Source organism: Mycobacterium sp., from assembly GCF_052145595.1.
Lineage (GTDB): Bacteria > Actinomycetota > Actinomycetes > Mycobacteriales > Mycobacteriaceae > Mycobacterium.
This window is the reverse complement of record NZ_JBKQOI010000080.1, coordinates 1-57,136: the sequence shown is the minus strand read 5'-3', so window position 1 is coordinate 57,136 and position 57,136 is coordinate 1. Positions and strand designations below refer to the sequence as shown.

Genomic DNA, 57,136 nt, shown 5'->3' with positions numbered 1-57,136 from the left:
GGAACGCGTGATCAGCGACGGCACCGGGCTGGCGCCCTACGATCCGGCGCTGACGCCGGCCCAGGCGGTCGGCCTGCAACCGCTGGCGTGTGTCCTGTATGCGTGCGAACAGTTGCCGGAGCTGGCCGGCCGGCATGTCGCGATCATCGGCCAGGGCTCGATCGGGCTGCTGTTCTCCTACGTCGCCAAGGCGTGCGGCGCCCGGCGCGTGACCGGGGTCGACCCCGTCGACCGCGAAAGCCTCGCAACGGCATTCGGAGTCGACGACGCGGTACGTGCCACCAGCGACCGCTGGGTGAGCCAACTGGACCCCGGCGACCGCGCCGATGTCGTCATCGAGGCGGTCGGTCACCAGGTGGCCACGCTCGGGCACGCCATCGAAGCCGCCGCCCCCGGCGGCACCGTCTTCTATTTCGGGGTTGCCGACGACGAGGCCTACCCGATCAGCATGCGCCTGATGCTGCGCAACAACCTGACGTTGAAATCCGGTGTGACGCTTGATCGGCGCCGTGTACTGGAGCTCGCCGCTAAGTTCGCCGCGGAACATCCCGAGCTGCTCGGCACCTACCTCACGCACACCTTCGGCGTCGACGACGTGCAGGGCGCGTTCGACCTGGCCTGCCGGCCGGTCCCCGAGCGCGTCAAGATCGCGATCGCCGGGTGAGGTGGTAAGCCGTGGCAGAGATTTCGGCGAGCAACCTGCAGCGGGCGCTGAGCAAAACCACCCCGATATGGGGCGGCTGGATCACCGGCCCGACGATGCTCGGGCCGGAGGAATTCGCAAGGGCCGGTTACGACTACGTGGGTTTCGACGCCCAGCACGGCTACCTCGACGACGCCGATATCGCCGGGATACTGCGGCGCATCGAACACGTGCCGATTGCCACGGTGGTGCGGCTGCCTAACGCCGACGCGGCGCCGATCGGACGCGTGCTCGACGCGGGCGCCGACGCCGTCGTGATCGCGATGATCGAGTCGGCTGAACAGGCTGCCGCGGCGGTGGCCGCCACCCGTTACCCGCCGGCGGGCATCCGGAGCTTCGGCCCGCTGCGCGCCAGCCTGGGGCTTGACCCTGCCGCCCACGAATCCCGGGTGAGCGTGTTCGCGATGATCGAGACGGCAGCGGCGCTGTCCTGCCTCGACCAGATCTGCGCCGTAGACGGGCTGGCTGGACTCTACATCGGGCCCGCAGATCTGGCGATCTCGATGGGTGTCGACGTCGTCGGGGCAACCAGAAATCCCGAAGTTCTGGACGCGATCGTGCGCATCCATCGCGCGGCCGCGGATGCCGGGCTGATCACCGGGATCCACGCCAGCGAGGGCAAGACCGGTCGCACCATGGCGCAGCTGGGATTTCGGATGGTCACGCTGGCGGCCGAGTCACAGGCGCTGCGGCGCGGCGCGGCCGAGCACCTACGTGAGGCGACCGAATGAACGGTGAATGCACCGCAATTCGCGAGGTCATCGCCAATTACGCACTCGCCCTCGACGCCGGAGAGATCGACGAGTGCGTGCGACTGTTCACAACCGACGGGGAATTCCTGGTCTATGGAAGGTCGTTCGCCGGACACGACGGCATCGCCAAGATGTTCCGCGACGCACCACGCGGGCTGCACCTGACCGGAGTCTCGCGCATCGACGTCCACGGCGACACCGCGACGGCCCTGTCGCAGGTGCTGTTCGTCAGAGCCGGTGACCTGCGTCTGCGTCCCGCGCTGTACGACGACCAACTCGTCCGAGACGGCGCGCAGTGGCTTTTCCAGCGGCGGCGGTGCCAGTTCATCACCAGCCACGGCCTGTCCGACAGCCCCGAGGATCCGTCATCATGAGCCAACGCGTCGCACTGGTCACCGGCGCAGCCGGCGGACAGGGTTGGGCCATCGCCAAACGGCTGCGCGCAGCGGGCTATTCGGTGGCGGCCTGCGATCGACGGGCCGACCAATTGGCCGCTGCGGTCGACGAATTGGGTGACGACGACGTCATTGCGGTCGAGCTCGACGTCACTTCTCCGGCGCAATGGAATGAGGCAGTCGAGCGCGTGGTCGCCCGATTCGGCCAACTGAGCACGCTGGTCAACGGTGCCGGCGTGCTCCATCGGGCGGCGTTGGCGGACGAGACTGTTGAAGACTTTGAAAATGCCTGGCGCGTCAACTGTCTGGGCGCGTTTCTCGGTATGCGCGCCGCCCTGGAACGACTTCGTGAGGCCGACCACGCGTCAATCGTCAACATCTGCAGCACGGGGGCGATCCGCCCATTCCCCCAGCACTGCGCCTACGGCTCGTCGAAGTGGGCACTTCGGGGCCTGACCCAAACCGCCGCGGCCGAACTCGCCCCGTCCGGCATCCGTGTCAACGCCGTGTTCCCCGGACCGATCGCGACACCGATGCTCGACGAGGCCACCCAGACCCGGCTGGCAGCGACATCGATGTTCGGGCGGATAGGCCGCCCCGGCGAAGTCGCCGACGCCGTTGCCTTTCTGGTCTCCGACGAGGCGGCATTCATCACCGGGTCGGAACTTCTTGTGGATGGCGGGCAATGCCTACAGATCCGATGAGCGGCAACCCGTCGATCGGCATCATCGGTGCCGGGCCCGGCGGCATGGCACTCGGAATCATGTTGGCCCAGGCCAGTTTCCGCGACTTCACCATCTTCGACCGCGAGGACGACGTCGGCGGCACCTGGCTGATCAACACCTATCCGGGGCTGGCGTGTGACGTCAAGTCGCACCTTTACTCCTACTCGTTCGACTTGAACCCGGACTGGTCGCGGCTGTGGCCCGCGCAGCCCGAGATCCTGGCATACTTCCAGCGTTGCGCCGACGAGTACGGTCTGCGGCCGCACCTGAAATTGCGGACCGAAATCCGTTCCGCGAGTTGGGATGAGGAAACGCAGCGGTGGTGCCTGACCACCGAAGGCGGCGAAAGCCACCACTTCAATGTCGTGGTGTCCGCCGTCGGATTGTTCACCCGGCCCTTGTTTCCCGACCTCGTCGAAGAGGAGCCGTTCACCGGCACGGTGATGCACTCCGCGCAATGGGATCACTCGGTCCCGCTCGGGGATGCCCGGATCGCGGTGTTGGGTACCGGATCGACGGCGTCGCAGTTGATACCCGAGTTGGCGAAGGTCGCCAGCAAGGTGTATTCGGTGCAGCGGTCCCCGACCTGGGTACTGCCCAAGCCGGACCGGGGTTACACGCGACGCGAGCGCTGGGTCTTCGCCCATGTTCCCTTCGCCAAGAAGCTGTATCGGACCCGGCTGTGGCTGCGCAGCGAAGCCAACATTTCGGTGATCGAGCACGGCAGCGACAAGACCCAGGAGTTCACCGCCATCGCGCTCGACCTGCTCGAAAAGAGCGTCGGCGATGAGGAATTGCGCCGCAAACTGACCCCGGACACCCCGATGGGCTGCAAGCGACTGGTGTTCTCCTCGGACTACTTGCCCACCTTGGCCCGGCCCAACGTCGAGGTGTTGAACAGCCCGGCGCGATACCTGCGGGCCCGTTCCCTGGTCACCGAGGACGGCACCCAACGCGACGTCGATGTCGTGGTGTGCGCCACCGGATACGCCGCGGCCGATTACCTTGGGGAGCTGGATGTTTCGGGAGAGCAGGGTCAGAAGCTGCACGAGGTGTGGGGTGATGGGGCGCGCGCGTATTTTGGCATGGCCGTCCCGGGGTTCCCGAACTTCTTCATGCTCTATGGGCCGAACACGAACGTCGGCTCCAACAGCGTGATCTTCATGCTGGAAGCGCAGGCACGCTATATCGTGCGGGCGCTGAAGTACATGCGGCGCAAGGGAAAGACGTACATCGCGGTGCGGCCCACCGCGCTGGCCGAGTTCGTCGCCAAGATCGACCGCTGGATGGTCGGCACCGTCTGGACCACCCGGTGCAGCAACTACTTCCGCGCGCCCAACGGGCGGGTGGTGACCCAGTGGCCGCGCAGCGCGCGTAGCTTCTGGGAAATGACGCGCAGGTTCAAACCCGGAGATTTCAGTTTCCAGGCCCCGGCGGTGTCCGCCGTCGACGTGGGCACCCGTGGGGCCTCGGCGGTAAACAGGGCTGGTCGATGACGGAGTTGGATGGCTTGGATGGCTGGGTGCGGCTCGATCCCGCGCTGCGCGCCGTCGCGACGACGCGAACCGACTTTTCGCCGGCCGCGGTTCAAGTCATGCGCGAACCGTTCAACCAGCGCCGTAGGGAGGCCGCCGAAAGCACCGATCCGCAAGGCGTGCACATCGTCGACGACGACGTGGCGGCCGAATCCGGCGACGTGGCGGTGCGCATCTACCTTGGCGGAGAGGCGAATCCGGCACCGGTGGTCGTCTACTGCCACGCCGGCGGGTTCGTGTTGGGAAACCTGGATACCGATCATCGGCAGTGCGTGGAACTCGCGCGTCGCGGCGACTGCACGGTGGTGTCGGTCGACTATCGGCTGGCCCCGGAGCACCCCTATCCGGCGGCACTCGACGACGCGATCGCCGTGCTGCGATGGGTGGCGGGCAACGCGACCGAACTGGGGGTGGATGCGGCGCGCCTGGCCGTCGCGGGCAGCAGCGCCGGTGCCACCCTGGCCGCATGTCTGGCGCACGGCGCCGCCGACGGTTCGCTGCCCGCGGTCGTGTTCCAATTGCTGCACCAGCCGGTGCTGGACGATCGGGACACTGCGTCGAAAGCGGAGTTCTGCGCCAGCCCGGCTTTCGACAGCGAGGCCGCGGATTTGATGTGGCGCTACTACCTGGGCCCGATTGGAGGCCCGGTTGCGGGATCGGTAGCCGCCGTGCCCGCACGACGAGACCGGTTGGGCGGGCTGCCGCCTGCTTTGATCACCTGTGCGGAGATCGATCCCTTTCGCGACGAGGCGGTCGACTATGCGCTGCAGCTGCTTCGCGCCGGAGTTTCCACGGAGCTGCATGTGTTTCCGCGGACCTGTCATGGATTCGATTCGCTGCTGCCCGATTGGTCGGCCTCCGAGCAGTTGTTCACCCTGCAGGGCCAAGCCCTGCGGCGCGCCTGGTACGGGACCTGAGCCCGGGCCGCGTTGGTGGTCCGCGGTGCGGGACCTTCGCCTCTACTGTGAGCGTCCGGGCCGGCGCAACAATCTGCTCTCATGAAGATCACCGGGCTGCAGGTCGTACCGTTCGAGACGTTCGTCGATCGAATCTCATTCGGCCAGTTGAACACCGACTACCGTGTGGTGCAGACCGTGACCAAGGTGCTCACCGACGAGGGGGTCGAGGGCTACTACTTCGGCGGTCACTTCCACGGGGACCAGGACGGCCTGCTTCCCGCGGACCAGGCGCTGATCGGGCAATTCCTGAGTCCTCTTCTCGCCGGCCAGGACCCGTTCGACAGGGCAGAGATCTGGCGGCAACTGGGGGCGGCGAAGCTTCCGGAAAACGTTTGCAGCGTCATCGATCTCGCGCTGTGGGACCTGGCGGGCCGAGTCGCCGGGCTGCCCGTGCGCAAGCTGCTGGGCGGTGCCCGCGAGCGGGTCAAGGCCTACGCCAGCAGCTTCAATAATCTCGGATCGCCCGACGAGTATGCCGCCCACGCCGCCGAATGCCGGCAACAGGGCTACCGCGCCTGCAAGATTCACCCGTATCACTACTGGAACCCCGCCACACGGCAACCCGCCCTGCCCCGGCCGTCCTACGTGGACTGGGATATCCAGGTGTGCAGGGAAGTTCGGGCGGCAGTCGGCGACGAGATGGTGCTGATGTTCGACCCGTGGGGCACTTACCACACCTACGACGACGCGCTGCGGGTCGGCCGGGAACTCGAACGGCTGGGCTTCTACTGGTACGAGCACCCGATGCCGGAGTACCGGGTGGAGTCCTATGTGAAGCTGGCCGACGAGCTCGACATCCCGATCTGCTCACCCGAGATCGCCGAGGGCGGCATCTACACCCGGGCCGATTGGATCCTGCGCAATGCGTCCGACATCAGCCGCATCGACGTCCTGCGCGGAGGCATCACCGGCGTCATGAAACTCGCCGGAATGTGCGAGGCGGTCGGCATGCGCTGCGAGCTACACATGAGCGGCTTCGGCAACCTCCAGGTGCTGGGCGCCACAAGTGAAGACGTCTGCGAATACTACGAGCGCGGCCTGCTCGGGCCCGGGGCCCGCTATGACACCGCCCCGCCCTATCTCGCGACGGCCTGCGACCCGCTGGGCCCGGACGGATTCGTCGAGCTACCGACGGCACCCGGGCTCGGCTACGAGGTCCGTTGGGACTACATCGAAAGTCACCGCCTGCCCGACGCGACGGTGGAACCGGTCGCACCACTGCACCCGAGGTAGTGGCCACTGCCGTGTTCGGCCGCGTGCGGTAGATTGCCGTCGCGACCGGCTCAGCAGGACGAGGAGGACGGATGGCGTGCTGCGATGTCCCAATGGCTGCCAAGGACTGCGACGGAGCCTTCACCGTCGACTCGTCGCGGGTCACTTTCGGGCGCGGTTGCTTGGCGGAGTTGGGCGACAGAGCCGGCGCTCTCGGGTTGCGGCGGGTGGCGTTGTTCTCCGACGCCGGCGTGGCGGGACTGCCCATGTTTGCGAAGGCACACGATTCGCTTGTCGCGGCCGGACTGGACGTAGTCACCTACACCGACGTACATGTGGAGCCCACTGACGCGTCTTTTCTGGATGGGGTGCGTTTCGCGCAAGAGGTGAACCCCGATGGCTACGTATCGCTGGGCGGCGGCTCCGTCATCGACACGTGCAAGGCCGCCAATCTGTACGCCACCTATCCCGATGACTTGCTGACCTACGTCAACGCGCCCGTCGGCGAGGGCAAACCCGTACCCGGCCCGCTCAAGCCGCATATCGCATGCCCCACCACGGCGGGCACCGGCAGCGAGGTCACCGGCATCGCCATCTTCGACCTCGTGTCGCTATCGGCGAAGACGGGCATCGCTTCTCACGCGCTGCGTCCCACGGAGGCGCTCGTCGACCCCGACTGCACCGCGAGTCTGCCCCGCGAGGTCGTCGCCTCCGCGGGGCTGGATGTGCTGTCTCACGCTTTGGAGTCCTACACCGCGCGGCCGTACTTCCGGCGGCGCGCTCCCGAACGGCCCAGCCTGCGACCCATGAGTCAGGGTGCCAATCCGTGGAGCGACCTGGGCTGCCGAGAGGCGTTGCGCCTGTTGGGGCAGTTTTTGGAGCGTGCGGTGAATGACGCCTCCGACAGTGCGGCCCGTGAGCAGATGATGTGGGCCGCAACGCTTGCGGGCATCGCGTTTGGCAACGCGGGTGTCCACGCACCACACGGCATGGCGTACGCGGTGGCAGGGCTGGTGCGGGACTTCCGCCCCTCGGGCTACCCCGCCGATGAGCCGCTCGTGCCGCATGGCATGGCCGTCATCCTCAATGCGCCGTCGTCATTCCGCTTCACAGCGGAGGTGAGTCCGGAGCGGCACTTGGAGGGCGCACGGCTGCTCGGTGCTGACACGCGGGGCGCCCGTGCGAAGGATGCGGGCGAGGTGCTGGCCAACGAACTAATCCGCATCATGCGAGCGGTGGGCATGCCGAACGGGCTGAGTGGGGTGGGCTACACCGAAGATGACGTGGACGCCCTCACCGCGGGTGCTCACCCTCAGCAGCGCCTATTACAGAACGCTCCGCGCGAGATGAGCAAACCGGTTCTGGCGGAGCTGTTTCGGCAAGCCATGCGCTACTGGTAGTCCAAACACGCTCGCGATTATTCACCCCGCATCCGTCCAGCACGGCGCCCCGGATCTGAAACATGTTGGAATACAACCATGAGTTCAGGTCCGTCGGCTCCGTCGGTTCCCCCCGCACCGGAGGGGCTCACCAGCGACGACTTCCCGGTGCTGTGGCCGGTAGGAACCCGGTGGGCCGACAACGACATGTTCGGCCACCTCAACAACGCCGTCTACTACCAGCTGTTCGACACCGCGATCAACGCCTGGATCAACACGACCACCGGTGTTGACCCGATCACCACGCCCGCACAGGGCATCGTCGCCGAGTCGGGTTGCCGCTACTTCTCCGAACTGCATTTCCCGGAGGGCCTCGTCGTGGGCCTCGCGGTGACGCGGCTGGGCCGCAGCAGCGTCACCTACCGGCTCGGCGTGTTCCGCGCCGACAACGGCGAAGCCCAAAACAACGCGCGGCCGATCACCGCGCTGGGACACTGGGTGCATGTCTACGTCGATCGGACCAGTCGCAAGCCGGTCCCGATTCCCGACGCCATCCGCGCACTGCTGTCGACGGCCTGCGTGGACCGGTAAGCCTCAGATCGCGCCCCGGGCGGTCGTTTTCGCGCGAACCGCAGCCCGGACTGCACTGTCGGTGGCCGTCACCCACCCGGTTATGCTTCGCCAATGGCAGTTTTGAGCAAGACCGTCGAGGTCAGTTCCGACGCCGCGTCGATCATGGCCATCGTCGCCGATTTCGAGGCGTATCCGCAGTGGAACGAGGGGATCAAGGGGCTGTGGGTGCTCGCCCGCTATGACGACGGGCGTCCCAGCCAGCTGCGGCTGGACACCGAGGTTCAGGGCATGGCAAGCACCTTTATCCAGGCCGTCTACTACCCGGGGGCCAACCAGATTCAGACCGTCTTGCAGCAGGGCGACCTGTTCACCAAGCAGGAGCAGCTGTTCAGCGTGGTGGAGGCCGGGGCGTCGAGCTTGCTGACGGTGGACATGGACGTCGAGACCGCTATGCCGCTGCCCGCGCCGATGGTGAAGTCGCTCCTCGACAACGTGCTGGACGTTCTCGCGGAAAACCTGAAGCAGCGCGCCGAGCAGCTGGCCGCCAACTAGGGGCGCGGCGGCCGGGGTCGGCTCAGTCGAAGATTCCGGTGCGGTCCAGCATCTCGGTCAGCCGGGTCGCCGCGTCGGTGAATTGCCAGACGGTGTGCTCGATTACGGCGGCGGCGTCCCGCCGACGCAGCGCCGCCACCAACTGCCGGTGGTTGTCGACCGCGGCCGCACCCCACTGCGGATCCGCGGCGTACACCAGCACCGGCATGTAGCGCGCGGCATTCAACAGGAACCACGCCAATTTGATCCGGCCGGAGGCCTGGTTGAAGACACGGTGAAACGCGAACTCGATGCCCGCGATGGTCTCGGCATCGCTGGACCCGACGGCGGCCGCGAGCGCGTCGTTGATGCGGTCGAGCTCGTCGATCTCGGCATCGGTGATGTGTTCGGTGGCCGCGGCCGCCACCTCCTTGGCGATCGTCGCCTGCAGCCAGAAGATGTCCTGGATGTCCTGCCGGGTCAGCGGCGCCACGACGTGACCGCGGTGGGGTTCGAGCTGCACCATGCCCTCACCGCGCAGTTTCAGCAGGGCCTCGCGCACCGGAGTGACGCTGACCCCGAGTTCGGCCGCGGTCTCATCGAGGCGGATGAATGTTCCCGGGCGCAACGTCCCGGACATGATCGCCGCCCGCAGGTGACCCGCGACCTCGTCCGACAACTGCGCCCGGCGCAGTGGCCGCCGTCTCCTCGGCTGCGTATATGTCGGTGCGTTCACGTGGCTGCCAGGGCTTTCAGGGGCGTGGCTGGGGCTTCATCGGTTCGCGACGGGGCTTGTCAGGGGGCCGCTAAGGCCATAGTGTGACCCACACAACACTATGTTTTATCAAATATCAACTTGGCGCAAGCGGTGCGCGAGTGAAGGGGAGGCCTTTAGTTGACCGCGCAATTGGCCAGCAACCTGACCCAGGAGACCGAGCAGCCGTACCTTTCCCGGCGGCAGAACTGGGTCAATCAACTCGAGCGGCACGCGCTGATGCAGCCGAACGCGACGGCGCTGAGGTTCCTGGGCAACACCGTGACCTGGGGTGCACTCCAGGGGCGGGTTGCCGCGCTGGCCGACGCGTTGAGCCGGCGGGGAGTCGGTTTCGGCGACCGGGTCATGATCCTGATGCTCAACCGCGCCGAATTCGTCGAGTCGGTGCTGGCCGTCAACTCGCTCGGCGCCATTGCGGTCCCCCTGAACTTCCGGCTCACCGCCGCCGAGATCGTCTTCCTGGTCGAGGACTGCGAAGCGCGCGTGATGATCACCGAAGCGGTGCTTGCCCCGGTGGCCACCGGTGTCCGCGAAATCCAGCCGTTGCTCGACACGATCGTCGTGGCCGGCGCCACGACCGTCGGCAGCGTGGTCGGCTACGAGGAGCTCATCGACGAGCCCGGTGCTTCGCACCGACCCGTCGACGTCCCGAACGATTCCCCGGCGCTGATCATGTACACCTCGGGCACCACCGGCCGCCCGAAAGGCGCGGTGCTGACCCACACCAACCTGACCGGCCAGACGATGACCGGGCTCTACACCAACGGCGCCAACATCAACAGCGACGTCGGCTTCGTCGGTGTCCCGTTTTTCCACATCGCCGGGATCGGCAACCTGCTGAACGGGCTCCTGCTGGGCCTGCCGACGGTGATCTACCCGCTCGGCGCGTTCGAGCCCGGCCAGCTGCTCGACGTGCTGGCGGCGGAGAAGGTCACCGGCATCTTCCTGGTCCCCGCGCAGTGGCAGGCGGTCTGCGCCGAGCAGCGGGCACGGCCCCGCGACCTGAGGTTGCGGGTGATGTCATGGGGAGCGGCGCCGGCACCGGATGCGCTGCTGCGGGAGATGTCGGCGACGTTCCCCGGAACCCAGATACTGGCCGCATTCGGCCAAACCGAGATGTCGCCGGTCACCTGCATGCTGCTCGGCGAGGACGCGATCCGTAAGCGCGGCTCGGTCGGCAAGGTGATCCCGACGGTCGCCGCCCGGGTGGTCGACGAGAACATGAACGACGTCCCCGTCGGCGACGTCGGTGAAATCGTCTACCGCGCACCAACATTGATGAGCGGCTACTGGAACAACCCGGGGGCCACGGCGGAGGCGTTCGCGGGCGGTTGGTTCCATTCCGGTGACCTCGTTCGGATGGACGAGGACGGCTACATCTGGGTGGTCGACCGCAAGAAGGACATGATCATCTCCGGCGGAGAGAACATCTACTGCGCCGAGGTGGAAAACGTCCTCGCCGGCCATCCCGGCATCGTCGAAGTCGCCGTCATCGGCCGCGTCCACGAGAAGTGGGGCGAAGTGCCGATCGCGGTCGCCGCTGTAACGGACGAGTGCCTGCTGATCGAACACCTACATGAGTTCCTGGCCGAGCGGCTCGCGCGCTACAAGCATCCCAAGGCGCTCGAGATCGTCGATGCGCTGCCGCGCAACCCGTCGGGCAAGGTTCTCAAAACTGAATTGCGTTTGCGCTACGGGACCCGATAAAGCCGGAAAAATTGTTTATTGCCAACGGATTTCACGACCAGAAAGGATGGCTGACGGAAGCTGTTGTGTTTGCCCATTGTTGACGAAGGGTTAATTGTGTGGAGGCAGTTCACACGTGCACGGCCATCGGGTACATTCCTGTGGTCTCCGTTACTACTTGCGGGTAGGGAGCCGATGGTCACATATGAACGGTCAGGGCAAGGAGGAGGCGTGCGACACGTTCCGCCGCGGCGCCGCGGGGCGCGCGGCGCCGGGGTGTGGGGGCCGCGGTGTCGACGTCGACGGGTCCGAACTTGGTCGGTTACCTGCGCGACCAGATGCAGACGCCGCTGACCCTCATCGGTGGATTCTTCCGGATGTGTGTCCTGACCGGAAAAGCGCTGTTCCGCTGGCCCTTCCAGTGGCGCGAGTTCATCCTCCAGTGCTGGTTCATCATGCGGGTGGCTTTCCTGCCGACCATCATGGTCTCGATCCCGCTGACCGTCCTTCTTATTTTCACCCTCAACGTGCTGCTCGCCCAGTTCGGTGCTGCCGACCTGTCCGGCGCGGGCGCCGCGATCGGCGCGGTCACCCAGCTGGGGCCGCTGACCACGGTGCTGGTGGTGGCCGGCGCCGGCTCGACGGCGATCTGCGCCGACCTCGGTGCTCGGACCATCCGCGAGGAGATCGACGCGATGGAGGTGCTGGGCATCGACCCCATCCATCGGCTGGTGGTGCCCCGGGTGGTGGCCGCGACCCTGGTCGCCACGCTGCTCAACGGGCTGGTGATCACGGTCGGCCTGGTGGGCGGCTACCTCTTCGGGGTGTATTTGCAGAACGTGTCGGGCGGCGCGTACCTGGCCACCCTGACGACCATCACCGGGTTGCCCGAGGTGGTCATCGCGACGATCAAGGCCGCGATATTCGGCCTCATCGCCGGACTGGTCGGCTGCTTCCGCGGGCTGACCGTGCGCGGTGGCTCCAAAGGGCTGGGCACCGCCGTCAACGAGACCGTGGTGCTGTGCGTGGTCGCGTTGTACGCGGTCAACGTGGTGCTGACCACGATCGGTGTGCGATTCGGGACGGGACGCTGACATGTCTACCGGTGCTGTGGTGCGCGGCCGCTTTCCGCGGGCAGTCGAGAATCTCAATCGCTACGGCGGTGCTGCCAGCCGCGGGCTTGACGACATCGGCCGGATGGCCTGGTTCGGGATGGTGGCCGTCGGGAACATCCCGCATGCACTGCGCAACTATCGCAAGGAGACGCTGCGGCTGATCGCCCAGATCGGCATGGGCACCGGTGCCATGGCAGTCGTCGGTGGCACCGTCGCGATCGTCGCTTTCGTGACGCTGTCCGGTAGTTCCCTGGTCGCCATCCAAGGCTTCGCGTCACTGGGGAACATCGGCGTCGAGGCGTTCACCGGCTTCTTCGCCGCGCTGATCAACGTGCGTATCGCCGCCCCGGTCGTGACCGGTATCTCGATGGCCGCCACGGTCGGCGCCGGCGCTACCGCAGAGCTGGGAGCCATGCGGATCAGTGAGGAGATCGACGCCCTGGAGGTGATGGGTGTCAAGTCGATCTCGTTCCTGGCGTCCACTCGGATCATGGCCGGGCTGGTGGTGATCATTCCGCTCTACTCGATGGCCATGATCGCGTCGTTTCTGTCCCCGCAGATCACCACGACGGTGGTCTACGGACAGTCCAACGGCACCTACGAGCACTATTTCCGCACGTTCCTGCGACCCGATGACGTGTTCTGGTCATTCCTGGAGGCCATCATCATCACCGCGGTCGTGATGATCACCCACTGCTACTACGGGTACAACGCCGGCGGCGGGCCCGTCGGCGTCGGCGAGGCCGTCGGCCGATCCATGCGTTTCTCGCTGGTGTCGGTGCAGGTTGTCGTTTTGTCCGCCGCGTTGGCGCTCTACGGCGTCAACCCCAACTTCGCACTCACGGTGTAGCCGCCATGACGTCGCCTGGCGGAAAGATCAACGCCCCCCGGAACCCGCCGTACAAGTTGGCCGGGATCGCATTGCTGATCGTCAGTGTCGTGATGCTCGCGCTGGTATACGGGCAGTTCAGGGGGGACTTCACACCGAAGACCAGGCTGACGATGCTGGCCTCGCGTGCTGGATTGGTGATGGATCCCGGCGCGAAGATCACCTACAACGGGGTGCAGATCGGCCGGGTGGCCGACATCTCGGCGATCACGCGTGACGGAAAGCCGGCGGCCAAATTCGGCTTGGACGTGTATCCGCGCTACCTCAAGTTGATACCGGCCAATGTGAATGCCGATATCAAGGCGACCACGGTGTTCGGCGGTAAGTACGTGTCCTTGACGGCGCCGCAAAACCCGTCGCCGCAAAGGATCACGCCGCAGACCGTGATCGACGCCAGGTCGGTGACGACGGAGATCAACACGTTGTTCCAGACCATCACCTCGATCGCGGAGAAGGTGGATCCGGTCAAGCTGAACCTGACGTTGAGCGCAGCCGCGCAAGCGCTGGCCGGGTTGGGCGACAAGTTCGGACAATCGATCGTCAACGGCAACGCGATCCTCGATGATGTCAACCCGCAGCTGCCGCAGGCGCGTTACAACATCCAGCAGTTGGCGGCGCTGGGCGACACCTACGCGAACGCCGCGCCGGATTTGTTCGACTTCCTCAACAATGCGGTGATCACGTCGCGCACGATCAACCAGCAGCAAAAAGATTTGGACCAAGCGTTGTTATCGGCGGCCGGGTTCGGCAACACCGGCGCGGATATCTTCGCGCGGGGTGGGCCGTATTTTGCGCGTGGAGCCGCCGACCTGGTGCCCACCGCCCAGCTGCTGGACACCTACAGTCCGGAGACGTACTGCATGCTCCGCAACCTTCACGACGTCGAACCCACGATCCGAACATTCCAGGGCGGCAACGGCTATTCGCTAAAAACCGAGACCGAGGCGCTATCGGGGTTGGGACTTACGCTGAACCCCCTAGCGTTGGTAAGCACCCTCGGGCTCGGAGTGGCCACAATGGGACTCGCAGCGCCACTCGGGCTAGCCGGACTGATCGGTGGGGCGCCGAATCCCTATATCTGGCCGGAGAATCTGCCGCGGGTCAACGCTCGCGGTGGACCCGGTGGTGCGCCGGGCTGCTGGCAGAAAATCACCCATGATCTGTGGCCCGCACCCACGTTGGTGGCGGACACCGGCAATAGCCTCGCGCCGTATAACCACCTAGACACCGGTTCGCCCTACGTGAGCGAGTACGTCTGGGGCCGTCAGGTAGGGGATAACACGATCAACCCATGAAAATCACCGGAACTCTTGTCAGACTCGGCATCTTCTCGTTGGTGCTGTTGCTGTTCACCGTGATGATCATCGTGGTGTTCGGTCAGATGCGTTTTGACCGCACCAATGCCTACTCCGCCGAGTTCAGCAACATCAGCGGGCTGCGGCCGGGCCAATTCGTCCGCGCCTCGGGGGTGGAGATCGGCAAGGTCAAGTCTGTACGGCTGATCGACGGCGGCAAGCGCGTGCGGGTGGATTTCAACGTCGACCGCTCGGTGCCGCTGTATCAGTCGACGACCGCACAGATCCGTTACCTCGACCTGATCGGCAACCGCTACCTGGAGCTCAAGCGCGGCGAGGGCGATGGCGCTGACCGGGTCCTGCCGCCGGGCGGTTTCATCCCGTTGGCGCGAACGTCGCCGGCGCTTGACCTCGACGCACTGATTGGTGGTTTCAAGCCGCTGTTTCGGGCGCTCGACCCGCAGAAGGTCAACACCATCGCGTCGGCCATCGTCACCGTGTTCCAGGGCCAGGGCGGCACCATCAACGACATCCTCGACCAAACCGCGCAGTTGACCGCGCAGCTCGCCGAGCGTGACCGGGCGATCGGCGAGGTGGTCAAGAACCTGAACATCGTCTTGGACACTACGGTTCGGCATCGCAAGGAATTCGATCAGACCGTCAACAACCTGGAGGTGCTGGTTACCGGGTTGAAGAACCACGGTGACCAGCTGGCGGGCGGGACGGCGCACATCAGCAATGCCGCCGGAACGGTGGCCGATCTGCTGGCCGAAGACCGCGGCCTGCTGCACAAGACAATCAACTACCTGGACGGGGTTCAGCAGCCGCTCATCGATCAGCGTGATGACCTGAACGACTTTCTCCACAAGCTGCCGACCGCGTTCAACCTGGTCGGGCGCTCCATCGGCTCCTATGGAGACTTCGTGAACTTCTACCTGTGCGACCTCACGATCAAGCTCAACGGGCTGCAGCCTGGTGGCCCCATCCGCACGGTCCGGCTTTTCTCGCAGCCGACGGGTAGGTGCACGCCGCAATGAGAACGCTGGAACCTCCCAATCGGCTGCGCATCGGGCTCATGGGCATCCTGGTGACCCTGCTCGTCATCGGCGTGGGTCAAAGTTTTACCAGCGTCCCGATGTTGTTCGCCAGGCCCAGCTACTACGGGCAGTTCACCGATTCCGGCGGACTCAACAAGAACGACAAGGTGCGCATTTCCGGCATGGACGCCGGCAGGGTCGAGGGCCTGTCGATCGACGGTGACCACATTTCGATCAAGTTCTCGATCGGCACCAACACCATCGGCACCGAGAGCCGGCTGGCGATCCGTACCGACACCATCCTGGGTAAGAAGGTCCTCGAGATCGAGCCGCGGGGCAATCAGCCGCTACGGCCCGGGGCCACTTTACCGCTGGGCCAAAGCACTACTCCCTACCAGATCTACGACGCGTTCTTCGACGCCACCAAGGCCGCCACGGGCTGGGATATCGACACCGTGAAGCAGTCGCTGCAGGTGTTGTCCCAGACCATCGATCAGACTTACCCGCACCTAAGCGCCGCTCTGGACGGTGTGGCCAGGTTCTCCGACACGATCGGCAAGCGTGACGAGGAGATCAAGCATCTGCTTGCCCAGGCCAACCAGGTGGCCAGCGTCCTCGGTGACCGCAGCCAGCAGGTCGACCGGTTGTTGGTCAACGCGAAGACGCTGCTGGCCGCATTCAACGAGCGCGGGCAGGCCATCGACGCGTTGTTGGGGAACGTCTCTGCGTTCTCCGAGCAGGTGAAGGGACTGATCAACGACAACCCGAACCTGAATCACGTGCTGGAACAGTTGCGCACGCTCAGCGACATCCTGGTCGAGCGCAAAAACGACCTGGCTCAGTCGCTAGACGACGTTGGCAAGTTCCTCCCGTCGCTGAATGAGTCCATCGCATCGGGACCGTTCTTCAAGACGGTCACGCACAACTTGTTTGGCCTGTATCAGATCAGCCAGCCATTTGTCGATGCGGCGTTCAAGAAGCGCGGCATCGACCCGGAGAACTTCTGGCGCAGCGCCGGCCTGCCCGAGTTCCGCTGGCCCGACCCCAACGGCACCCGGTTCCCCAACGGCGCGCCGCCGCCGGCGCCGCCCGTGTTGGAGGGCACCCCGGATCATCCGGGACCGGCCGTGCCGCCCGGATCGCCATGCTCCTACACTCCGGCGAATCCAGGTGGCAATGTCACCTTGGGGGATGAGGGGCTGCCGCGGCCGTGGAATCCGCTGCCCTGCGCGGGCGCGATCGTAGGCCCGTTCGGTGGCCCCAGTTTCCCGGCGCCGGTCGATGTCGCGACGTCGCCGCCGAACCCCGACGGTCTGCCGCCCACGCCGGGCATCCCGATCGCGGGGCGGCCGGGTCAGCCGGCTCCGAACGTTCCGGGCACGCCGGTGCCGCTGCCGACGGAAGCACCGCCGGGCGCGCGCACCGAGCAACTGGCACCGGCCGGCCCGACGCCGCCACCGTCGACGTTCGCGCCGGGGCTACCGCCGGGTCCACCGGCGCCGCCCGGGCCCGGGCAGCAGCTGCCGGCACCGTTCATCAACCCGGGTGGAACGGGAGGTAGCGGCGTCACGGGAGGTAGCCAGAATTGAGCACCATCTTTGATATCCGCAACCTGCGGCTGCCGAAGTGGTCACGGGCGTCGGTGATCATCGGGTCGCTGCTGGTGATCTTGGCCCTCGTTGTCGCATTCGTCGGCTGGCGGCTTTACCAGAAGCTGACGAACAACACCGTGGTTGCCTACTTCCCCGTTGCGAACGCGCTCTATGCGGGGGACAAGGTCCAGATCATGGGCTTGCGGGTGGGCGCCATCGACAAGATCGAGCCAGTCGGCGACAAGATGAAGGTGACGTTCCACTACCTGAACAAATACAAGGTTCCCGCCAATGCCTCCGCGGTCATCCTCAACCCCACGTTGGTGGCCTCGCGCGCCATCCAGTTGGAGCCGCCCTACAAAGGTGGCCCGGTGATTGCCGACGACGCGGTGATCCCGGAGGAGCGCACACAGGTGCCGGTGGAGTGGGACGAGCTGCGCAACAGCGTCACCAACATCATCAACAAACTCGGCCCGACACCAGAACACCCGAAGGGGCCGTTCGGTGAGGTCATCGAATCGTACGCTGACGGGCTGGCCGGCAAGGGCAAGCAGATCAACACCACGCTGGACAGCCTTTCGCGGGCGTTGACCACGTTGAACGAGGGTCGTGGCGACTTCTTTGCGGTGGTGCGCAGCCTGGCGCTTTTCGTCAACGCGCTGCATCAGGACGACCAGCAGTTTGTTGCGCTTAACCAGAACCTGGCGGACTTCACCACGCGGCTCACCCATTCCGACACCGAGCTCGCCAGTGCGATACAACAGTTCGATAGCCTGCTGACCACCCTGCGCCCGTGGCTGGACAAGAACCGCGAGGTGCTGACTCACGACGTCAACAACCTGGCCGACTTAACGAACACGCTGCTTCAACCTGAACCCCTGAATGGGTTGGAGACCGCCCTGCACGTCGCTCCGACGGCCTTCGCGAATCTCAACGTGATTTACCACCCGACGCACGGTGCCGTTATCGGCATTCCGTCCCTCACCTTCGCGAACCCGCTGCAGTTCATCTGCGGCTCGATTCAGGCAGGCAGCCGGCTCGGGTATCAAGACTCCGCCGAACTTTGTGCGCAATATCTGGCGCCGGTCCTTGATGCGATCAAGTTCAACTACCCGCCGTTCAGCTTGAACGTGGCCACCACCGCCGAGACGCTGCCCAAGGAGGTCGCCTACACCGAGCCGCGGCTGCAGCCGCCCAACGGGTACAAGGACACCACCGTCCCGGGGATCTGGGTGCCGGATACGCCGTTGTCGCACCGCAACACCCAACCGGGCTGGATTGTCGCCCCGGGCATGCAAGGACAGCAGGTGGGGCCCATCACGGCGGGCCTGATGACCCCCGAATCGCTGGCTGAACTGATGGGCGGCCCCAACATCGCGCCCGTTCAGTCAAACCTGCAGACCCCACCGGGACCGCCGAACGCCTACGACGAGAACCCGATAGCGCCGGTTATCGGCCAGAGGCCTCCGCAGGTGCCTATACCGCCGCCGCCGCCAGGCCCTGAGGTGATCCCGGGACCCGTCGCCCCGACGCCGGCGCCCGTTGCGGCAGGAGCGGGCCAGTGAACGGGCTTCGGCTGATCCGCCGGCGGGCCTGGCAGGGGCTGGCGTTGCTGGTGGCCGCGCTGGTGCTCAGCTCGTGCGGATGGCGCGGAATCTCTAATGTGGCGATTCCGGGCGGTCCGGGCACCGGGGCGGGGTCCTACACCGTCTATGTGCAGGTGCCGGACACGCTGGCGATCAACGGCAACAGCAAGGTGATGGTCGCCGACGTCTTCGTCGGTTCGATAAGGGCCATCAACTTGAAGAACTGGATCGCCACCCTGACGCTGGGCATCGACAAGAAAGTCAAGCTCCCGAGGAACGCCACCGCCAAGATCGGCCAGACCAGTCTGCTGGGTTCTCAGCATGTGCAGCTGGCCGCCCCGCCGAACTCGTCGCCGGAGCTGCTCAAAGACGGCGACACCATTCCGCTGAAGAACTCGTCGGCGTATCCGACTACCGAGCAAACCCTGGCCAGTCTCTCCCTGATCCTGCGCGGTGGCGGCATCCCCAACTTGGAAGTGCTGCAGAACGAGGTCTACAACATCTTCAACGGGCGAGGGGAACAGATCCGGGCCTTCCTCGGCAAGCTGGACACCTTCACCAACCAGCTCAACCAGCAGCGCGACGACATCACCCACGCCATCGACTCCACCAACCGGCTGCTGGTTTATGTGGGTGGGCGGTCCGACGTCCTGGATCGCGTGCTGACCGACATCCCGCCGCTGATCAAGTATTTCGCGAATAAGGACTATCAACAGCATTTGATCGACGCCGTCGATGCGGTGGGACGGCTCAGCCAGGCCGCCGACCAGTACCTGTCGGAAGCGCGCGGGCCCCTGCACACCGACCTGCAATCGCTGCAATGCCCGTTCAGGGAGCTCGGCCGTGGTTCGCCGGATCTAATCACCGCGCTGAAGTTGATCCTCACCCAGCCGTATGACATCGAAACCATTCCGAAGATGTTCCGCGGTGACTATTTCAACGTGTCGCTGATGATCGACGTGACCTACAGTGCAATCGATAACGCGTTTCTGACCGGTACGGGATTGTCCGGGAGTCTGCGCGCGCTCGAGCAGTCCTTTGGGCGAGACCCCGAGACGATGATCCCCGACGTCCGCTACACGCCCAACCCGAATGACGCGCCCGGCGGACCGCTGGTGGAAAGGGCGGACACTAGCCAATGCTGACTCCCTTCATCAGACGCCAGCTGATACTGTTCGGGATCCTGACGGTGATCTCGCTGCTTGTGCTGGGTGTGTATTACCTGCGGCTTCCAAGCCTGGCAGGTATCGGTCAGTACACGCTTAAGGCTGAGCTACCGGCATCGGGCGGCCTGTATCCGACGGCCAACGTGACCTATCGCGGTATCACCATCGGCAAGGTCACCGACGTCGAGCCGACCGAACAGGGCGCCGAGGCGACCATGAGCATCGACAGCCGCTACAAAATCCCAATCGACGCGATAGCGAACGTGCACTCGGTATCAGCAGTCGGTGAGCAGTATCTCGACCTGGTGTCGACCGGGACCCCTGGCAAGTACCTTTCATCCGGACAAACCATTACCAAGGGGACCGTGCCCAGCGAGATCGGGCCGGCGCTGGACACCGCTGACCGAGGGCTGGCCGCGTTGCCCAAGGACAAGATCAGCTCGCTGCTGGACGAGACGGCACAGTCCGTCGGCGGGTTGGGTCCCGCCCTGCAACGGCTGGTCGACTCGACCCAGGCGATTGTTGGTGACTTCAAGACCAACATCACCGACATCAACGACATCATCCAGCACTCCGGACCGGTCCTGAATAGCCAAGTCAACTCGAGTGATGCAATCGAGCGCTGGGCGCGCAACTTGAACACGCTGGCCGCGCAGACCGCGGCAAACGACCAGCACGTGAGAAGCATCCTGACCCAAGCGGCGCCGACAGCCGATCAGGTCAACGAGGTATTCAGCGATGTCCGAGAGTCGCTTCCGCAGACGTTGGCGAATCTCGAGGTGGTGTTCGACCTGCTCAAGCGCTACCACACCGGCGTAGAGCAAGTGCTGGTGTTCCTGCCGCAGGGTGGTGCGGTCGCGCAGGCGGCGGCCGCGCCGTTCCCGGACTCGGCCCCACTCGACCTGGCGTTTTCGATCAACCAGCCGCCGCCGTGTCTCACCGGCTTCATTCCGGCATCCGAGTGGCGGTCTCCGGCGGACACCAGCCTGGCGCCGTTGCCCAGCGGCACATACTGCAAGATTCCGATGGACTGGCCGGCCAATAGTGTGCGCGGATCGCGCAACATTCCGTGTGTCGACGTCCCCGGCAAGCGGGCGGCCACGCCGCGGGAGTGCCGCGACCCCAAGCCATACGTTCCGACGGGGACCAACCCCTGGTACGGCGACCCGAATCAGATCCTTACCTGCCCAGCGCCTGCGGCTCGCTGCGATCAGTCGGTCAGGCCGGGCATGGTGATCCCGGCGCCGTCGGTCAACAGCGGCCTGAACCCGGCGCCCTCGGACCGAGTTTCGGGGACGCCCCCGCCGGTCAGTGACCTCCCGTCACGGCCGGGAATGGGTACCGTGCAGTGCAACGGCCAGCAGCCCAACCCGTGTGTCTACACTCCGATCGGGCCTCCCACGGCGGTATACAGTCCTCAGAGCGATGAACTGGTAGGGCCCGACGGTGTTAAATACTCCGTCGAAAACTCGACGAAAACAGGAGACGACGGATGGAAGGAGATGCTGGCGCCAGCCGGCTGAACCCCCCACCGATGCCGATTGTTCGTCGTCTGCGAAGGCTCTCCCGGAGACCAGGGCGGAGGATTCGCCAGGAATCCGAGGGCGAGGCCGACCAGATCAGCACCGATGCCACGACCGAGGATTCGTCAGAATCGGAGGGCGAGGCCGACCAGATCAGCACCGAGGCCACGACCGAGGATTCGGAAGAATCCGAGGGCGAAGCCGACCAGATCAGCACCGAGGAGACGACCGAGGTTTCGGAAGAATCCGAGGGCGAAGCCGACGCTGGAGATACGGGCGTAGAACGCGGTTCGTCGCGGCTGGGTCGGGGGTGGCTGGCCGGTATCGCAGCGGCGCTTGTCCTGCTTGCCGCCGCAATCGGAGCCGGCGGCTATTTGGCGCTGCGTTTTCACCACGAAAGTCAAGCAATAGCGCGCAACGACGCCGCGGCGCTCAAGGCGGCGGTGGATTGTGTTTCGGCGACCCAGGCACCCGACACCAACGCGATGACCGCGAATGAACAGAAGATCATCGACTGTGGCACGGATACTTTCCGTTCCCAGGCGCTGATGTACACCGGCATGCTCCTTCAGGCCTATCAGGCCGCGAACGTACACGTCCAGGTATCCGACGTGCGGGCTGCCGTAGAGCGCAACAACAACGACGGTTCGGTCGATGTGCTCGTCGCTATGCGCGTCAAGGCGTCCACCGATAAGACGCAAAACGAAACCGGATACCGGCTGCGGGTAAAAATGGCCTTCGCTGATGGTCAGTACAAAATTTCCAAACTCGACCAGGTGACGAAGTGACGGTGGTGGTCGAGGAGACTCAGACGCAGGCTCAAACCAAGGCGGCCGTCCAAGAGTCACCGCAGGGTGCCTTGGCACCATGGCATCTTCGCGTTGGCGCATTCGCTGTAGACGTCCTTCCGGCTATCGCCATAGCAACGACGCTGGGATTGGTGTCTTTCACGGTGCCGGCGCGCGGCGCGTGGTGGTGGGTGTGTGTCTCGGTCGGCGGGTTAGCCATCCTGTTGATGCTGGTGAATCGGTTGCTGGTGCCGACGGTCACTGGTCGGAGCTTGGGACGCGCGCTCTTCGGAATAGCGGTGGTACGGCGCGATGGCGTAGCCACCGGGCCGTGGTGGCTGCTGCTGCGGGACCTTGCCCACCTTCTCGACACCGCATCGGTGGTGGGATGGCTGTGGCCACTGTGGGATCCTCGACGCCGCACTTTCGCCGACATGCTGCTGCGCACCGAGGTGCGACGCGTCGAACCGGACGAGCGGCTACCCAACATACGGCGCTGGACCGCGGTCGCGGTGCTGCTCGCAGCGGGGGTGTGCCTGGGAGGTGCCGCCGTGAGCTATGCGGTGGTGTACTCCGGTGAGCGGGCGACCGATGAAACAGTCGCACAGATCAGGGTGCAGGGGCCGAAGATCGTCGCACAGATGCTGACGTACGACCCAAAAACGTTGCGCGACGATTTCGCACGCGCCCAGTCGCTGGCTACCGACAAATATCGCGGCCAGCTGGCGGCTCAGCAGGACGTAGTGCAAAAGGGCACCCCGGTCATCAATGAATACTGGGTGATCGACAGCTCAATCGAATCGGCGACACCGGATCGGGCGACGATGCTGGTATTCATGCAGGGTCGGCGAGGCGCAGCGCCCGACGAACGGTACATCAGCGCAACCGTCCGGGCGACTTTCGCCAAAGACGGGGATAGCCATTGGCGCGTTGACGACCTCACCGTAGTGACCAAACCGAAGCCGCCAGGGAACGGAAAATGAGTCCCCGACGCAAGTTTCAACCCGGCGAAGGACCACTGCTCGTCGCGCCCCCGGTGAGGCCGCGGCGACCGTGGGGATTGGTGATCGCTAGCGTGGTTGCCGCCATGCTGATGGCAGCGGCAATCACGGGATCCGCCTGGATGCTGATCTGCCATGGATCTGCTGAGCGTGCGGCCTCGAAAAACCGCGAGGTTCTGAGCTACGTCTCAGGTTTCATGACAAAGTTCACCTCCATTGACCCCTATCACGCCAACGACTATGTAACGCGGATATTGGCCCAAGCGACCGGTGATTTCGCCAAGCAGTACCAAGAGAAGGCAAACCAGATCCTCCTCCAGGTCGCCCGAGCAGAACCAGCCACTGGCACCGTCCTCGACGCGGCCGTGGAACGGTGGAACGACGATGGCAGCGTCAATGTGATGGTGGCTACCGCGGTCACCTCCAAGTCGCCGGATGAAAAACAGGTATTCGAGAACACAAATCGTTGGACGGCAACCGTTACGCAGGAAGGGAATCGGTGGAAGATAAGCAACCTGCTGCAGGTGATCTGACCGCCAACGCGGCCGCAGAGGCAACCGAAGAATCCAAAACCGATGACACTCCTGTGCCCGACGAAAGCGCCTCTGCAGCAACACAAGCCGCAACCGAATCCGCCGAGGTTGCGTCCGACGAGGTCGACGGAGACGCAACGGAACAGAAGGGCGGCAACGCGGGGGCCTCTGAGGCCCCTGTGGCCGAAGCGAGCTCGACGGACGCCAAAGACGGGCGCCCCCGGCGCAGGCTGCTGGCCGGCAAGCGACTCGCCATCGCCGTCGCGGTGGCTGCTGTGTTATTCGTTGGTTCTGCGGCATTCGCGGGCGCGGCGGTCCAGCCATACTTGGCCGATCGCGCCACCGCCGCGACCAAGCTGAAAGTGGCGCGGACCGCGGCCAACGCGATTACGACGCTGTGGACCTACACGCCGGAGAACATGGATACCCTCGCTGATCGCGCGGCGGCCTACCTCACCGGCGATTTCGAGGCGCAGTACCGCAAATTCGTCGACGCGATCGTGGCCCCTAACAAGCAGGCCAAGGTAACCAACACCACCGAAGTCACCGGTGCAGCCGTCGAATCGCTGGACGATCCGGATGCCGTCGTCATCGTATACACCAACACCACGTCCACCAGTCCGCTGACCAAGAACATTCCGTCACTGAAATATCTGTCCTACCGGCTGTTCATGAAGCGCACCAACGGCCGCTGGCTGGTGACCAGGATGACGACGATTACCTCACTGGATCTGACGCCGCACGTTTAAGCGCATCCCATGGCCGTTACGTCGCCGGTATCCGAGCGATTGACCGTCGTCGCATTGCTGTTGCTGACCTTTGCCACCGGTTTGGCCGACTCGATCAGCATCCTGGTTCTTGGCCACGTGTTCGTGGCCAACATGACCGGCAACGTGATCTTCCTCGGCTTCTGGCTCGCCCCGAAGTCGAACATCGACCTGACCGCTGTGGTGGTGGCCCTGCCCACCTTCGTCACCGCGACCATCCTCGGCGGCCGGCTCATGCGGCACTTCGGTGACCGGACCCGGCGATGGCTCACCACGGTATTCGCAATCGAGATCGTCCTCTTGGTGGCGTTGTCGATCCTGGCGGGCACGGGTGTGCTCCGCTACCAAGACAACACCAAGCTCATCATGATCGGCTTCCTCGCAATGACTTTCGGCCTGCAGCATTCGACCGCTCGCCAGTTCGGGATCCAAGAGCTGTCCACCACGGTCTTGACGTCGACCATCGTCGGCATCGGAGTGGACAGCCGACTGGCCGGTGGCACGGGCGCCCGCCAAAAACTGCGCCTGGGCGTTGTTCTCACGATGTGCAGCGGAGCGATCGTCGGCGCGACAATGTCACGATTCGTCGTGGCTCCGGTGTTCGTGCTCACGGCGGCGGTGGTAGCGCTAAGCCTGCTGATCTTCCGATACGGGCCACCTGAAACGAAAGAACCGGTAGTCAAAGCTAATTGAAGGCCAGCCAGCTGGGCAGGCCCCGCTCATGCGAATCGCAAAGAACCTGCCGGGTGTCGCACGACCCCCTGGGCGAGCCGGCACCGGCCCACATGCCCCCGGTGTCACGGCGCAGCACAATCGCCGAAGACCCACCGCCGTCGAGCAGGACCGCGGTATCGCTGCCCAGGCCGCGGAACAGGTCCTGGATGTTGTCGGGGGTGTAGCTGCCGCCCTCGAAGACGTACATCTCGTCCCTTTGTTTCACGTAGGCCAGGGCCGTTCGGGCCGCGCTGGGACCGCCGTCGTTGAGCTGTCCGGTGTTGCCGGGGGACAACAGCCCGATACCCGAGACCGCGACGAACTTCTCGTTCCTGTTGAGCAAGTCCTGGACCACCGGGGTGGCGACGTCATAATCTTGTCTGCCCTTGGGCCGCAACACATACGGCGCGCTACCCGACGGCATGATCATCGTCGTCAGCGCACTCCAGCTCTCGCCTCCGCCGGAGAGGCCTTGCTTGCCGGGGTAGGCGACCGTGCCGGTGACCGCCTGGTTGGCCCGGCCCTGGCCGTGGGTGTTGTCGACGAAAGCGCCCAGCGGTGAACTGCAGCCGGTCTGGCGCCACGAACCGCCCTTCTGCGGCCGCACATCAAAGAAGTTGGCGTTGATCGCGATTGTCGGTTGCCCCATCCGCTGCCACGCCTGCAGCGGCGGGTAGATCTCCGATGCTTGCCACAGTCCCTCGCTGGTGCGGGCCCCGGGATTGTTTTCGCAGCGCGCCTCATCGCCTTGATGGGTGTCTACCAGCAGGTGCGGTGCGAGCCGTCCCGCCGCATTCTTGATGATCATCAGGTGGCCGCCGTTGTCCGTCTCATACCAGCTGCCGGCGGCGTTCAGCATCGGCGCGGGGTGGCCGGGCCCGAAGTTGTAGACCAGGTAGGAACCCTGGGTGGTGTTGATGGCGTTGGCCAGCAGATCCCGTCCGTCGGCGGCGTGCGCGACGGGCTGTCCGGTGCTGGTCGCGAGCATGACGCATGCGGCCACGGCCGTGCAGCAGGCCGCCAGCCTGCGCAAGCTGGCAGTAGGGGACAGCACGATAGCCCTTCCGGCAGGCCGACGCAACATCAACAGCATTAGCCACAAGAGTCACGCTGTCAACTTTGATAACAGGACAATGACGCTTAGGCCGCGCTGGAATTACGTTTGCTCGCTTGGACTTTCGCTTTCACTTTCGAGTTTGTTCACGAAGGCCTGGTGTTGCGCTTGGTGTTCCGTGGCGATCGCCAGCTCGGCCGCCCCCTGGATCCGGTGAAAGCCCTTGCGGTCGTAGATGTGCGTGGTGATGCCCCCGAGCAGCAGGCCGATGACCAGGCCGACCGCCGTCATCACCAACGCCTGCGACAGGCCGGCGGCGGCGTGGCCATTCAGATACACCAACGACCGCACGCCAAGGAACACCTGGTGCATCGGCTCGAATTCGGCCAGCCAGCGAAAGAACGGCGGAACAGCCTCCAGCGGGACCGTGGCGCCCGCGGACGGTAGCCCCAGGATCACGAAGATCAACATGCTGACGAGCAGACCCATCGAGCCCAGCACCGCGATCAGCGAGCTGGACGTGACGCCCACCGCAACGATCGCGAATACCCCGTAGAGCCACAATTGCCAGCCCAGCGTAATGGGCATGCCGAGCCCGTCGGCTATCGCTATGTAGACCGCCGAGATGAGTAGCGCCAGCACCACTATCAGTCCCCACTTGACCAGCAACGTCTGGAATCGTGAGATGCGGACCTGCTCGGCGAAGCGATACACCGGGCCGAATTCGGCCGGCACATAACCGAGCATCAAGTCCACCAGCATGCTGACCACGATGCTGCCGGTAAATCCCGCCAACAGCAGCAAGAGCGAATAGTAGAAGGCCGACAGCCCGTTTCCGGTGCCGTTCGGCAGCGGGTTGTACACGGTCGACTTGATGTCGATGGGACTGGCAATCGCCAACTGCGACGCCCCGGTCAGCGGTGCGCCACCGGTCTGAGCCGCCACTTCGGCCGTAAGTCGTTGGCCCACTTTGCTATTGACGACGGCCATAGCCTGAGTCAGCGTTGCGCCCGCGATGCTGGAACCCAGCGTGCCCGCCCGCGGGTTTGTTGAGACGGTGATCGACGGCCGGTCCGCATGTTCGGGCGTGACCGCGGTCGCGCCGTACTCGCGCAGCATCGATGAAAAAGTCGGCGGAATCACCGCCTCGCCGTACACCTGGGCCCTGTCCAGCATCTTCCGGGCCTCGTCATGGGAAACCACGCGGATGTCGAACCTGTCCTTGTCCAAGCCCGCGACCAGGCCGTCGACGATCTGTGCGCCCGCCGGTCCGGCATCCTCATTCACCACGGCGATCGGGAAATGCCGCAGGTTGGTCGTCGGGTTCAAGATCCCCCCGAGGTACAGCGCCGCGAGTGCCGACATCAGGGCCAATGTGACGACGATCGGCGCCGCCCAGAACCGCACGGTCCGAATCGCTTTTATGTTGTGCTTCGGGTCCGGCGCGGCGTGCCGCGGCTGGGATTGAGACATGCGGGCTCCTGTCTGTCGTGCCCACTCTAAGTGGTGTCTAAATGGCTTCAAACGCCCAGCGTTGCGTGCATCTCCCAGATCAGCAGTTCGGACGGCTCGCTCGCCGTCACCCGCTGGCCGTCGGCGTCGGTGAAGCGGACCGCGTCGCCCTGTTCGAGCTCACCGATCCCCTCGCACGTGACCCGGCCGCGCGCGGCGAACAGGTGCAGGTAGGGCGCCGGAGGCAGGCTCACCGCGTCGCCGGGCCGCAAGCGCGTGCCGTGCAGCGCGGCATTGCGGTTGTGCAAAGTGATGACCGCGTCACGCCCGGGTATGCCCGAGGCGATGGTCACCAGAGCACCGCTCAACAGGTCAGAACCAATCTCGTGCTGCTGGTAGCTCGGGGGGATCGCGGTCTCGTCCGGGACCACCCACATCTGCACGAAATGCACGGGCTCCGTGGCGGAATCATTTTTCTCCGAGTGCAGGATTCCGCTGCCCGCCGACATGCGTTGGGCCAGGCCGGGATAGATCACTCCGCGATTGCCGGTGGAATCCTGATGCGTCAGTTCCCCGTCCAGCACCCAGGTCACGATCTCCATGTCCCGGTGCGCGTGGGTATTAAAACCGGCATCCGGTTCGACCAGGTCGTCGTTGTTCACCAGCAGCAGCCCGTGATTCGTGTTGTCGGGATCGTAGTGATCGCCGAACGAGAACGAATGCCGGGATTTCAGCCAGGATGTCGTGGTGACCGCCCGGTCGGCGGCACGGCGAATCTCCACGGTGGCAGGCATGGCTTTCAGGATAGTGCTGTGAGCAGCCCCTGCGCGTGCCGCAGCGCGGCGTCAAGTTCGGATAGGGTCAGTCCGGCTGAGTGGCCCAGGTGGATCTCGATTTGGTAGTCCGGCTGGCCGTCCTGCCCGAAAATCGGGAGCACGACGAATTCCGTTGCAGCCAACTCCTTTTCGAGTACGTCGGTGACGGACTGCAGTGTCACCATCGTCATCAGGGTGGTGAGCTGGCGGCTCACCTGCGCGGTCGGCTCCAGCGATGCCAGCACGTCGGCCAGCCGGTTGTGCAGCGGTTGGTGGGTTTCGTCGAAACGCCATGCGCCGTAGCCGCGGGCTCGGATATCGTCGAGTACCCGCTGATGCGTGGCGATTTCGGCGCGGGTCAGCCGCGGCGTCACGCGATGCAGCCAGGCCTGGACGAAACTCTCGTCGCGCCAGGCCATTGCGACCAGGCCGAACGGCGGATCGATGGGGAAGCGCTGGCCGACGGCATGCTCGCCGTCGGTGCCGTGGCCGACCGCATCCACGGTCGTCAGGTGCCGGTCGCCGATCCTGGACATCGAGCAGCCCGCGCCGAGCGTGTCGTGCAGGAAGCGCAGCGCATGGCGCCCCCGGTCCAGCAACGGGAACTGTATCCGCAGGCCGTGGACCAGACCGAACAAGCCGCTGCCCAGCACGTAGCGGCGGTCTTCGCGGCGCGCCACCCAGGCGCGTCGTTCCAGTTCGGCCAGCACCAGGGCGCAGGTCGAGGTGCTGATCCCGCAGAGCCTCGCCAGCTCGGCCGATGTCCGTCCGTTTGGTGAATGCGCCAGCGTGGTAAGCACATCCATGACACGGCCGGTGGGCGGTGACTTGGCGGCAGACTCGGCCATTGACGTATCCACGGTCGGCTCCCTACGATTCCCTCCAAAATGCCAGCATAGATGTCCTAATAATAGGAGAGCGCGTGTTCAAGGTGGGGGTCTGGGGGCCGGGTTCCATGGGGGTGATCGCCCTGCGCGGGGTGATCGACCACCCGGAACTGCAACTGGTCGATGTCGTCGTGCACAGCGACGCCAAGGCCGGTCGCGACGCGGGAGAGCTGTGCGGGATCGCGCCGGTCGGGGTGGTGGCCACGCAGGACCCGGCGCCGATGCTGACCGGCGATGCCGACGTCGTGGTGTATGCCGCCGGCGCCAACCTGCGCCCGTTCGAGGCCATCGAGGACATGGTGTCGATCCTGCGGGCCGGAAAGAACGTGGTGTCGTGCTCGGTGGTGCCACGGGTGTTTCCGGACGCCCCAGGACCGGGACGCTACGCGTTCACGGATCCGCTGCGCCGGGCCGCACTGTCCGGCGGGGTGCCGTTCTTCACCACGGGCATCGACTCCGGATTCGCCAATGACGTTTTGCCGCTGGTGCTTACAGGCGTCTCGCGGGTTATCGAGTCGGTACGGGTGACCGAGATGTTCAACTACGCCACCTACCCGGACAAGGCCGCGGTGTACGAAATCCTCGGCTTCGGCAAGCCGCCGGAGTTCACGCCGCTCGCGGCCACACCCGGAGTGTTCACCTTTGGCTGGGGTCCGGTCCTGCATCAGCTCGCCGCCGGACTGGGCGTCAAGATCGACGACATCGAGGAGGGCGTCGAACGCGTCCCCGCCGGCGAATCCTTCGACACGCCCACCGGGCACATCGCCGCCGGGACGATCGCGGCGATGCGCTCGACGTTGACCGGTTACGTGGGCGGGAAGGCGACCTTCGTCGTCGACCACGTGACGCGGATGCGCGACGACATCGCCCCCGACTGGCCGCAGCCGCACATCTCGATCGAGCCCAAGGACCTGGGCTACGGCTTGGCCTCCGGCCGTGGTGTATATCGCGTCGAGATCGAGGGCTCCCCGACCATGCGGTGCGAATTCGAGATGGCCGAGGACCACGACCATGATCTGGGTGCGCGCATGGCCGGCGCATCGCGGATGGTCAGCGCCATCCCTGCGGTGTGCCCGGCCCGGCCCGGCCTGCTGTCCGCACTGGACCTGCCGTTGATCACCGGGGCCGGCCTGGTCCGCCCGGTGCGGGGCCCGTCACCGGACAGCCGACTGTTCTAAGACCGGTCGTCGGGGTATGTGGCGGCGGCGAGCTGGAGGATCTCCGCGCGATCGGCCGGCAGGATGAACCCGGAGTGGATCGCCCCGTCGAGCGCCGCGGTGAAACTTTCCAGGTATTCCTCGGTCCCGCCAGGGTAGAGCCGGCGCAAAGTGGCGGCATCGAAGAGTTCGCCGGAGCCGAAGATCTCCGACATGATGTTTTCTTCGCTGCCGAGACCGGACGTCCGGGCAATCGGCACGTCCACCCATGGGGTCCTGACGCCGTCCTGGGCGAGGCCGTTGGAATCCAAAATGGGCTGCGGCGGACCGCTTTCGCGCAGCATTATGGGTGCGGCGCTGGGCGCCGGCTCGCCGGTTGCGACCCACTTGTTCAGTGCGGCCAGCGCGGCCTGTAGCACGTAATGGTGTTGTGGGGCGAAGTTGATGCAGTGCCCTAATTGCCGACCCATCAGCATGTTGGTCGGCGCGTAGGCCGCCACGATGTCATCGAGCGGCGCGGAGCCGTTGTCGATCGGCGCCACTTGGATCGTGTAGTTGTCGGCATGAGCGGCGCCGGGAATCTCCCACACCCGCAGCCATTGATTGTCAGGCTGTCTGGCGAAGTAATAGCCATATCGCACGCCGCCGAACAGGTCGGTTTCGGTGATGATCGTGATGAGCGGGACGCGCAGCGCGAGACGGAAGTTGACCGCTTCCGGGATGCTGGTCCGCTGTTCTTCAAATATGGAGCTGTTGTCCAATGGTGCGGCAGACGCGAATCGGGAATGCACCAGGAAGCCGTCGTAGACCTCGGTGAGCGGATCAACGGCGTTGATGTAGGTCGTCAGGAACATAGCGGATTGCGACTCGCCCACGGCGACGACGTGTTGTACGGGGAGCCCGTGCAGAACGCCGCTGGCGTTCCTGAGAAGCGCGCCGATCTGGGAAAAGATATCGTAGGAGAAGGCGTCGCCCGGATGGCGCAGGGGTGCATACCGTGTCGGACCCTGGCTCTTGAGCGACATGTCCACGCCGAGCAGGCTCACACCGCCCTCCACCCCAACCCGCTGGGCCGAGACCGCGACGTAGGCGTAGCCCGCGCGAAGTATCTCGCGGTGCGCCATCATCCACAACGCCGGAGCGTCGATGCCGCCGCTCACATTGAGCCATTCGACGAACACCGTCCCGTTGAAGCGGTCCCGATCGACGGGCGTCAACACCACGATCCGGGTCGTGTAATCGGCTGAGCCGGAGGGAGTTACAGTCCACCGGCCGTCCGGGCTCAGCTCGCCGGCAGGGCTGTAGGACAAGGCCGTTCCGGAGATGAAGAACTCCTCGGCGGCATAGCCCAGGTCGCCAATGTCAAAGGCGCCCAACAGCAGAAGTGGCTTTCCGGGCACGGGCGTGACCACCGCGGCATTCGTCATCTGCTACACCTTCCTGGTTCGGTATTCACAGCGAATCGGGCAGGCCGAATTTCGCGAACAGCGTGCCGTCGAGGAACGCCACCACATGTGACACCGCCCCGCCTGCCTTGTCGCGGACGACGTCCAGCACATGCAACTGAAAGGGCACGTGCACGCCGCCGGCACGCATGTACATCGCCACGGCGGGCTGGCCGTTGGCGACCAACGGCAGGAGCCGCATATCGCCGGGCGACTCGGCGGGGCATTGCTGGTGGATGAGGGTCGCGATGTCCTCCGGGCCGCGATACCAGCCGACGTAGGGCGGCATTTCCCAGATCGCCTCGGCCGTGAACAGCTCCACCAGGCGGTCGATGTCATACGACTCGAACGCGGCGATGTAGCGGGCCAGCAGGTCTTGGGTTTCCGCCGAATCCGGCGCCGCCAGCCGGTCGTCGGCGCTGGGGCGGACGGCATCCAACTGGGACCGGGCCCGCTGCAGCAGGCTGTTCACGGCGGTTGTGGTGGTGCCGACGGCCGCCGCCACCTCGGCGGCCTGCCACTGCAGCACGTCGCGCAGCAGCAGCACGGCCCGTTGCCGGGGTGAGAGGTGTTGCAGCGCAGCGACGAACGCCAACCGCACCGACTCACGCGAGCCGACGATGACCGACGGGTCCGCCGGATCGTCCGTCCAGTCCGGCAGTGGCTCAAGCCAGGGCACCTCGCGGCGTTCCACCAGCTCGGCCGCCGGGTCGGAGCGGGATCCCCCCAACCCGGTCGGCAATGGGCGGCGCTGCCGGCCGTCCAGCGCGCTCAGGCAGGTGTTGGTGGCGATGCGGTGCAGCCAGGTCCGCATCGATGACTTGCCCTCGAAACGGTCGTACCCCTTCCAGGCCCGCAGCAGTGTCTCCTGCACGAGATCCTCGGCGTCGTGCAGCGAGCCGGTCATCCGGTAGCAGTGCGCGAGCAATTCACGTCGGTACGGCTCAGCAACGGCTGAGAACTCGCCGTCGGCGTTTTCTGCGAGCACTCGAGTGAGCCTACGCAGTGTCTCCGACACGGCAGCCACTACGCTGCCCCTAGTGACTAGGACTTGCCATGACCCGCACTGAACGGACTTTCGACGGCGTCGGCGGCGTGCGCATCGTTTACGACGTCTGGACGCCGGACACCGCGCCGCGGGCGGTGGTCGTGCTGTCGCACGGTCTCGGCGAGTATGCCCGCCGCTACGACCACGTTGCGCAGCGTTTCTGCGACGCCGGGCTGGTCACCTACGCGCTGGACCACCGCGGACACGGCCGCTCCGGCGGCAAGCGGATGCTGGTGCGGGACATCTCCGAGTACACCGCCGATTTCGACACCCTGGTCCGCATCGCCACCCGCGAGCACCACGGCCTCAAGTGCATCGTGCTCGGGCACAGCATGGGCGGTGGGATCGTGTTCGCCTACGGCGTCGAACGCCCGGACAACTACGACATGATGGTGCTGTCGGCGCCGGCGGTGGCGGCCCAGGAACTGGTGTCGCCGCTGATGGTGCTCGCCGCCAAGGTGCTCGGGGTTCTCGTACCGGGCCTCCCGGTGCAGGAGCTCGACGTCGACGCCATATCCCGCGACCCGGCGGTGGTGCAGGCCTACAAGGACGATCCGCTGGTGTACCACGGAAAGGTCCCGGCCGGCGTCGGCCGGGCGCTGCTGCAGGTCGGCGAGACCATGCCGCAGCGGGCACCGGCATTGACCGCGCCGCTGCTGGTGGTGCACGGCTCCGACGACCGGCTGATTCCCGTCGACGGCAGCCGCCGCCTGGTCGAGAGTGTGGGGTCCACCGGCGTCGAGTTGAAGGTCTACCCCGGGCTGTACCACGAGGTCTTCAACGAGCCGGAGCGTGACCAGGTGCTTAACGACGTGGTCTCCTGGATCTTGGATCGGCTCTGACCGGCCGTAAGCAAACTGTCGTACCGCTCCCGTAGTTTGGCGCTATGACCGACGACAAAATGCTGGCTCGCATCGCCGCGCTGCTGCGTCAGGCCGAAGGCACCGACAACGCGCACGAGGCCGACGCTTTCATGGGCGCCGCGCAACGGTTGGCGACGGCGGCCTCCATCGACTTGGCGGTGGCGCGGTCGCATGCGGCCAACCGCTCGCCCGCGCAGGCCCCGACCCAGCGGACCATCACCATCGGGACCGCGGGCACCCGCGGGCTGCGGACGTACGTGCAGCTGTTCGTGCTGATCGCGACGGCCAATGACGTGCGCTGCGATGTGGCGACCAACTCCACGTTCCTCTACACATACGGGTTTCCCGAGGACATCGACGCCAGCCACGCCTTGTACGCCAGCCTGGTTGTCCAGATGGTGCGGGCGTCGGACTCCTACCTCGCTTCGGGCGCCCACCGGCCCACGCCGACGATCACCGCCCGGCTCAACTTCCAGCTCGCCTTCGGGGCCCGCGTCGGTCAGCGCCTGGCCGAGGCCCGCGACCAGACCAGACGTGAGGCCACCACGGACCGCCGTCGCCCGCCGGGTACCGCTATCGCCCTGCGGAACAAGGATGTCGAGCTACACGACTTCTACCGCGGCGCGTCGAAGGCGCGCGGTACCTATCAGGTCAGTCGGGCGACGGCCGGGTATTCGTCGGCGGCGCGGCGCGCGGGCGACCGGGCCGGTCGGCGAGCGCGGCTCGGGAACAGCCCCGAGCTGCGCGGTGCGCGGAGCGCATTGGGCCGGTGACCCCGGGGGATTCGACTCGGGGTGCCGACCGGCCGTATGCCAGAAGGGATTCCCAGCGCTCCAAGGTTTATGCGGCCGAGGATTTCGTCCGGACGCTGTTCGACCGCGCCGCCGAGCATGGGTCACCGGCTGTGGAATTCTTCGGCACGCAGTTGACGCTTCCGCCCGAGGGCCGATTTGGGACGCTTGCATCCGTACAGCGCTATGTTGACGACGTGCTTGCGCTGCCGGCGGTGCGGCAACGCTGGACAACGGTGTTGCCGCTGAGGGTGCGGGCGCGGCGGGCCGCCAGCGCGGCGCATTACGAAAGCCGCGACGGCGCGGGCGTTATCGCGGTTCCCGACCGTGACACCGCCGACTGGGCGCTGCGCGAGCTGGTGGTGCTGCACGAGGTGGCGCATCACTTGTGCCAGTCCGATCCGCCGCACGGTTCGAAGTTCGTGGCGACGATGTGTGAGTTGACGGAGCTGGTGATGGGACCCGAACTCGGGCACGTGCTGCGAGTTGTGTACGCCAAAGAGGGTGTGCGGTGAGCGATCTGGGTGTCCCGGTTACGGACGAGACCGACGCCGACGTGCGGGCGCGCGAGGTCGAAATGCAGATGACCGACGAGGAGCGATTCTCCCTGCTCGTCGGGGTGATGGGCGCCGGCGAACTGTGGCCACTGCGCGATAAGCGCATCCCGCCGGGCGTTCCGATGAGCGCCGGGTATGTGCCCGGGGTGCCGCGGCTCGGTGTCCCGGCGTTGCTGATGAGCGATGCCGGCCTCGGCGTCACCAACCCCGGCTACCGCCCGGGTGATACGGCCACCGCACTGCCGGCCGGACTGGCGCTGGCCGCCAGCTTCAACCCGGCGCTCGCCCGTGCCGTGGGCGGGGCGATCGGTCAAGAGGCGCGCAGCCGCGGGTTCAACGTGCAGCTCGCGGGCGCGATGAACCTCGCGCGCGACCCGCGTAACGGTCGCAACTTCGAATACCTCTCGGAAGACCCGCTTTTGACCGGGACCATTGCCGCAGAGTCGGTCAACGGGATACAGCAACAAGGTGTCATCTCGACGGTCAAGCACTACTCGCTGAACTGCAACGAGACCAATCGGCACTGGCTGGATGCGGTCATCGATCCCGACGCACACCGCGAATCCGATTTGCTGGCCTTCGAGATCGCCGTTGGGCGGTCGCGGCCCGGCGCCGTGATGGCGGCCTACAACAAGGTCAACGGCGACTACGCCGCGGCAAACCACGTCATGATCAACGAGGTGCTGAAAGGCGCCTGGGGATACCGCGGTTGGGTCATGTCCGATTGGGGCGCGACACCGAGCTGGGAATGCGCGCTCTACGGCCTCGACCAGGAGTGCGGCGCGCAGCTCGACGCGCTGCTGTGGCAGTCCGAGGCGTTCGGTGAGCCCCTGCGGGCCGCCTACGCCGACGGCAGGCTGCCCAAAGAGCGCCTGTCGGACATGGTCCGGCGGATTCTGCGGTCGATGTTCGCGGTCGGAATCGACCGGCATGAGGACGTGCCAGCGCCGGACATGGCCGTGCACAACGAAATTGCGTTGCGGGTCGCGCGACAGGGAATCGTGTTGCTGGCCAATCGCGGGTTGCTGCCGCTGGCGCCGGAGTCGCGCGCACGCATCGCCGTCATCGGCGGCTATGCGCACGTCGGCGTTGCGGCCGGCTACGGTTCGAGTACCGTCGTTCCCCCGGGCGGCTACGCGGCCGTGATCCCGATCGGCGGCCCTGGGCTGGAGGCCGGCATGCGTAATCTGTACCTGCTGCCGTCGAGTCCGCTCGAGGAGCTGAGAAAGCGACTTCCCAACGCGCAGATCGAGTTTGATCCCGGTGCCAGCCCGGCGGAGGCCGCGGTGGCGGCGCGGCGAGCCGACATCGCGATCGTGTTCGCGGTCCGCGCCGAAGGAGAGGGCTTCGATTGCGCCGACCTATCGCTGCCCTGGGGCCAGGACGCACTGATTGCCGCCGTCTCCGCGGTCAACCCGAACACCGTTGTCGTGCTGGAAACCGGTAACCCGGTGGCCATGCCCTGGCAAGAGTCGGTGAACGCGATCGTGCAGGCCTGGTATCCGGGTCAGGCCGGTGGACAGGCCATCGCAGAAATCCTTGCCGGTCAAGTGAATCCGTCGGGACGGCTGCCGATCACATTCCCGGTCGATCTTGCTCAGACGCCTCGCCCGGAGCTACCCGACCCCGCCGCCCCGTGGGGGGCACCAACGACGATCGACTACTTCGAAGGAGCCGAGGTCGGCTACCGATGGTTCGCCAGGAGTGGCAAGGCCCCGCTGTTCGCGTTCGGTCATGGCTTGTCCTACACCAGGTTCGAGTATCACGACCTGGTGATCGGTGGCCGTGACACGATTATCGCGAGCTTCACCGTCGCCAACATCGGCGACCGCGGCGGGGCCGACGTCCCACAGCTGTACCTGACCGCAGCCCCGGGAGAGGAACGCCTACGGCTGCTGGGATTCGAGCGGGTCGAGCTCGAGCCGGGCGGGACCTGCCGGGTGGCCATCGAAGCGGATCCGCGCCTGCTGGCCCGTTACGACGGCATCCTGGGATGCTGGCGCATCACGCCGGGCGGTTACACGGTGGCGGTGGGCGCATCGGCGGCCGCCTTGTGGCTGGCCGTCGACGTCGAGCTGGCCGGTCGTACGTTCGGGCGATGATCGCCGCGACGGGCACTACTGGACGGGGGTCAGTTCGTCGCCGCATGTGCAGCGGTAAGGCTCACCCGCGCCGGAACAGTGGCACGGAACCTCGATGCGAACGCGACATCCGCAGCCCTCATGACCACAGGTCAGCAAGGTTCCAGCCGCGTAGCTTGTCATTCGAGTCTCCCTCGTCAGTTGTCGTGGACTCCCGGACTGTGGAATCAACCACACCCCACTATATACCCCATAGGGGTATCTAGTAAATAGTGTGCTACACGCTCACGCGACGGCAGGCGCGCCCAACTAACGTTGGCGGCATGACCGAGAAACCCACCCCACAAGAGGTCGATGCATTCCTGGACGCCACGGTGGTCGGCGACGATCCGGCCTTGACCGCGGCGGTGCAGGCCAGCAACGCGGCCGGGTTGCCCCCGATCGCCGTGTCGGTGCAGCAGGGCAAATTCCTGTGCCTGTTGGCCGGTGCGATGCGGGCGCGCCGCATCCTCGAGATCGGCACGCTGGGCGGCTGCAGCAGCATCTGGCTGGCGCGTGGCGCGGGCCCGCAGGCACGGGTTGTCACGCTGGAATACGAGCCCAAGCACGCCGAGGTCGCGAGGGCCAATCTTCACCAGGCCGGCGTCGGCGACCGGGTGGAGGTGATCGTCGGCGCCGCGCTGGACACCTTGCCGACACCGACCGGTGACCCCTTCGACCTGGTGTTCATCGACGCCGACAAAGAGAACTATCCCGCGTATCTGGAGTGGGCGGTCCGGCTGGCCCGTCCCGGCTCGGTCATCGTGCTGGACAACGTCGTTCGCGCCGGCCAGATCCTCGACCTCGAGTCCGATGACGCCAAAGTGCGGACCACGCGCCAGACGCTGCAGCTGATGGGCGAGCACCCCCGGCTGGACACGGCGGTGATCCAGACGGTCGGGGCCAAGGGCTGGGATGGGTTTGCCATCGCGTCTGTTCGGTAGCCCTTAGGGCGTCAGCGCGGGCGCAGGTTCGTAACCGCCTCCTCGGCCGAGGTGAGTTCGCTGATCCGTGAAGCCGTTTCACCGGCGTATAGGCCGCAGCGGTCCAACCACGAATCGGGCATCCCGCGTTCCCGATGGCCCGATTTTCGTTGCTGGCATCGCCCGATCGGGCGTAATCTTGCTGAAGATGGATGGTTTGCAGTCGGTCCAAAAGACTTGCTGCATAACAGAAAGGTCACAAAATGAGTACAGTCCATTCATCAATCGATCACCACCCCGATCTGTTGGCTCTACGTGCCGGCTATGAGCGCGCCGCCGAGTCGACGAGGGCGCATTTCGCCTTCGGTCTGGCTCTGCTGACGGGCCTGTATGTTGCTGCGTCACCATGGATCGTCGGATTCAGCGCGACGAGATCCCTTGCCCGGTGCGACCTCATCGCCGGGATCGCGGTCGCGGTCTTGGCGTACGGGTTCGCGACCGCACTGGACCGCACCCACGGCCTGACCTGGACGCTGCCGGTGCTCGGCCTGTGGGTCGTCTTCTCGCCGTGGATTCTGCCGGGCCTTACCCTGAGCGCCGGCATGATCTGGTCGCACGTCATCGCGGGTGCGGTGTTGGCCTTGCTGGGCCTGACCGCGACCTACTTCGGCATGCGCACGCGCGCTGCGGCCACACCCGCCTAGCGCCCAAGTCCGTTAAGCCAGACACGAATTCGCCCTGCCTGGCCGGTTCATTCCGGTCGGGGGCCAGGGCTAGCCGCAGACCGCGCCGATGGCGGCCGAGCTGACCAGCTTGACGTACTTGGCCAATACACCGGTCTTGTAGCGCGGCGGGGGAGGAGTGAAACCCTCTCGTCGAGAATCGAATTCGGCCGGGTTGGCCAGCACATCGAGGGTGCGTCCGGCCACGTCGAGGCGGACCCGGTCGCCGTCGCGCAGGAAGGCGATCGGTCCCCCGTCGACCGCCTCCGGCGCGACGTGTCCCACACACAGGCCGGTCGTTCCACCGGAGAACCGGCCGTCGGTAAGCAGCAGCACGTCTTTGCCGAGGCCCGCACCCTTGATCGCGCCGGTGATGGCGAGCATTTCGCGCATCCCGGGCCCACCCTTGGGGCCTTCGTAGCGGATCACCACGGCGTCGCCCTTGGTGATGGTCCCGTCCTCGAGGGCATTCAGCGCGGCCCGCTCGCCGTCGAAAACCCTTGCGGTTCCTTCGAACACATCGGAATCGAAACCGGCCGTCTTCACCACGGCTCCCTCGGGGGCCAGTGATCCGCGCAGGATGGTGATGCCCCCGGTCGGGTGGATCGGGTTGTCCAGTGCGCGCAGCACCTTGCCGTCCGGGTCCGGCGGGGCGATGGCGGCCAGATTCTCGGCCATGGTCGCACCGGTCACCGTCAGGCAATCCCCGTGCAGCAGGCCCGCATCCAGCAGTGCCTTCATCATCACCGGCACGCCGCCGATGTGGTCGACGTCGGACATCACGTGGCGGCCGAACGGCTTGACGTCGGCCAAATGCGGCACCCGCGACCCGATCCGGCTGAAGTCCTCGAGCGACAGTTTGACGTCGGCCTCGTGGGCGATCGCCAGCAGGTGCAGCACCGCGTTGGTCGAGCCGCCGAACGCCATCACCACCGCGATCGCGTTCTCGAACGCCTCCTTGGTGAGGATGTCACGAGCGGTGATGCCGCGCCGCAGCAGCTCGATGACCGCCTGACCGCTGCGCCGCGCGAACCCGTCGCGCCTGCGGTCGGTTGCCGGCGGGGCGGCACTGCCCGGCAGCGACATGCCCAGCGCCTCAGCGGCGCTCGCCATCGTGTTGGCGGTGTACATGCCGCCGCAGGCCCCCTCGCCGGGGCAGATCGCGCGCTCGATGGCGTCGACGTCTTCGCGCGGCATCAATCCACGAGAGCAAGCGCCCACCGCCTCGAACGCATCGATGATGGTGACCTCGCGTTCACTGCCGTCGGACAGCTTGGCCACGCCCGGCAAAATGGAGCCCGCGTAGAGGAACACCGCCGCCAGGTCCAGCCGTGCGGCGGCCATCAGCATTCCGGGCAGCGATTTGTCGCAGCCGGCCAGCAACACCGAGCCGTCCAGCCGCTCGGCCTGCATCACGGTTTCCACGCTGTCCGCGATCACCTCGCGAGACACCAGCGAGAAATGCATCCCCTCGTGACCCATCGAGATGCCGTCGGAAACCGAGATCGTCCCGAACTCGAGCGGGTAGCCGCCGGCCGAGAACACCCCTTCCTTTACCGCCTTGGCGAGTCGGTCCAGGGACAGGTTGCACGGCGTGATTTCGTTCCATGACGACGCGACGCCGATTTGCGGCTTGGCGAAGTCTTCGTCTCCCATGCCTACCGCCCGCAACATGCCCCGGGCGGCGGCCTTCTCCAGGCCGTCGGTGACGTCGCGACTACGGGGTTTGATGTCGGCGACTGGCGCCGAATCGGTGGGTGTGGCCATCGTCCAAGTATGCGCGGGGCCATTGCACCGGAAATGGCCGGGTTATACCCCATTGGGGTATAGGGTAGACTCGGTGTATCTGACGGGGCCGATCCGCCCACCGGGAGGGCTTTGAGCGCGATGACGACCGCACACGGGTATTCGCAGCAGAAGGACAACTACGCCAAGCGGCTGCGGCGCATCGAGGGCCAAGTCCGCGGCATCGCGCGGATGATCGACGAAGACAAATACTGCATCGACGTCCTCACCCAGATCAGCGCGGTCAGCAGCGCCCTGCGGTCGGTGGCGCTGAACCTGCTCGACGAGCACCTGAGCCACTGCGTGACCCGTGCCGTGGCCGAGGGGGGAGCCGACGCCGACGACAAGCTGGCCGAGGCCTCCGCCGCCATCGCGCGCCTGGTCCGTTCCTGACGGTCGCCGTTGCGGCCTGTTGAAACGCCAAGTTGGGTGAAGCCTTCCGGGCGGTGCGTACGGTAAGGTCAGCGTCACCGCGCCAGCAACTCTTGCCCGGCCGACTGCGCAACCAAGCCGCCATGACTGCCGAAACCGGAATTGCCACCGCAGCCGAGCGAACGTGGACGCCACGGGTCGCCGCTCAATTGGCGGTACTGGCGGCGGCGGCCTTCATCTATGTCACGGCTGAAATCCTGCCGGTGGGTGCGCTACCGGCGATCGCACGAAACCTGCAGGTCAGCTTGGCCCTGGTGGGGACCCTGCTGTCCTGGTACGCGCTGGTTGCGGCCCTGACAACAATTCCGCTGGTGCGCTGGACCGCGCACTGGCCGCGCCGGCGGACGCTGGTGATCAGCCTGACCTGCCTGACGGCCTCGCAGGTCATCTCGGCGCTGGCGCCCAGCTTCGCGGTGCTGGCGGCCGGGCGGGTGCTCTGCGCGCTCACCCACGGCTTGCTGTGGTCGGTCATCGCCCCGATCGCCACCAGGCTGGTGCCGCCCAGCCACGCCGGACGTGCCACGACGTCGATCTACGTCGGAACCAGCCTGGCGCTGGTGGTAGGCAGCCCGCTCACGGCGGCCATGAGCCTGATGTGGGGCTGGCGGGTGGCGGTGGTGTGCATCACCGTGGCGGCGGCCATCGTCACGGTGGCCGCGCAGATGATGTTGCCGGAGATGGTGCTCACCGAGGATCAGCTCAGGCACGTGGGCCCGCGCTCGCGCCATCACCGCAACAAGCGGTTGATCACGGTGAGCCTGCTCGCGATGGTCGCCGTCACCGGACATTTCGTTTCGTACACGTTCATCGTGGTGATCATCCGCAACGTCGTCGGTGTGCGGGGCCCGAATCTGGCCTGGGTGCTGGCCGCGTACGGGGTTGCGGGCCTGCTGTCGGTGTCATTGGTGGCGCGGCCGCTGGATCGCCGGCCCAGGGGGGCGATCGTCATTTGCATGGCGGGGTTGACGGCCGCGTTCGTGGTGCTCACCGCGCTGGCGTTCGGCGGCCAGACGTCCGCGGCGACGGCGCTGATCGGGACGGCCGCGATCGTGTTGTGGGGCGCGATGGCCACGGCCGTGTCGCCGATGATGCAATCCGCCGCGATGCGCAACGGGGCCGACGACCCCGACGGGGCGTCGGGCCTGTACGTGACGGCGTTCCAAGTGGGCATCATGGCCGGCTCGCTGGCGGGTGGTCTCTTGTATGAGCGCAGTGTGGCGCTGATGCTGACCGCCTCGGCGGGTCTGATGGGGGTCGCGCTGGCCGGCATCGCGGCCAACCGGCGGATGCTGGACGTTGCGCCGGCAAGCTCACGTAATTCATAGCTGCGCAGTTCACCGGCATGAATTGGGCTGATGCCCGGCCGCTTCCGGCCGCGGAAAAGGTAGCTGGCGTTCCCGCTGTGCCACACTATTTCCAGAACCTGACTGGAGGTGTGCATATGGCGGGCTGGACGTGGCGAAGCCGCTTCGCCGCTCTGAACGCAGCCGGACTGGCTTCCGTATTGGTGCTGGGCGCCGGCCCGGCCCTGGCGGATCCCGACCCCGCTCCCGGCGATCCGGGCGTGGTCGCCGCACCCGCGGACCCGCCCGCGCCACCACCCTTGGTGTTGCCACCCTTGCTGCTGCCGCCGCCGGCCGACCCGCTGGCGCCGGCGCCCGGCCCGGTGGCATTACCGGTGGTGGCGGGCCCCGCTGCCGGACAGGACCCGACCCCGTTCACCGGCACCGCGCCGTTCGGGACGCCGAGGTTCGTCCCTGCGGGCGGTTCGACAGTGGGGGTGGGCCAGCCGATCATCATCAATTTTCCGGGTCGGGTTGATGACGCCGGCGCGGCCGAAAGCGCTGTGCATGTCTCGTCGGTCCCGCCAGTCTCGGGCAAGTTCTACTGGATGACCCCGACGCAGCTGCGCTGGCGCCCGTTGAGCTTTTGGCCCGCCCACACCGCGGTGACCGTCAATGCGGGCGGTACGGTGAACACCTTCCAGACCGGAGACACGCTGGTGGCGACGGCCGACGACGCCACGCATCAGCTGACCATCACCCGCAACGGCACCGTGGAGAAGACCTTCCCGATGTCGATGGGCATGTCGGCCGGCAACCATCAGACCCCCAACGGCACCTACTACGTCCAGGAGAAGATGCCCTCGGTGGTGATGGACTCCTCGACTTACGGGGTCCCGGTCAATTCGACCTACGGCTACAAGGTGACGGTCGAACTGGCCGTCCGGTTCGACAACGTCGGTGACTTCGTGCACAGCGCCCCGTGGTCGGTGGATGATCAGGGAAAGCGCGACGTCAGCCATGGCTGCATCAACATCAGCCCCACCAACGCGAAGTGGTTCTTCGACAACTTCGGCGCCGGTGATCCCATCATCGTGAAGAACTCCTCCGGCGGCGATTACAAGAAGAACGACGGCTCCAACGACTGGCTGAACTGACTCTCGGCGAGCCGAACAGACGCAGAATCGCCCTATTTCGATAGAAATGGGCGATTCTGCGTCTTCTCGTCGAAATTGCCGAGGGCCTTGCTCGTCCCGCGATTATGTATAGTATCATACATAGACCCGCAGCACCGAGGAGTGACGAATGCGCAGCCCACGCGAGCGGATGGTGGTCTCTGCCGCGCTGTTGATCAGGGAGCGGGGCGCGCACGCCACCGCGATCTCGGACGTTCTCGAGCACAGCCGGGCACCGCGTGGGTCGGCGTATCACTACTTCCCGGGCGGGCGAACCCAACTGCTCTGCGAGGCGGTCGACTACGCGGGCGAGCACGTCGCCGGCGTCATTACGGAGGCCAGTGGGGCCCTCGAACTGTTGGACACGTTAATCGACAAGTACCGCCGGCAGCTGCTCGACAGCGATTTCCGCGCCGGATGCCCCGTCGTGGCGGTCTCCGTCGAAGCGGGCGAGCAATCCGACCGTGAGCGGATGGCGCCGGTAATCGAGCGCGCCGCGGCGGTGTTCGACCACTGGGAGGACCTGATCGCCCGGCGCTTCATTGCCGACGGAATACCCCCGGACCGGGCCGGCGAATTGGCGGTGTTGGCGACGACGTCCGTCGAGGGTGCGATCTTGCTGGCCCGGGTGCGACGCGACCTGACGCCCCTCGACGTCGTTCACCGCCAACTGCGCAACCTGCTTCTGGCAGCGGGCGCCGAAACCTAGAGAAAGGGAACCCCCACGATGAGCGGTGAATGGCAGTCCACTGCATGCATCCTCTGTGAGTGCAACTGCGGCATCGTCGTGCAGGTCGAAGATCGCCGGCTGGCCCGAATCCGGGGCGACAAGGCGCATCCGGCGTCCCAGGGCTACACCTGCAATAAGGCGTTGCGGCTCGACCACTACCAGAACAGCCGCGCCCGGCTGACCTCACCGATGCGCCGGCGCGCCGACGGTACCTACGAGGAGATCGACTGGGACACCGCGATTGTCGAGATCGCCGAGGGGTTCAAGCACATCCGTGACACCTATGGCGGCGACAAGATCTTCTACTACGGCGGCGGTGGGCAGGGCAACCACCTGGGCGGTGCCTACAGCGGTGCCTTCCTCAAGGCCCTGGGAGCGCGCTACCGGTCAAATGCGCTGGCGCAGGAGAAGACCGGCGAGGCCTGGATCGATGGGCAGCTCTACGGCGGTCACACCAGGGGCGAGTTCGAGCACGCCGAGGTGGCGGTGTTCGTCGGGAAGAATCCATGGATGTCGCAGAGCTTTCCCCGAGCTCGCGTGGTGCTCAACGAGATCGCCAAAGATCCGGCCCGGTCGATGATCGTGATCGACCCGGTCGTCACCGACACCGCAAAGATGTCCGACTTCCATCTCCGGGTTCGGCCCGGCACCGACGCCTGGTGTCTGGCCGCGCTGGGCGCGGTCCTCGTCCAGGAAAACCTGTGCGATGAAGCGTTTCTCGCCGAGCACGTGCGCGACGCCGACGCCGTCCGCGCCGCGCTGCGGGAGGTGCCGGTCCCCGACTACGCGCAGCGTTGCGGGGTCGACGAGGAGCTATTGCGTGCGGCGGCGCGGCGGATCGCCGCGGCCGCCAGCGTCTCGGTGTTCGAGGACCTCGGAGTTCAGCAGGCACCCAACAGCACCCTGTGCTCCTATCTGAACAAGCTGCTGTGGATCCTGACCGGCAACTTCGCGAAAAGGGGCGGCCAGCACCTGCACTCGACCTTCGGCCCGCTGTTCAGTCAGGTGTCCGGTCGGACACCCGTCACCGGTGCGCCCGTCATCGCCGGACTGATACCGAGCAACGTTGTGCCCGAGGAAATCCTGACCGATCACCCGGACCGGTTCCGGGCCATGATCGTCGAAAGCAGCAATCCGGCTCACTCGCTGGCCAATTCGGCCGCCTGCCGCGAGGCCTTTCAGGCGTTGGAACTGATGGTGGTGGTTGACGTCGCGATGACCGAGACCGCCAGGCTCGCTCACTACGTGCTGCCCGCGGCCTCCCAGTTCGAGAAGCCGGAGGCCACCTTCTTCAATTTCGAGTTCCCGGGCAACGCGTTTCAATTGCGTCGGCCGTTGCTGCAGCCGTTGCCGGGGACTCTGCCGGAACCGGAGATCTGGGCGCGGCTGGTGCGCGCGCTCGGCGTGCTGGACGACGCCGATCTGCGCCCGCTGCACGAGGCCGCGCGGCGCGGCCGCCAGGCGTACGCCGAAGCGTTTCTCGCCGCCGTGGCAACCAATCCGACCGTGGCAAGGTTGGTTCCCTACGTGCTTTACGAAACACTGGGACCGACGCTGCCGGACGGATTGTCCGGCGCGGCCGCCCTGTGGGGACTCGCCCAGAAGGCCGCCATGAGCTATCCTGAGGCCGTCCGGCGTGCCGGTCACGCCGACGGTAACGCGCTGTTCGACGCCATCCTCGACAGCCCGTCGGGGGTCACGTTCACCGTGCACAACTACGAGGACGACTTCGCGCTGATCAGCCACGCTGACCATAAGATCGCCCTGGAAATACCCGAAATGACCGACGAGCTAACGGCGTTGGCCGCAACGCCGGCCGAGCTGACCACGCCGGAGTTTCCAATCGTGCTGTCGGTGGGCGAGCGGCGCGCCTACACCGCCAACGACATCTTTCGCGACCCGTCCTGGCGCAAACGGGACGCTGACGGGGCGCTGCGCGTCAGCGTCGAAGACGCCCAGGCCCTTGGGCTTGCCGACGGATGCCGGGTCCGGATCAGCACCGCGGCCGGCACCGCCGACGCGACGGTCGAAATCACCGAGACCATGCTTGCCGGCCACGCGGCCCTCCCCAACGGCTTTGGGCTCGACTACGTCGACGACGACGGGCTTACCGTCGTTCCGGGCGTCGCTCCGAACGTGCTCACCTCCACGGAATGGCGCGACCCCTACGCCGGCACGCCGTGGCACAAACACGTGCCCGCGCGAATCGAGCCCCTGCTTACCGGGGTCAGTTCCAGATCCTGACCCTGCTCTTCGGCTCCAAGAACAACGCGTCGTCCTCGGCCACGTCGAAGGCGTCGTAAAAGGCGTCCAGGTTGCGGATCACCCCGTTGCACCGGAACTCCGGCGGGGAATGCGGGTCCACCGCGAGTCGCCGGATCGCTTCTGCCTCACGCGATTTGGTCCGCCACACCTGCGCCCAGCCGTAGAACACCCGCTGCACGCCGGTGAGGCCGTCGATCACGGGGGCGGGCCGGCCGTTCAGCGACAGCTGGTAGGCCAGCAGCGCGATGGACAGCCCGCCCAGGTCGCCGATGTTTTCACCGACGGTGAATGCGCCGTTCACGTGGTGGCTGCTGTCGAGTCCCCTGGGCGCGTATACGTCGTATTGCTCGATCAGCGCCTTGGTGCGGGTGCCGAACTCGGTGCGGTCGTCGTCGGTCCACCAGTCGACCAGATTGCCGTTGCCGTCGTACTTGGCGCCCTGGTCGTCGAAGCCGTGCCCTATCTCGTGTCCGATCACCGCCCCGATCCCGCCGTAGTTGGCGGCGTCGTCGGCTTGGGCGTCGAAGAACGGCGGCTGCAAAATGGCTGCGGGGAAGACGATTTCGTTCATCCCCGGGTTGTAGTAGGCGTTGACGGTCTGGGGCGTCATGAACCATTCGTCGCGGTCCACCGGTCCGCCGAGCTTGGCCAGCTCGCGATCGTGATTGACCGCGTACCCGCGTTGGTAGTTGCCGTAGAGGTCGTTGCGGTCGATCACCAGCTTGGAATAGTCGCGCCACTTCGCCGGGTAGCCGACCTTGGCGGTGAACTTTTCCAGCTTGGCCAGCGCACGCTCGCGGGTTTGCGGCGTCATCCAGTCCAGCTCGGTAATGCTGAGCCGATACGCCGCTTGCAAGTTGTCCACCAGGCCGTCGATCCGGGCCTTGGCGCCCGGCGGGAAATGCTGCTGCACATAGAGTTTTCCGACGGCATCGCCCATCAGGCTCTCCACCAGGGACACCGCCCGCTTCCAGCGGTCCCGGATCTGCTCGGCGCCGGTCAGCAGGCGACCGTAGAACCCGAAGTCCGCGGCAACGATGTCGTCGGTCAACCAGGGGGCGCGGGCGCGGATCAAACGCCAACGCGCCCAGTGCTTCCAGTCTTCAAGATCGCCGCTGTCCCACAGCGCGGCGAACGCCGTGAGGTAATCGGGTTGGCGCACAACCAGTTCCGCGACAGCCTCCGGCGTGCTGCCCAGCGCGTTAACCCAGCCGGTCCAGTCGAAGCCCACCGCCTCGGTCTGTAGCTCCGCGAAGGTGCGCAGGTTGTAGGTGAGATCGGCATCACGGCGCTTGACGACATCCCAGTGCGCGGCCGCGAGTTTGGTCTCCAGCGCCACGATGCGAGCCGCGGTCTCGGTGTGGTCCCCGCCGAAGACGAGGCTGAACATCCGCGCGATGTGTCCCGGGTACGCCGCCAGCACCTCGGCGTGCTGCTCGTCGCGGAAATACGACTCGTCGGGCAATCCGATGCCGGATTGGGTGAAGTGCACCAGGTAACGCGCCGAGTTCTTGGCATCGGTGTCCACATACATCGCCACGCCGCCGCCCACCCCGGTGCGTTGCAGGGCGCCCACCACGGCGGCCAAGGCGGAAGCATCGGCACAGTTCTCGATGGTGGCCAGCTCGTCGCGCAGCGGTTGCACCCCCCTGCGTTCGACGGCTTCCTCGTCGAGGAAGCTGGCATACAGGTCGCCGATGCGTTGTGCGTCGCTCCCGGCCGCGGCGCCGCTTTCGCTGGCCTCGACGATCAGGTCGCGCACCTGTTCCTCGGCGCGGTCGAACAGGCAGCGGAAGGCGCCGTCGGTCGCCCGGTCCGCGGGTATGTCGTATTCGGCGAGCCAGCGGCCGTTGACATGACCGAACAAGTCGTCTTGGGGGCGGGCGTTCGCATCGACGTAGCTCAAGTCGATGCCCGATTGGATGGCCTCTACTGTCACCCCGCCATCCTTCCATCTTCTTTTGGGTGCGACGATCGGGCCATGCCCGACGGCGAGCAAACCGAGCCACCGACCCCGGAAGAAGCCGCCGACTCTGCAGAACCTGACTCCGGGCCCGAAACCGCCGGCGGCGCGATCTTCTCCAATTACGGCATCGCGTCGACCTTTCTCGGCGTGCTGTCGGTCGCCGCGGTCGTGCTCGGCGTGCTGATCTGGTCCGCGCACCGCGACGAGGCGGCCGAGCGCACCTACCTGACCCGTGTCATGCAGACCGCCGCCGACTGGGCGGGCGTGCTGATCAACATGAACAGCACCAACATCGACGCCAGCCTGCAGAAGTTGCACGACGGCACGGTCGGAGAACTCAACACCGACTTCGACGCGGCCGTCCAGCCTTATCGCCAGGTGGTGCAGAAGTTGCAGTCGCAGAGCGCCGGCCGGATCGAGGCGGTGGCCATAGAAACGGTGCACCACGACCTGGATACCCAGCCCGGTGTCTCCCGGCCGGTCGTTACCACCAAGTTGCCGCCATTCGCCACCCGAACGGATTCGGTGATGGTGGTCGCGACGTCGGTCAGCGAGAACGTCGGCGCCAAACCGCAGACGGTGCACTGGAACTTGCGGCTCGACGTCTCGGACGTGGACGGCAAGTTGATGATCTCCGGGCTGGGATCGATCCGATGAGAAACCTGTGGCGGCTGCTGGCCTTCGACATCGTGGCCCCACTGGCCGCGATCGCCGCGCTGCTGGCGATCGGAGTCGTACTCGGCTGGCCGCTGTGGTGGGTGTCGGCGTGCTCGGTGCTGGTCCTGCTGATCGTCGAAGGGGTGGCTGTCAATTATTGGCTGCTGCGCCGTGATTCGGTCAGCCTCGGAACCGATGACGATGCACCGGGGCTGCGATTGGCCGTTGTGTTCCTGTGCGCGGCCGCGCTATCGGCGGCGGTGCTGACCGGGTACACGCATTGGACGAGGTCGGACCGCGACTTCAGAAAGGATTCCCGCGAGGTGGTTCAGGTCGCGACGGGGATGGCCGAGGCGATGGCGTCGTTCACCCCGAGCGCCCCGACAGGCTCCATCGACCGGGCCACGGCGATGATGGTGCCGGAGCACGCGGGCGCGTTCAAGGAGCAGTACCAGAAGTCCAGCGCCGACCTTGCGCAGCACAACGTCACGGCGCAGGCCGCCACGCTGTCGGCCGGGGTCGAGGCCCTCGGGCCGTCGGCGGCCATGGTGGCGGTGATCCTGCGGGAAACCCAGAACACGCCCGGCCAGCCGGCCAGTCAGGCGGCGCCGGCGCTACGGGTGACGCTCACCAAGCGCGGCAGCAACTGGCTGGTGTCCGATGTGGCGCCGATAAACTCCCGCTGACGCATCAGTTGGATTCGGGCGAACGTGCCGACTTCACCTTGACGAACCGATCCGACAACCGGCGAATCCGGATCATCAGCGAGGCCGACGGGCTCATGCTGCCGTCCAGATAGGCGGCCAGATCCTCCGAGCTCACCCCGATACGGGACGCGAACTCCAGTTGACCCAGGCCGGAGCGGTCGACCAGCAGCCGCACGTGGCGGGCCACCTCGGCGCGTTCGTTGGCCTCGAGGTGCGCGCGGGCGCGCTCCAGCACCTCCCACAGGGCCTTGGAGATGCCGTAGGGCCGCGTGCCGTCGAGGACCTCTTCCACCTGGCGGGCGGTCCGCCCGTACGGGTCGCGTTTCAAGGCGGCGGCGATGCGCTTCCAGGTGGCGATGTCACCGCCCTGCAGCGCCGCTCGGATGGCGGCGGTCGGCCAGAACTCCACCGGCTGGTCGGGGTCCTGGGAAGACCCAGTGCTGGGGCTGTGCTGTTCGCTTGCGCGCCGCTGGGGCGGCGACGCGGGGCGCCGGTCGGATGCCAACGTCACCTCGCCTCCTCCAGCATTGCCACAGCCACTGACAGGCAGCGCTGCCTGACCTCTTCCCAGTCGGCCTTGGCGTCGGGTTCGGACAATTGTTCGTCGCCGAAATCGGAAGGGTCTGGATCTGCGAGCCGACGGACCAACTGGGTGGCGATCCATTGCCGCCTGGGTGTTTGACAACAGTAATACCTGTCCATACCGGCCAGCACTAGCGCGGCGGTCTCGGGCTCTACCGTCTCGACCATGTCAGCAAAGTCGGCGTAATCGCGGCTGCTGTTACGGCACATGATCAGGTAGCCCTTGAGGCGCAGCGCTTCCGCCCCGGTCGGGACGAGCAGCCGGTCGCCGGTGGGCAATTGAACGTGGGTGGTTTCCACCGGACTGCGCCGTTCGAATTTTGGCTGGTCGGTGGTGTCCGTGTCGGTCTTCCGATTGGTTTCCAGCGCGTCGATGGCGACCGACAGTCGCCCGCGCCACAGCGTGACCGGATGAACCGGCCGGTCCCCTCCGGCGATAACGCGGGCGATGCCGTTGCGCGACGCCAGGCCGGCGGCCAGCTTCTTGGTCGCAGGGTGACCGTTGGCGCCGGCCGGGCCCGTCGAGACCGCCACGTCGTCATCGCTGATGCTGACCTGGTGGGGGATCTGTCCGGGGCCCAGTCCCCGGCCCTCGTTCTGGCCCTGCGCAAGGCCGACTTGCGTCCTTATGCCGTTGCGCCCACAGCCGGTGAAGGCGAGCGGGTCGGCCACGCAAATGGCATCGGGCGCCAAGTGCTTGAGCTTCGCGGCCGACTTGAGCACCATCCGCAAGTCAGCGCTGGGCGCCGTGAGGGCCGAGATGTCGTCGGGGATCACCACGACGTCACCGAGGTCGACCTCGGGCAGCGGCCTGTCGAAGTCGACCGACGGCAAGACGCGGGCCAGCCAGCGGGGCAGCCACCAGTTCCACTGGGCGAACATCGCCATCAGCGCCGGCACCAGGACCAGCCGCACCACGGTGGCGTCCACCGCGATCGCAACGGCGCACGCCACCCCGATCTCGGCGACCAGCGGCATACCGGCGAACGCAAAGCCGATGAACACCGCGATCATGATCAGGGCGGCGCTGGTGATCGTGCGTGCGCTGGTGCTCACGCCGTAGGCGACCGCGTCATGGGTGTTACCGGAGTGCAGGAAGCGTTCCCGGATGCGGGTCAGCAGGAAGATCTCGTAGTCCATCGAGAGACCGAAGGTCATCGCCAGCACCAGGGGGGGAACGGTGCTGTCGATCGAGCTGATTTGTGTGAAACCGAGATCCTGTAGCCAGCCCCATTGGAAAACCATCACCAGGCTGCCGTAGGCGGCCGCGACCGACAGCAACGTCATCAGCACGCCCTTGAACGCCAAGAACACCGAGTGAATCGAGATCAACAGCATCACGAACGCGATCAGGGCGACGAAGAGCAGCACCAGCGGCTCGGTCGCAGACACCCGGTCGTCGAAATCCTTGATCAGCGCGGTCGGGCCGCCGACGTCAACCCGCGCCGTTCCAGCGTCGGGAATCTTGGGTAGCTGCGCGCGCATCCAGCCGACGGTTTCCCGGGCCTTCATGTCCTCGGGATCGACCGATAACACCGCGGACAGCAGAACGCTGCCGTTGTCCTCGGCGAATTGCGGCGGTGACACCGAGACGATGTTGGGAGCCTGCGTCATCCGCTCACGGATTGCGGTGATCGTCTGGCCGTGCTCGGGTGAGGCCGCGCCGCCGTCGGGAAAGGTGACCAGCACCCGAATCGGGCCCAGCGCGCCGGGTCCGAGCGCTTGGGCCGCCGCGGCCACCCCGGCGCGGATCTCGTGCGCGGAATCGAACTGGCGCAGCAGGCTGTTGCCCAGCACCATCGAGGCCGCCGGCACGGCCATGACGAGCAGCACTGCCGACGCCGCCATCGCCGATATCCACGGCCGGCGCATCACCCACCCGATCCAGCGGTTCCAGAACCGGGACTGCGAAGTCTCCGGCTGGCGCGACCAGTGCAGTAGCGCCGACCTCTTGGCGGCCGCCCGGCCGAACGTCGCCAACACCGCCGGCGTCATGGTGGCCGCTGTCAGCATCGCCACCGCGACGGCCAGAATCGCTCCGGTCGCCATCGACTTGAGCGCCGGGGTGTTGATCAGGTAGATCCCGGTCAGGGAGGCGATGACGGTCATCCCGGACAGCACCACCGCAAGCCCCGACGTGGCCATCGCGGCGTCCACGGCTTCGGTCGGCTGGCGGCCGGCACGCAGTTCCTCGCGGAAACGCATCAGGATGAACAGCGAATAATCGACGGCGAGCGCGATCCCGAACATCGACACCGTCGACGTCACGAACACCGACATGGTGGTGTAGGCGGACAGCAGGTAGACCAAGCCCATGGTGACCACGACCGTGCAGATGCCGAGGGCCAGTGGGATCGCGGCGGCGGCCAGCGAACCGAACACCGCCAGCAAGACGATCAGAATGATCGGCAGGTTCCACCGTTCGGCGGCGGCGATGTCGTGCTTGGTGTTTGCCGCCGCGGCAGCGCTGAGTGCGCCCTGCCCGATGACGTACAGCCGCACGCGGCCGTTGGCGGTCTGACCGGGCTGGTCGCCCTTGACGCCAACCTTTTGGCGGAGCTGCTTGGCGATGTCACTGGTGTTGGCGTTGCGCGCGTCCAGCCGCAGCGACACCACATACGGCCGGTCGGGCTGCGGCGGCCGCTGGGTGGGGTTGGGCGCCTCGGTGACTCCGGTAAATTCGCCGGCGATGCTTCTCAGCTCTGCGACGGCGTCGTTGATGTCCTGGTAGCTGGCGTCCGGTCGGGGGGCGGCCACCAGCGCCAACGAGGATGCTCCCTGGTCGTGGTAGAGATCCTCGAGTTGATCGTGGACCACTAGCGACTGCGAGCCGGCGACCTCGAAACCGCCGCCGGTGAGATTCCCGGACTGCGTCATCGCCAGATAGACGGCCGGCACCAATGCCAGCAACCAGCCTGTGAAGACCAACCAGCGGTACTTACGCAGGCTGCGGCTGAGGCGCATCATGAACTGCTGGATTTCTTCACTCCCGGGTATCTCACGCAATGCGTGCAGGCGAGAATACCGCAGCCAGCTGTGGATTATGTCGGCTCATCTGCTTGCTGAGCTGCAAAGACACCGATGTTGCCAAGACGCAGCGAAGTTGTTGTGAACCGGTGACCGAGCGGGATTTCGGTCACATGAGTTGGCAGCGGCGACATCGGGGATGGCAGGATGTTGCGGTGGCCGCGCGGGGCACCCGGGGAACCCCGCCATTAAAGAGCCTTCTATCGCAGCGTTTGCGAGGTGTCAGGACTCGGCAGGCCATCGCAAACTCCTAAGGAGTTATCCATGACGACGGGCACCGCGGCCAGGCGCCGCCGACTGTTCGCAGGGCTGATCGCCACCACAGTGCCGGGCGCTGCCATCGCGGTCCTGGCCGGGCCACCGGCGACCGGTGCCAACGACCCGTGCGCGGCCAGTGAAGTCGCCAGGACGATCGGTTCGGTCTCCAAGTCGATGGGCGATTACCTGGACTCGCACCCCGAGACCAACCAGACGATGACCACCATGCTGCAGCAGCAGGCCGGGCCGCAGTCGTTCACATCGCTGAAGTCCTATTTCGAGGCCAACCCCAAGGTTGCCGGTGACTTGACGTCGATTGCGCAGCCGCTGACCAAGCTGTCGATGCAGTGCAAGCTGCCGATCAGCATCCCGCAGGCCATGGGCATGATGCAGCAGGCGCAAGCCGGCGGCGGGCTGCCGGGCCTGCCCGGCGGTGCGGCGGGCGCGCTGCCGATGGGCGGCCCGGCGGGCACCCCACCCCCGGCGACCAACCCGCTTCCCGGTCCGCCGCGGGGGAATACCGCCGGCTGACGTCGGCCGGCGCCCGGTGTGAACTGCATGACGCGTCGTCGGCGCGTGCCGTCGCGTCCATTCACACTCAACGGGCCGAAAGTCGGTTACCCGCGCTCAGGCTTGGGCTCGGGCGGCGGTAAGGGACCCTGCAGGGCGGTCTCGGTCGGGTCGGCCCCGGGGTCACCCTGGTGCCCGACGGGCAGCGCACCGGTGTCTTCGTCGTCGGGGTCGGCTTCCTCATCCGTGTTCTCGGTGCGGAACACGAAGAAGAACACCACCCAGCCGACAGCGGCGATGAGTAACCAGCTGATCAGCCGGTAGATCAGCATCGCCGAGATGGCGCTTGGCAACGACATGCCGCTAGAGACCAGGCCGGGCACCAGCACCGCCTCGACGACCAGCAACCCGCCCGGCATCAGCGGTATCGTGCCGACCGCTCGAGCGGCCGCGCACGCGACCGTCAACCCGGCGATCGACGCGTGGTCGCCGGCCGCATACGCAGCGAAGCCAAGGCAGGCAACATCGCAGACCCGGGTGAAAAGTGACCAAGTGAATGCCACCGCCAGGTCGCGCCGGCCCAGGCTGACCGATTCGAGCTGCGTGAGGGTCTCGCGCCACTTCTTCAGACCGGACTCGGCCGGCCTGCCACGAACCGAGTTGACCCATGCCAGAACCCGGCAGCCGATCCCGTCGATCAGCTCAGGCCGTGATGCCACCGCCTGGGCGAGCAGCAACAATGCGACGAAACCGCCCAGCGTGAACAGCAACGAGAACGGGTTGTTCTTGGCACCCAGGAAAAATGCGCCGCCCAGACCAAGCAGTGCCAGCCCGAGCACGTGTAGCACGCCCGCCATCACCAACTGCCAGGACGCCACCAACGTCGATGCACCCCAAATCCGTTGCTGCCGAAGCAGAAACGTGGCAGACAGCACCGGTCCGCCCGGCAGCGTGGTGCTCAACGAGTTGGCCGCGTAGTAGGCGGCTTCCGACCGCCATTGTTTGACGCGCACGCCGGCGGATGTCAGCAGGGTTCGCTGGATCTGGGCGAAGCTGTGCATCGACGCGGCCGCCGCCAGCACCGACGCGAGCAACCACCACCAGTTCGCCGTCCACAAGCTCATCCAAGCCTTGGCCAGCTGGTCCCACCCCAGGGCGACCTCGACGGCAAGCACGATCGCGACGATTCCGAGGGTCACCCATCGCACCCACCAATACCTGCCGCGCGGGGTCGGCTCGCGCGTCAGTTCGAGCTTGCGGACGGGTGCGTCATGCGACACGCGTTTTAGGGTAACCGCGCAGGTGGCGAAGCGATCGTGACGCGGCTCCGACCGTGTCGCCGTCGTAACCGGATCGTGTCGGCCGGCGAGGCCTGAGCCGGGCCCGAAACAGTCGTCGGGCACGTTTGGCGGCGTGCCGTGCCGGATAGGCTTCCCAGATGCCGGCAAACTCCGACGACGCTTCGGTTGAACCGCTCGTCCGCAAGACTGCGGCCTGGTCGTGGCGGTTGCTAGTCATCCTGGCCGCGGCGATCGCCCTGCTGTGGGTCATCGAGAAACTCGAAGTGATCATCGTTCCGGTGTTGCTGGCATTGATGATGAGTGCGTTGCTGGTCCCGGTGGTCGACTGGATGGACCGAGGCCGCCTGCCGCGTGGTGCCGCGGTGGCGTTGGTGTTGCTGGGCGGATTCGCGATTCTGGGCGGCATCCTGACGTTCGTCATCACCCAGTTCGTCTACGGTTTGCCCGATCTGACCGAGCAGGTGACCCGCAGCATCGACTCCACCCGTAGGTGGCTGATCGAAGGGCCGCTGCATTTGCGGGCCGAACAGATCGACAACGCGGGCAACGCCGCCATCCAGGCGTTGCACAACAATCAGGCGAAACTGACCAGCGGCGCGCTGTCCACCGCGGCTACCCTCACCGAAGTGGTCACCGCCGCGGTGTTGGTGCTGTTCACGCTCATTTTCTTCCTCTACGGCGGCCGCAACATCTGGCAATACGTCACCAAGATCTTTCCCGTCGACGTTCGGGAAAGGGTGCGCGAGGCGGGCCATGCCGGATACGGCTCGCTCATCGGGTACGTGCGGGCCACGTTCTTGGTCGCCCTGACCGATGCGGCGGGTGTCGGTACGGGATTGGCGATCATGGGCATTCCACTGGCGCTGCCGCTGGCCTCACTGGTGTTCCTGGGCGCCTTCATTCCGCTGGTCGGTGCCGTGATCGCGGGCTTTCTGGCCGTGGTCGTGGCCCTGCTCGCGAAGGGCATCGTCTATGCGCTGCTCACACTGGGTTTGCTGATAGCGGTAAACCAACTTGAGGCTCATTTGCTGCAGCCGTTGGTGATGGGTCGCGCGGTGTCGATTCATCCGCTCGCGGTGGTGCTGGCGATCTCCACCGGCGGTGTGCTTGCCGGGATCGTCGGCGCCTTGCTCGCCGTCCCGACGGTCGCATTTCTCAACAACGCGATACAGGTGCTGCTCGCTAAAGATCCGTCCGCCGAAGCCGACAAGCAGATCGAGGACGCCGACGATGCCGGCGTCGTCTTCCAGGCGAAACCGGACAAACCCGACTAATGGGAGTCGATCAGCGTGGCGTTGACGGCTTGGGGTTGGGGGGCGAGACGCTGGTCATCGAGCCGCTGGCCGGTGAGCACTTCGTCCGACTGGAATGTGATTCCTAAGGCTAGATCGTG

52 protein-coding genes and 1 pseudogene (1 of these 53 cut by a window edge) are annotated in these 57,136 nt (G+C 66.0%); 40 read left to right on the top strand and 13 right to left on the bottom strand.

Features of this window, described 5'->3' with window-relative positions:
* The 10 genes from ACLP4W_RS06335 to ACLP4W_RS06290 form a co-directional block, all read left to right on the top strand.
* Positions 1–664, top strand: the 3' portion of a protein-coding gene (locus ACLP4W_RS06335) for a zinc-binding dehydrogenase (RefSeq protein ID WP_442385192.1). The gene continues 305 nt to the left of window position 1, outside the view; the window shows 664 of its 969 coding nt (coding positions 306–969); its start codon lies beyond the left edge, outside the window; it ends in the stop codon at positions 662–664.
* Positions 665–684: 20 nt separating this feature from the next.
* Positions 685–1,434 carry an HpcH/HpaI aldolase family protein gene (locus ACLP4W_RS06330; RefSeq protein ID WP_442385220.1) on the top strand — a complete coding sequence of 250 codons (750 nt, stop codon included), beginning with the start codon at positions 685–687 and terminating at the stop codon, positions 1,432–1,434.
* On the top strand, positions 1,431–1,829 hold the full coding sequence (locus ACLP4W_RS06325) for a nuclear transport factor 2 family protein (RefSeq protein WP_442385190.1): 399 nt from the start codon (positions 1,431–1,433) through the stop codon (positions 1,827–1,829). Before ACLP4W_RS06330 ends, ACLP4W_RS06325 begins: the two co-directional genes overlap by 4 nt.
* On the top strand, positions 1,826–2,554 hold the full coding sequence (locus tag ACLP4W_RS06320) for an SDR family NAD(P)-dependent oxidoreductase (protein ID WP_442385188.1): 729 nt from the start codon (positions 1,826–1,828) through the stop codon (positions 2,552–2,554). Before ACLP4W_RS06325 ends, ACLP4W_RS06320 begins: the two co-directional genes overlap by 4 nt.
* Positions 2,536–4,071: a flavin-containing monooxygenase gene (locus ACLP4W_RS06315; protein WP_442385186.1), complete on the top strand. Its 1,536-nt coding sequence runs from the start codon at positions 2,536–2,538 to the stop codon at positions 4,069–4,071. Before ACLP4W_RS06320 ends, ACLP4W_RS06315 begins: the two co-directional genes overlap by 19 nt.
* Positions 4,068–5,027, top strand: coding sequence for an alpha/beta hydrolase (locus ACLP4W_RS06310; RefSeq protein ID WP_442385184.1), 960 nt, complete (start codon positions 4,068–4,070; stop codon positions 5,025–5,027). The genes ACLP4W_RS06315 and ACLP4W_RS06310 overlap by 4 nt, the downstream gene beginning before the upstream one ends.
* Positions 5,028–5,108: 81 nt before the next feature.
* Positions 5,109–6,302: an enolase C-terminal domain-like protein gene (locus ACLP4W_RS06305; protein ID WP_442385182.1), complete on the top strand. Its 1,194-nt coding sequence runs from the start codon at positions 5,109–5,111 to the stop codon at positions 6,300–6,302.
* 92 nt (positions 6,303–6,394) lie between these two features.
* Positions 6,395–7,681 (top strand): hydroxyacid-oxoacid transhydrogenase, encoded by a 1,287-nt coding sequence (locus ACLP4W_RS06300; protein WP_442385180.1) that lies wholly within the window; start codon positions 6,395–6,397, stop codon positions 7,679–7,681.
* Positions 7,682–7,759: 78 nt separating this feature from the next.
* Positions 7,760–8,251, top strand: coding sequence for an acyl-CoA thioesterase (locus ACLP4W_RS06295; protein ID WP_442385178.1), 492 nt, complete (start codon positions 7,760–7,762; stop codon positions 8,249–8,251).
* A 93-nt stretch (positions 8,252–8,344) separates the two neighbouring features.
* A complete protein-coding gene (locus tag ACLP4W_RS06290) occupies positions 8,345–8,785 on the top strand; it encodes an SRPBCC family protein (protein ID WP_442385176.1) in 441 nt (146 codons plus the stop codon).
* A 22-nt stretch (positions 8,786–8,807) separates the two neighbouring features.
* On the opposite strand, the gene ACLP4W_RS06285 is transcribed toward ACLP4W_RS06290, so the two are convergent.
* Positions 8,808–9,500, bottom strand: a complete 693-nt coding sequence (locus ACLP4W_RS06285; protein WP_442385174.1) for a GntR family transcriptional regulator — start codon at positions 9,498–9,500, stop codon at positions 8,808–8,810.
* A 159-nt stretch (positions 9,501–9,659) separates the two neighbouring features.
* Here ACLP4W_RS06285 and fadD5 point away from each other — a divergent pair, with 159 nt between their 5' ends.
* The 14 genes from fadD5 to ACLP4W_RS06215 all read left to right on the top strand — a co-directional run bounded on the left by fadD5 (position 9,660) and on the right by ACLP4W_RS06215 (position 25,210).
* Positions 9,660–11,246 (top strand): fatty-acid--CoA ligase FadD5, encoded by a 1,587-nt coding sequence (gene fadD5 / locus ACLP4W_RS06280; protein WP_442385172.1) that lies wholly within the window; start codon positions 9,660–9,662, stop codon positions 11,244–11,246.
* 317 nt (positions 11,247–11,563) lie between these two features.
* A complete protein-coding gene (locus ACLP4W_RS06275; protein ID WP_442385218.1) occupies positions 11,564–12,319 on the top strand; it encodes an MlaE family ABC transporter permease in 756 nt (251 codons plus the stop codon).
* 1 nt (position 12,320) lies between these two features.
* Complete coding sequence (locus ACLP4W_RS06270) at positions 12,321–13,190, top strand: MlaE family ABC transporter permease (protein WP_442385170.1); 870 nt, start codon at positions 12,321–12,323, stop codon at positions 13,188–13,190.
* Positions 13,191–13,195: 5 nt separating this feature from the next.
* Positions 13,196–14,524: an MCE family protein gene (locus tag ACLP4W_RS06265; RefSeq protein ID WP_442385167.1), complete on the top strand. Its 1,329-nt coding sequence runs from the start codon at positions 13,196–13,198 to the stop codon at positions 14,522–14,524.
* Positions 14,521–15,561 (top strand): virulence factor Mce family protein, encoded by a 1,041-nt coding sequence (locus ACLP4W_RS06260; RefSeq protein WP_442385165.1) that lies wholly within the window; start codon positions 14,521–14,523, stop codon positions 15,559–15,561. Before ACLP4W_RS06265 ends, ACLP4W_RS06260 begins: the two co-directional genes overlap by 4 nt.
* On the top strand, positions 15,558–17,150 hold the full coding sequence (locus ACLP4W_RS06255) for an MCE family protein (protein WP_442385163.1): 1,593 nt from the start codon (positions 15,558–15,560) through the stop codon (positions 17,148–17,150). Before ACLP4W_RS06260 ends, ACLP4W_RS06255 begins: the two co-directional genes overlap by 4 nt.
* Complete coding sequence (locus ACLP4W_RS06250) at positions 17,147–18,718, top strand: virulence factor Mce family protein (protein ID WP_442385161.1); 1,572 nt, start codon at positions 17,147–17,149, stop codon at positions 18,716–18,718. Before ACLP4W_RS06255 ends, ACLP4W_RS06250 begins: the two co-directional genes overlap by 4 nt.
* Positions 18,715–19,884 carry a virulence factor Mce family protein gene (locus ACLP4W_RS06245; RefSeq protein ID WP_442385159.1) on the top strand — a complete coding sequence of 390 codons (1,170 nt, stop codon included), beginning with the start codon at positions 18,715–18,717 and terminating at the stop codon, positions 19,882–19,884. Before ACLP4W_RS06250 ends, ACLP4W_RS06245 begins: the two co-directional genes overlap by 4 nt.
* Entirely contained in the window at positions 19,878–21,428 is a 1,551-nt protein-coding gene (locus ACLP4W_RS06240; protein ID WP_442385157.1) for an MCE family protein, read from the top strand. Before ACLP4W_RS06245 ends, ACLP4W_RS06240 begins: the two co-directional genes overlap by 7 nt.
* A complete protein-coding gene (locus ACLP4W_RS06235; RefSeq protein WP_442385155.1) occupies positions 21,398–22,216 on the top strand; it encodes an Mce protein in 819 nt (272 codons plus the stop codon). Before ACLP4W_RS06240 ends, ACLP4W_RS06235 begins: the two co-directional genes overlap by 31 nt.
* Complete coding sequence (locus ACLP4W_RS06230; RefSeq protein ID WP_442385153.1) at positions 22,213–23,199, top strand: RDD family protein; 987 nt, start codon at positions 22,213–22,215, stop codon at positions 23,197–23,199. The genes ACLP4W_RS06235 and ACLP4W_RS06230 overlap by 4 nt, the downstream gene beginning before the upstream one ends.
* Positions 23,196–23,750 carry a mammalian cell entry protein gene (locus tag ACLP4W_RS06225; protein WP_442385151.1) on the top strand — a complete coding sequence of 185 codons (555 nt, stop codon included), beginning with the start codon at positions 23,196–23,198 and terminating at the stop codon, positions 23,748–23,750. The genes ACLP4W_RS06230 and ACLP4W_RS06225 overlap by 4 nt, the downstream gene beginning before the upstream one ends.
* Positions 23,717–24,499, top strand: a complete 783-nt coding sequence (locus ACLP4W_RS06220) for a mammalian cell entry protein (protein ID WP_442385149.1) — start codon at positions 23,717–23,719, stop codon at positions 24,497–24,499. Before ACLP4W_RS06225 ends, ACLP4W_RS06220 begins: the two co-directional genes overlap by 34 nt.
* A 9-nt stretch (positions 24,500–24,508) precedes the next feature.
* The gene (locus tag ACLP4W_RS06215) at positions 24,509–25,210 is read left to right on the top strand and encodes a YoaK family protein (protein ID WP_442385147.1); all 702 of its coding nucleotides are present in this window, start codon (positions 24,509–24,511) and stop codon (positions 25,208–25,210) included.
* On the opposite strand, the gene ACLP4W_RS06210 is transcribed toward ACLP4W_RS06215, so the two are convergent.
* The 4 genes from ACLP4W_RS06210 to ACLP4W_RS06195 form a co-directional block, all read right to left on the bottom strand.
* Positions 25,203–26,315 (bottom strand): phosphodiester glycosidase family protein, encoded by a 1,113-nt coding sequence (locus ACLP4W_RS06210; protein WP_442385145.1) that lies wholly within the window; start codon positions 26,313–26,315, stop codon positions 25,203–25,205. The two genes, ACLP4W_RS06215 and ACLP4W_RS06210, sit on opposite strands and share 8 nt — an antisense overlap.
* Before the next feature lie 72 nt (positions 26,316–26,387).
* The gene (locus tag ACLP4W_RS06205) at positions 26,388–27,758 is read right to left on the bottom strand and encodes a YhgE/Pip domain-containing protein (protein WP_442385143.1); all 1,371 of its coding nucleotides are present in this window, start codon (positions 27,756–27,758) and stop codon (positions 26,388–26,390) included.
* A 47-nt stretch (positions 27,759–27,805) separates the two neighbouring features.
* Positions 27,806–28,531 carry a pirin family protein gene (locus tag ACLP4W_RS06200; RefSeq protein ID WP_442385141.1) on the bottom strand — a complete coding sequence of 242 codons (726 nt, stop codon included), beginning with the start codon at positions 28,529–28,531 and terminating at the stop codon, positions 27,806–27,808.
* 5 nt (positions 28,532–28,536) lie between these two features.
* A complete protein-coding gene (locus ACLP4W_RS06195) occupies positions 28,537–29,358 on the bottom strand; it encodes a MarR family transcriptional regulator (RefSeq protein WP_442385216.1) in 822 nt (273 codons plus the stop codon).
* A 116-nt stretch (positions 29,359–29,474) separates the two neighbouring features.
* On the opposite strand from ACLP4W_RS06195, the gene ACLP4W_RS06190 reads away from it, so the two are divergent.
* Positions 29,475–30,617: an NAD(P)H-dependent amine dehydrogenase family protein gene (locus tag ACLP4W_RS06190; RefSeq protein WP_442385139.1), complete on the top strand. Its 1,143-nt coding sequence runs from the start codon at positions 29,475–29,477 to the stop codon at positions 30,615–30,617.
* Here ACLP4W_RS06190 and ACLP4W_RS06185 read toward each other — a convergent pair.
* Positions 30,614–32,023 (bottom strand): alpha/beta hydrolase domain-containing protein, encoded by a 1,410-nt coding sequence (locus ACLP4W_RS06185; RefSeq protein ID WP_442385137.1) that lies wholly within the window; start codon positions 32,021–32,023, stop codon positions 30,614–30,616. The genes ACLP4W_RS06190 and ACLP4W_RS06185 overlap by 4 nt on opposite strands.
* Before the next feature lie 25 nt (positions 32,024–32,048).
* Positions 32,049–33,144 (bottom strand): annotated as a pseudogene (locus tag ACLP4W_RS06180) (sigma-70 family RNA polymerase sigma factor).
* Between ACLP4W_RS06180 and ACLP4W_RS06175 the strand changes: the two are divergent.
* The 4 genes from ACLP4W_RS06175 to ACLP4W_RS06160 all read left to right on the top strand — a co-directional run bounded on the left by ACLP4W_RS06175 (position 33,137) and on the right by ACLP4W_RS06160 (position 37,402).
* Positions 33,137–33,931 carry an alpha/beta hydrolase gene (locus tag ACLP4W_RS06175; RefSeq protein ID WP_442385214.1) on the top strand — a complete coding sequence of 265 codons (795 nt, stop codon included), beginning with the start codon at positions 33,137–33,139 and terminating at the stop codon, positions 33,929–33,931. The pseudogene ACLP4W_RS06180 and the gene ACLP4W_RS06175 overlap by 8 nt on opposite strands.
* Before the next feature lie 44 nt (positions 33,932–33,975).
* A complete protein-coding gene (locus ACLP4W_RS06170; protein ID WP_442385135.1) occupies positions 33,976–34,725 on the top strand; it encodes a DUF2786 domain-containing protein in 750 nt (249 codons plus the stop codon).
* Positions 34,722–35,258 (top strand): TIGR04338 family metallohydrolase, encoded by a 537-nt coding sequence (locus tag ACLP4W_RS06165; RefSeq protein WP_442385133.1) that lies wholly within the window; start codon positions 34,722–34,724, stop codon positions 35,256–35,258. Before ACLP4W_RS06170 ends, ACLP4W_RS06165 begins: the two co-directional genes overlap by 4 nt.
* A 62-nt stretch (positions 35,259–35,320) precedes the next feature.
* Entirely contained in the window at positions 35,321–37,402 is a 2,082-nt protein-coding gene (locus tag ACLP4W_RS06160) for a beta-glucosidase (RefSeq protein WP_442385212.1), read from the top strand.
* Between the two features lie 15 nt (positions 37,403–37,417).
* On the opposite strand, the gene mymT is transcribed toward ACLP4W_RS06160, so the two are convergent.
* Positions 37,418–37,564: a metallothionein MymT gene (gene mymT, locus ACLP4W_RS06155; protein ID WP_442385131.1), complete on the bottom strand. Its 147-nt coding sequence runs from the start codon at positions 37,562–37,564 to the stop codon at positions 37,418–37,420.
* A gap of 140 nt (positions 37,565–37,704) precedes the next feature.
* Here mymT and ACLP4W_RS06150 point away from each other — a divergent pair, with 140 nt between their 5' ends.
* A complete protein-coding gene (locus ACLP4W_RS06150; RefSeq protein WP_442385129.1) occupies positions 37,705–38,364 on the top strand; it encodes an O-methyltransferase in 660 nt (219 codons plus the stop codon).
* 242 nt (positions 38,365–38,606) lie between these two features.
* Positions 38,607–39,047: an SPW repeat protein gene (locus ACLP4W_RS06145; RefSeq protein ID WP_442385127.1), complete on the top strand. Its 441-nt coding sequence runs from the start codon at positions 38,607–38,609 to the stop codon at positions 39,045–39,047.
* Positions 39,048–39,116: 69 nt separating this feature from the next.
* Here the strand turns inward: ACLP4W_RS06145 and ilvD are convergent, their stop codons facing one another.
* Positions 39,117–40,832 (bottom strand): dihydroxy-acid dehydratase, encoded by a 1,716-nt coding sequence (gene ilvD, locus ACLP4W_RS06140; protein WP_442385125.1) that lies wholly within the window; start codon positions 40,830–40,832, stop codon positions 39,117–39,119.
* 120 nt (positions 40,833–40,952) lie between these two features.
* On the opposite strand from ilvD, the gene ACLP4W_RS06135 reads away from it, so the two are divergent.
* From ACLP4W_RS06135 to ACLP4W_RS06115, 5 genes are all read left to right on the top strand, one after another.
* Positions 40,953–41,243, top strand: a complete 291-nt coding sequence (locus ACLP4W_RS06135; RefSeq protein WP_442385123.1) for a metal-sensitive transcriptional regulator — start codon at positions 40,953–40,955, stop codon at positions 41,241–41,243.
* Between the two features lie 122 nt (positions 41,244–41,365).
* Positions 41,366–42,607: an MFS transporter gene (locus ACLP4W_RS06130; protein ID WP_442385121.1), complete on the top strand. Its 1,242-nt coding sequence runs from the start codon at positions 41,366–41,368 to the stop codon at positions 42,605–42,607.
* A 116-nt stretch (positions 42,608–42,723) separates the two neighbouring features.
* Positions 42,724–43,722: a L,D-transpeptidase gene (locus ACLP4W_RS06125; RefSeq protein WP_442385119.1), complete on the top strand. Its 999-nt coding sequence runs from the start codon at positions 42,724–42,726 to the stop codon at positions 43,720–43,722.
* Between the two features lie 148 nt (positions 43,723–43,870).
* Positions 43,871–44,449, top strand: coding sequence for a TetR/AcrR family transcriptional regulator (locus tag ACLP4W_RS06120; RefSeq protein ID WP_442385117.1), 579 nt, complete (start codon positions 43,871–43,873; stop codon positions 44,447–44,449).
* Positions 44,450–44,467: 18 nt separating this feature from the next.
* A complete protein-coding gene (locus ACLP4W_RS06115) occupies positions 44,468–46,714 on the top strand; it encodes a molybdopterin-dependent oxidoreductase (RefSeq protein ID WP_442385115.1) in 2,247 nt (748 codons plus the stop codon).
* On the opposite strand, the gene ACLP4W_RS06110 is transcribed toward ACLP4W_RS06115, so the two are convergent.
* Positions 46,698–48,674: a M13 family metallopeptidase gene (locus ACLP4W_RS06110; RefSeq protein ID WP_442385113.1), complete on the bottom strand. Its 1,977-nt coding sequence runs from the start codon at positions 48,672–48,674 to the stop codon at positions 46,698–46,700. The two genes, ACLP4W_RS06115 and ACLP4W_RS06110, sit on opposite strands and share 17 nt — an antisense overlap.
* A gap of 42 nt (positions 48,675–48,716) precedes the next feature.
* Here ACLP4W_RS06110 and ACLP4W_RS06105 point away from each other — a divergent pair, with 42 nt between their 5' ends.
* Both ACLP4W_RS06105 and ACLP4W_RS06100 read left to right on the top strand, forming a co-directional pair.
* Positions 48,717–49,358: a hypothetical protein gene (locus ACLP4W_RS06105; protein WP_442385111.1), complete on the top strand. Its 642-nt coding sequence runs from the start codon at positions 48,717–48,719 to the stop codon at positions 49,356–49,358.
* Positions 49,355–50,044, top strand: coding sequence for a hypothetical protein (locus ACLP4W_RS06100; RefSeq protein ID WP_442385109.1), 690 nt, complete (start codon positions 49,355–49,357; stop codon positions 50,042–50,044). The genes ACLP4W_RS06105 and ACLP4W_RS06100 overlap by 4 nt, the downstream gene beginning before the upstream one ends.
* A 4-nt stretch (positions 50,045–50,048) precedes the next feature.
* Here ACLP4W_RS06100 and ACLP4W_RS06095 read toward each other — a convergent pair whose 3' ends face one another.
* Positions 50,049–50,576, bottom strand: coding sequence for an XRE family transcriptional regulator (locus ACLP4W_RS06095; RefSeq protein WP_442385107.1), 528 nt, complete (start codon positions 50,574–50,576; stop codon positions 50,049–50,051).
* Positions 50,573–53,614, bottom strand: coding sequence for an MMPL family transporter (locus ACLP4W_RS06090; RefSeq protein ID WP_442385210.1), 3,042 nt, complete (start codon positions 53,612–53,614; stop codon positions 50,573–50,575). Before ACLP4W_RS06090 ends, ACLP4W_RS06095 begins: the two co-directional genes overlap by 4 nt.
* Before the next feature lie 324 nt (positions 53,615–53,938).
* Here ACLP4W_RS06090 and ACLP4W_RS06085 point away from each other — a divergent pair, with 324 nt between their 5' ends.
* Positions 53,939–54,463 carry a hemophore gene (locus ACLP4W_RS06085; protein ID WP_442385105.1) on the top strand — a complete coding sequence of 175 codons (525 nt, stop codon included), beginning with the start codon at positions 53,939–53,941 and terminating at the stop codon, positions 54,461–54,463.
* Positions 54,464–54,549: 86 nt separating this feature from the next.
* On the opposite strand, the gene ACLP4W_RS06080 is transcribed toward ACLP4W_RS06085, so the two are convergent.
* Positions 54,550–55,722 carry a lysylphosphatidylglycerol synthase transmembrane domain-containing protein gene (locus tag ACLP4W_RS06080; protein ID WP_442385103.1) on the bottom strand — a complete coding sequence of 391 codons (1,173 nt, stop codon included), beginning with the start codon at positions 55,720–55,722 and terminating at the stop codon, positions 54,550–54,552.
* Positions 55,723–55,880: 158 nt separating this feature from the next.
* Between ACLP4W_RS06080 and ACLP4W_RS06075 the strand changes: the two genes are divergently transcribed.
* Positions 55,881–57,017: an AI-2E family transporter gene (locus tag ACLP4W_RS06075; protein WP_442385101.1), complete on the top strand. Its 1,137-nt coding sequence runs from the start codon at positions 55,881–55,883 to the stop codon at positions 57,015–57,017.
* Positions 57,018–57,136: the final 119 nt, after the last annotated feature.

Coding starts and splice junctions, on each gene's coding strand:
- ACLP4W_RS06200 (WP_442385141.1), bottom strand. CDS start 28,531: ATGCCTGCCACCGTGGAGATTCGCCGTGCCGCCGACCGGGCGGTCACC.
- ACLP4W_RS06135 (WP_442385123.1), top strand. CDS start 40,953: ATGACGACCGCACACGGGTATTCGCAGCAGAAGGACAACTACGCCAAG.
- mymT (WP_442385131.1), bottom strand. CDS start 37,564: ATGACAAGCTACGCGGCTGGAACCTTGCTGACCTGTGGTCATGAGGGC.
- ACLP4W_RS06125 (WP_442385119.1), top strand. CDS start 42,724: ATGGCGGGCTGGACGTGGCGAAGCCGCTTCGCCGCTCTGAACGCAGCC.
- ACLP4W_RS06265 (WP_442385167.1), top strand. CDS start 13,196: ATGACGTCGCCTGGCGGAAAGATCAACGCCCCCCGGAACCCGCCGTAC.
- ACLP4W_RS06120 (WP_442385117.1), top strand. CDS start 43,871: ATGCGCAGCCCACGCGAGCGGATGGTGGTCTCTGCCGCGCTGTTGATC.
- ACLP4W_RS06270 (WP_442385170.1), top strand. CDS start 12,321: ATGTCTACCGGTGCTGTGGTGCGCGGCCGCTTTCCGCGGGCAGTCGAG.
- ACLP4W_RS06075 (WP_442385101.1), top strand. CDS start 55,881: ATGCCGGCAAACTCCGACGACGCTTCGGTTGAACCGCTCGTCCGCAAG.
- ACLP4W_RS06100 (WP_442385109.1), top strand. CDS start 49,355: ATGAGAAACCTGTGGCGGCTGCTGGCCTTCGACATCGTGGCCCCACTG.
- ACLP4W_RS06315 (WP_442385186.1), top strand. CDS start 2,536: ATGCCTACAGATCCGATGAGCGGCAACCCGTCGATCGGCATCATCGGT.
- ACLP4W_RS06300 (WP_442385180.1), top strand. CDS start 6,395: ATGGCTGCCAAGGACTGCGACGGAGCCTTCACCGTCGACTCGTCGCGG.
- ACLP4W_RS06115 (WP_442385115.1), top strand. CDS start 44,468: ATGAGCGGTGAATGGCAGTCCACTGCATGCATCCTCTGTGAGTGCAAC.
- ilvD (WP_442385125.1), bottom strand. CDS start 40,832: ATGGCCACACCCACCGATTCGGCGCCAGTCGCCGACATCAAACCCCGT.
- ACLP4W_RS06185 (WP_442385137.1), bottom strand. CDS start 32,023: ATGACGAATGCCGCGGTGGTCACGCCCGTGCCCGGAAAGCCACTTCTG.
- ACLP4W_RS06320 (WP_442385188.1), top strand. CDS start 1,826: ATGAGCCAACGCGTCGCACTGGTCACCGGCGCAGCCGGCGGACAGGGT.
- ACLP4W_RS06205 (WP_442385143.1), bottom strand. CDS start 27,758: ATGTCTCAATCCCAGCCGCGGCACGCCGCGCCGGACCCGAAGCACAAC.
- ACLP4W_RS06310 (WP_442385184.1), top strand. CDS start 4,068: ATGACGGAGTTGGATGGCTTGGATGGCTGGGTGCGGCTCGATCCCGCG.
- ACLP4W_RS06160 (WP_442385212.1), top strand. CDS start 35,321: ATGCAGATGACCGACGAGGAGCGATTCTCCCTGCTCGTCGGGGTGATG.
- ACLP4W_RS06210 (WP_442385145.1), bottom strand. CDS start 26,315: ATGTTGCGTCGGCCTGCCGGAAGGGCTATCGTGCTGTCCCCTACTGCC.
- ACLP4W_RS06090 (WP_442385210.1), bottom strand. CDS start 53,614: ATGATGCGCCTCAGCCGCAGCCTGCGTAAGTACCGCTGGTTGGTCTTC.
- ACLP4W_RS06170 (WP_442385135.1), top strand. CDS start 33,976: ATGACCGACGACAAAATGCTGGCTCGCATCGCCGCGCTGCTGCGTCAG.
- ACLP4W_RS06130 (WP_442385121.1), top strand. CDS start 41,366: ATGACTGCCGAAACCGGAATTGCCACCGCAGCCGAGCGAACGTGGACG.
- ACLP4W_RS06275 (WP_442385218.1), top strand. CDS start 11,564: ATGCAGACGCCGCTGACCCTCATCGGTGGATTCTTCCGGATGTGTGTC.
- ACLP4W_RS06150 (WP_442385129.1), top strand. CDS start 37,705: ATGACCGAGAAACCCACCCCACAAGAGGTCGATGCATTCCTGGACGCC.
- ACLP4W_RS06240 (WP_442385157.1), top strand. CDS start 19,878: ATGCTGACTCCCTTCATCAGACGCCAGCTGATACTGTTCGGGATCCTG.
- ACLP4W_RS06295 (WP_442385178.1), top strand. CDS start 7,760: ATGAGTTCAGGTCCGTCGGCTCCGTCGGTTCCCCCCGCACCGGAGGGG.
- ACLP4W_RS06195 (WP_442385216.1), bottom strand. CDS start 29,358: ATGGATGTGCTTACCACGCTGGCGCATTCACCAAACGGACGGACATCG.
- ACLP4W_RS06105 (WP_442385111.1), top strand. CDS start 48,717: ATGCCCGACGGCGAGCAAACCGAGCCACCGACCCCGGAAGAAGCCGCC.
- ACLP4W_RS06290 (WP_442385176.1), top strand. CDS start 8,345: ATGGCAGTTTTGAGCAAGACCGTCGAGGTCAGTTCCGACGCCGCGTCG.
- ACLP4W_RS06215 (WP_442385147.1), top strand. CDS start 24,509: ATGGCCGTTACGTCGCCGGTATCCGAGCGATTGACCGTCGTCGCATTG.
- ACLP4W_RS06225 (WP_442385151.1), top strand. CDS start 23,196: ATGAGTCCCCGACGCAAGTTTCAACCCGGCGAAGGACCACTGCTCGTC.
- ACLP4W_RS06305 (WP_442385182.1), top strand. CDS start 5,109: ATGAAGATCACCGGGCTGCAGGTCGTACCGTTCGAGACGTTCGTCGAT.
- ACLP4W_RS06145 (WP_442385127.1), top strand. CDS start 38,607: ATGAGTACAGTCCATTCATCAATCGATCACCACCCCGATCTGTTGGCT.
- ACLP4W_RS06255 (WP_442385163.1), top strand. CDS start 15,558: ATGAGAACGCTGGAACCTCCCAATCGGCTGCGCATCGGGCTCATGGGC.
- ACLP4W_RS06235 (WP_442385155.1), top strand. CDS start 21,398: ATGGAAGGAGATGCTGGCGCCAGCCGGCTGAACCCCCCACCGATGCCG.
- ACLP4W_RS06325 (WP_442385190.1), top strand. CDS start 1,431: ATGAACGGTGAATGCACCGCAATTCGCGAGGTCATCGCCAATTACGCA.
- ACLP4W_RS06085 (WP_442385105.1), top strand. CDS start 53,939: ATGACGACGGGCACCGCGGCCAGGCGCCGCCGACTGTTCGCAGGGCTG.
- ACLP4W_RS06260 (WP_442385165.1), top strand. CDS start 14,521: ATGAAAATCACCGGAACTCTTGTCAGACTCGGCATCTTCTCGTTGGTG.